Raw genomic sequence first — 57,141 nt, 5'->3', positions numbered from 1 at the left:
TCGTGAAATCACCAGCCGCGCCCAGCGGGTCGCGGCTGGTGTAATAGCGCGCATTGCTTTCGCCCATATAGCGCGAGACGGGCATGGGCCCGTGCTGCTTTATCAGACGGCGAAAGCTGCGGGCGAGGTCGGTATCCTCGCGCCTTTCGCTCATGCTGCCTGGGCGGCGGGCGCCTTGGTCTTGCCGATCGGTTTCCTGGCGATGGAATAGATGATCACGGCGAGGCCCACTGCGATCATCGGCAGGCTGAGCCACTGGCCGCGCGACAGGCCGGTTTCGGCCACCACATAGGCCAGGTGGGCATCAGGCTCGCGGAAGTATTCATTGACGAACCGGCCAATGCCCATACCCACCGTAAAGAGGCCAACGAGCAGACCGGGACGATACCGTGCTCGCGTCGTCCAGAAGAGCGCGATTAGAAAGATGCCCAACATAAGCCCCTCGAGACCCGCTTGGTACAGCTGCGAGGGATGCCGTGCCACGTCGCCGCCACCGGGGAACACAATTGCCCAAGCGACATCGCTTTCAACCGGACGGCCAAACAGCTCGCCGTTGATGAAATTGGCGATGCGGCCGAGCATGTAGGCCAGCGGGACGTTGACCGAGATGTAATCGCACACGCGCAGCCAGCTCAGCCCGCCGCGCTTCGCAACCCAGGTGATGGCAACCAGCACGCCCAGTACGCCGCCATGAAAACTCATGCCGCCGCCCCACAGTTTGAGCAGTTCGACGCTCGTCAGCAATTCCGGTTTGTAGAAGACTGCATAGCCGAGGCGGCCACCGAGAATGACGCCAAGGGTGCAATAGAAGAACAGGTCGTCGGCATGACGCTGCGCCATCGGGCTGCCGTGCGATTTGATCATCTTGGACAGATGCCAATAGGCCAGCAGGATCCCGAACAGATAGGCGAGCGAGTAATAGCGAAGCTGGAATCCGCCGATTTCAAACAGGTAGGGCCTGAGACCCAATTCGGCCCACTGGATGGGGTCGGCAGTTGCTGCGGTTGCAGCCAATAGTGACAGCAAGGTTTTATCCCCTTAGAGACGTGTCGAAAGCCGCATGCGCGACCCGTTGCGGGGCGGCTTTTGGCATAGCAGGGGTTTTGGGGAAAGCCTGCGTCGCATCTCTATCCGCCTTTGGGCGCGATAGGCCGCGATTCGCCATCGTGCGCGTGATTTTTGAGAGAGGACAAAAACAAACCATGCCGACCGAACTCGACAAGGATATCCAACGATTTACCGCCGCCGTGACCGCCCCGGGTCAAATGTTCGAACTCAAACAGGTCGAACGGCGCGGTGTCCAGATGCCGGCTTTCGTTAACGCGCCGCCCAGCCTGGCCCATTATTTCGCTCACTTCTGCAACGAGAAGAAAGACGAGCTTTTCCTTGTCGATGGTGACCTGCGACTGACCTTTGGCGAAGTGTACGCCGCTGCGACACACGTTGCGCATGGCCTCGCGACCAAGCATGGGGTCAAGAAGGGCGACCGGGTCGGGATTGCAGCGCGCAACTCCGCGAACTGGATGATCGCCTATATGGGCACACTTATGGCAGGCGGCTGCGCCACCCTGCTCAACGGCTGGTGGACCGGCGAGGAAATGGCTTACGGTATCGGCCTGTGCGATTGCTCCCTGGTCCTTGCCGACGCCCAGCGCGCCGCGCGCTTCGAAGGCGCTGACATTTCGGCCAAGGTGGTCGTGTTCGATCACGGCGTTCCCGCTGAAGGTCTCGCCCCGATTTGGGAAGCGGGCGACACGGCGATGAAGATGCTGGGCGAAATTGGCCCGGACGACCTTGCGACCATCCTGTACACTTCAGGATCGACCGGAAATCCCAAGGGTGCTTATTCGGACCATCTTGGCGTTGTTTCCGGGGTCATGAACTACGTCGCGCAAACGGCGATGATCCTGCAAATCCTGACCGAACGCGGCGAAGCGCCCACCGTCCAGCCAAGCGCGCTGGTCGCCGTGCCGCTGTTTCATGTGACCGGCGAAATCCCGCTCTTCCTGCAGAGCTTCGCGCTCGGCCGCAAGTTGGTGCTGATGCCCAAATGGGATGCGCGCGAGGCGCTGCGCCTGCTCGACGAAGAGAAGGTTACCTATTTCGTCGGCGTCCCGTTGATGAGCTACGAAATGGCCACTCACCCGGACCGCGAGCAGTTCGACCTGTCGAGCTGCAAGAGCTTCGCCGCCGGCGGCTCTGCCCGCCCGCCCGAACACGTGAAGAAGATCAAGGACGCGTTCCCGGAAGGCTTCCCGCTGCTCGGCTATGGCCTCACCGAAACCAACGCGGTCGGCTGCGGCAACCTCAACGAAAATTACATGGAAAAACCGGGGTCGACCGGGATGCCATCGAAGCCGCTGGTGGATCTGGCCATCCTCGATGATGACGGAAACAAGCTGGCGCAGGGCGAAGTCGGAGAGGTCTGCATCCGGACGGTCTGCAATTTCCTCGGCTATTGGAAGAACGAGGAGGCAACTGCTGCGGCCTATACCGACGACGCCTATTTCCGCACCGGCGATTTGGGTTACCTCGATCCGGACGACTATCTTTTCATCGTCGACCGCAAGAAGGATATCATCATCCGCGGGGGCGAGAATATCTCCTGCATCGAAGTGGAAGAGGCGATCTACGCGCATGATGCGGTTGCCGAATGCAGTGTCTTCAGCGTGCCGGACGAACGTTTCGGGGAAGTCCCCGCTGCGGTCTATCTGACACATCCCGGCATGGATCTCAGCCCCGAAGACCTGAACGCGTTTCTTGCCGAGCACATCGCCAAGTTCAAGATACCGCATCACTTCTTCCGTGCAGATGACCACCTGCCGCGCCTCGGCACACAGAAAGTCGACAAGCGCACCGTCAAGGCAACCTACGCCAAGGACCTCGTCTAGAGTTGAGCGAACCCACCATCTCCGACCAGCGCGCCATCATCGACCGGCGGGCACTTGCCACCAAGGTCGAAGCGCTGGCCTCGGAGCAGGGCGCAAAAGCGCGCCCCGAGGTCGTTGCCGCGCTCAAGGAGGCGCTCGAAACCGGCAGGGCGGAGATGGAGCGCCGCCTCGAAGCGAAACCTTCGGCAGGCCATGCCATCGCGGGAGGCTATTCGTTTCTCGTCGACCAGCTGGTCCGGGTGATCCACGAATATGTGACGAGCTATGTCTATCCGGCGGCCAACCGGTCATCGGGGGAACGGCTGGCCGTGATGGCCGTCGGCGGATACGGGCGCAGCGAAATGGCGCCCCAGTCCGATGTCGACATCGCGTTCCTGGTGGGCGAGCGCCGCAATGCCTGGTGCGAGCAGGTGGTCGAGGCCATGCTCTATCTGCTGTGGGACCTTGGCCTGAAAGTTGGTCATTCGACCCGCACGCTGGATGAGGCCATTCGGCTGGCGAAAGACGACCTCACCATTCGAACCTCGCTACTCGAAGGGCGTTATGTCTGGGGCGACCGCGAGCTGTATGAAGAGGGCGAGCGCCGCTTCACGCTCGAGGTCGTGAAGGGTAACGAACGCGCATTCCTGTCCCAGAAGCTGGAGGAGCGTAACGCCCGTCACAAGAAGATGGGCGATAGCCGCTATGTCGTCGAACCGAACATCAAGGACGGCAAGGGCGGGCTGCGCGATTTGCAGACGCTGTACTGGATCGGGAAGTTCATTCACCGCGTGCGCAGTGCATCGGAGCTTGTCGATGCCGGCCTGATGACTGCCAATGAATACCGCACCTTCCGCAGGGCGGAACGGTTCCTCCTGGCGGTCCGCTGTCACATGCACGCCATCACGGGGCGCGCCGAAGACCGGCTGACCTTCGACCTCCAGCGCCGCGTTGCAGAGCGGATGAATTTTGCCGATCGTCCGGGCAAGAGCGCGGTCGAACGGTTCATGCAATTCTACTTCCTGCAGGTGAAGCACGTCGGCAGCCTGACCGGCATCTTTCTGGCGCATATCGAAGACGACCTGGCACAGCGCGCAGCGCGTGGAGGGTTTTTCGCAACCTTCCGGCAGAAACCCCGCAGCGTGAAGGGATACCGCGTCTTTGGCGGCCGGATCGCGGCACCATCGGATGACTATTTCCGCAAGGACCCTGTTCGGCTGGTCGAAATCTTCCAGGTCGCCGAAGCCGACGGCTTGGAAATACATCCCGAAACGATGCGGCAGGCGGCGCGCGACGCAAAACTGATCGACGGCGACATTCGCGAAGACAAGCGGGCCAATGCTCTTTTCGTAGAGCTATTGTCCGGGCGCAACGACCCGGAGACCGTTCTTCGCTGGATGAATGAAGCGGGCGTGTTCGGCCGCTTCGTGCCCGATTTTGGCAAGGTTAACGCGCAGATGCAGTTCGACATGTACCATCATTATACGGTCGACGAACACACCATCCGCGCCATCGGCCTGCTCAGCCAGATCGAAAAGGGCGAGCTGAAATCCGACCATCCGCGTGCCACGCGCCTGATCCACAAGGTGGCTTCGCGCCGCGTAGCCTATGTCGCTGCACTGCTGCACGATATTGCCAAGGGCCGGGGCGGGGACCATTCGGTTCTCGGAGCCGAAGTTGCGCACGAACTTTGCCCGCGTTTCGGCCTGAGCCAGACCGAGACCGAACTGGTCGCATGGCTGGTTCTGAACCACCTCCTGATGAGCCATACAGCGCAGAAGCGCGACTTGACCGACCCTAAGACGATCGAGGATTTCGTCGGCCAGGTGCAGAGTATCGAACGGCTACGCCATCTCGCCATCCTGACAGCGGTCGATATCCGCGCGGTTGGTCCGGGAACGTGGAATAGTTGGAAAGGTCAGTTGCTGGGCGAACTCTACGATTCCGCATCGGAGCGGCTACGCCTTGGCCATATGCGCCACGGCCGCGAGCAGAAAGTCGCCGCGAAGAAGGACCAGGTGTCCCAGGATCTCGGGGACAAGGCTGGCCTCGTCGAATCGCTGGGTGACATTTTCGGCGATGCATACTGGATTGCCGAACCGCTCGACATCATTGCGCTCAATCTCGTGCATTATGACGCTGCCCGCAAGATGGAACACGAGCTGTCGGTCCACTGCGAATATTATGAGGCCCGCGGCGCGACGTTGGTCACGGTCATCGCGGCCGACCATCCCGGCCTTTTCTATCGCATCGCGGGCGGCATCCATTTGGCAGGCGGCAACATTATCGATGCCCGCATCCACACGACGCGGACCGGCTGGGCGCTGGACAACTTCCTCGTGCAGGATCCCCATGGCCAACCGTTCAGCGAGGAGCAGCAGCTGGAGCGGCTCAAGACCAGCATTGCCGATGCCCTGGCCAACCGGGTGGACCTGACCCCGAAGCTCGCCCAGCGCCCGCTTCCCCACAGCAGGTCCAAGGCGTTCGACGTCAGTCCTCGTGTGCTATTCGACAACAAGGCTTCGAACCGCTTTACCGTGATCGAGGTCAATGCGCGCGACCGTCCCGCCTTGCTGAACCGGCTGGCGCGGGTGCTGTTCGAAAGCCGGCTGGTCGTACATTCGGCCCACATTACCAATTACGGCGAAAGGGCGGTCGACACCTTCTATGTGACCGACCTTACGGGCGGAAAATTGCTCGAAGGCGAACGGCAGAACCGCATCGAAGCGCAATTGGTCGAGGCGGCAAGTGATGCATTACAGGCACGGTTGGAAGACGCCTGACATACGTTCGGCGTTTAAAAGTTGCACGATGCATACCTATTCGGCATCACATATTTCGAGAGATACCAATAGGAGAGAGGTTTCCCATGAGGAAGACAACTGTTTCGTTGCGCACGCTGGCATTGCTGGGGGCAGGACTTGCACTCGCACCTCAGGCAGCATTTGCCCAATCCACCGCTGATGAAGGCGATCTGATCGACAATGCGGATGTAGAGGATTCTACGCCGGTCATCATCGTGACCGCTCAGGGCCGTGCACAGGAACTGGCCGATGTGCCGGTCGCCATTTCTGCTGTTTCCGCGGAAACACTCGCGAATTCCGGCACCACCGACATCCGCGAACTGAACCAGGTTGCCCCGTCGCTGCTCGTCTCCTCCACCGGTAACGAAGCCAACGGTTCCGCGCGTATTCGCGGCATCGGTACGGTTGGCGACAACCCCGGCCTCGAAAGTTCGGTCGCGGTATTCGTCGACGGTGTCTACCGCTCGCGCTCGGGTAACGCCTTGTCCGAACTCGGACCGCTCGAACGCGTCGAAATCCTGCGCGGCCCGCAGGGAACGCTCGGCGGACGTAACTCCTCCGCGGGTATGATCAATATCTACACCGCGGCGCCCAGCTTCGCCTTTGAAGGCCATGCCAGCGCCAGCTACGGCAATTTCGATGCCATTCGCGTCGAAGCAGGTGTGAACGCCCCGCTTAGCGACAGCGTCGCTGCCCGCATCGATGGCGTCTATTTCCAGCGCGACGGATTCTATACCGACGTGGTGAACGACACCAAGGTCAACGACCGTGACCGCTACCTCGTTCGTGCCCAGGCCCTGTTCGAGCCGAATGACGCGCTCAGCTTCCGCCTGGTCGGCGATTATTCGAAGAAGGACGAAGCTTGCTGCGCCGCGACCTTCGTGCAGCCTGACTTCGCGCCGCTCGCTCGGGTGTCGCCGGGCTTCGATCCCTTCGCATATCCTCTATCCGGTTCGCCAGCTCTTACGAGCACCGGCAATGCTATCCCCAATGTCCTCCTCGGCCTTGGCCAGAACCCGGCAGCCCTGACGCAGTCGACGTTTGATCGGAACATCTATGTAACTCCGGGCCGGTCCTATGACGGCGAAACGGAAGACTGGGGTGTTTCGGGCGAACTCAACTGGGACTTCGGCAACGTAAACCTGACGTCGATCACCGGCTATCGCCAGTATTCGAACAACCAGGGTTCGGACACGGACTACACGCAGGTCGACATCCTGTATCGTGCACCCGGACCGAATGCCGGTGCGCGCGAATTCAAGACCTTCACGCAGGAACTGCGGCTCAACGGCACCGCTTTCAACGACCGGCTGGATTGGCTTGTCGGCGGCTACTACGCCAATGAGAAGCTCGAGACGCGCGACAATCTGCGGTTCGGCAATGACTACGGCACGTTCGTCAGCTGCCGTATCGCGATTGCGGTCAACCCGGCGCTGGTGAATACCGGGGCCCAGGACTGCCTTGGTGCCAACAGAGCACTGCTCGACGGCACTGTGACCGGCACTCCAGCTTTCGGGCCAGCCACACCGCTGGTCCTGGCCGGTCTGACCAATCTGTCGAACGTCAACGACCTCGGCGGCACCGGTGATGTGTACAATCAGACGAGCAATAACTTCGCGCTCTTCACGCACAACATCTTCCACATCACCGACACGCTCGATCTGACCCTGGGCCTTCGTTACACCAACGAAACCAAGGACTTCGATGCAGCGTTCAGCAATGACAACGTGATCTGCCCGCAGAACCGCGCTTTGCTGTCCGGCCTGCTCGCAACACCGCTGGCCGGTCTTGCCGGGGGCCTGATCGCACTGTCATGCCAGGGCAACTCGACTTCGGAGCTGGACGGGGTTTCGATCTCTGACAGCCGCGATGAAGACGAGTTCACCGGTACGGCTATCCTCAGCTGGAAGCCGATCGACGACCTGCTGGTCTATGGTTCGTATTCGCGCGGCTACAAGGCGGGCGGTTTCAACCTCGACCGTTCGGCGCTGGGCAACCCGGTGACATTCAATGTCGCCAACATTGATCCTGCATCGCTGCAGTTCGCAGAAGAGACTGTGAAGGCCTATGAGCTTGGCCTGAAGTTCTCGCAACGCAAGTGGAGCGTCAGCCTCGCGGCCTTCCGTCAGGAATTCGAAAACTTCCAGTTGAATACCTTCAACGGTTCGGTCTTCCTTGTGCAGAACATCAACGGCTGCAAAACCGATCTCGGCGGCCTCGACGGGGATGCCAGTGCGGCAACCGGCGCTTGCGATCCAGACGACGTCACAGCAGGCGTGGTCTCGCAGGGCTTCGAGTTTGAAACCTCGCTCAGCCCGGTCCGCGACCTGACGATGACGATGGGCATCACGCATGCCGACACACGTTATGCCGATAATGTGGTGGGTAGTGACAGCGGTGAGCCGCTTGATCCCGCGCTGCGGCTCCTGCCGGGAGACAATCTGTCCAACGCACCGCAATGGGTCGCCACCAGCTCGCTGACGTGGACCCCGCCAATCGGTGACAGCGGAATGGCCGGCCTGTTCTTCGTCAACGCCCGCATGACCAGCGATTACAACACCGGTTCCGACCTGCTTTACGGCAAGGAACAGGACGGCTTCTTCCTCGTGAATGCCCGTCTTGGCCTCACCGGGATTGCTGATCGTTTCTCGATCGAAGGCTGGGCTCAGAACCTGTTTGACGTCGATTATTCGCAGGTTGCGTTCAACACGCCGTTCGTTGCTCCGCAGCAGACGTATTCGGCTTTCCTTGCCGAGCCGCGGACTTACGGTGTGACATTGCGCGCCGAGTTCTGACGCTCAAGCCAAATTGAAATGCGAGAAAGGGCGCCTCCTTGCGGGGGCGCCCTTTTTCTTGCGTGCCGGTAATTGCGACCGCGCTGGCCGCGTAATCAGGCGTGGGTCCCGCGCTGGCCGAACAGGGCGGTGCCTACGCGGACATGCGTAGCGCCCAGCATGATCGCGGTTTCATAGTCCCCGCTCATGCCCATCGACCGCCCTTCCAGTCCATTGTCTCGGGCCAGTTTATCCAGCAGCGCGAAGAACGGGGCCGGCTCGATTTCGGCAGGCGGGATGCACATCAGGCCTGCAAGCGGAATGCCTGCGCTGCGTGCCTGTGCAATCAGGTCCGGAAGATCGGCAATCGCGCAGCCGCCCTTCTGGTCTTCTTCGCCAACATCGACCTGGATGAAACATTCCGGGCAGCGCCCAAGCTTGTCTTTCGCCTTGGCGAGCGCTTTCACGAGACTGGGGCGATCCAGGGAATGGATCACGTCGAATATCTCTGCGGCTTCTTCTGCCTTGTTCGACTGGAGCTGTCCGACCAGGTGCAGGACGGTGTCTGGATAGCTCTCTTTCAGCACAGGCCATTTGTCCTGCGCTTCCTGTACCCTGTTCTCGCCGAAATGGCGCTGGCCTTGTTCCAGAAGCGGGGTGATCGCTTCGGCAGGGTGGGTCTTGCTGACCGCGATGAGGGTCACCTCGCCGGGCTTGCGCCGGGCGCGTTTGCAAGAGTCCGCGATTTTTTCGCGGACCAACTTGATAGGATTGTCTGCCTTTTCCATGAGGCCGCGCTATAACCTACCGATGCGCTCGCGCCAGTCCCTCCCTTTGTTATGGCTCCTTTCGGACGCTCGCAACGATGCCGGGCTCGAGGATGCACTGAGAGCTTTGCCGCCGGGGTCGGGCTTCGTGTTCCGCCATTATCACCTGTCCTCAGACCAGCGCAGGGCGAGGTTCGAGGAACTCAAGGCCCTCGCTCACAGCCTTGGGCATACGGTCATCCTGGCGGGAGAAGATCAATGGGAGGCTGACGGGCGCTATGGCGCGCCGGACCAGCTTGGCTCCGGCCTGCGCCTCGCCACCGCGCATGACGGTGCGGAAATTCGCAGGGCGGTTGAGGCTGGTGCGGACGGTATCTTCCTGTCGCCTGTGTTTCCAACCGCGTCGCACCCCGGCGCGCACACGCTTGGCGCGCTTGGTTTCGAGGTGTTGGCGCAGCAATCTCCTGTCCCGATCATCGCCCTTGGCGGCATGACGAAGGAGCGCGCAGAGGAGCTGGGCTGGCCGCGCTGGGGGGCAATCGACGGCCTCGGCTCGACGAACATCGCTTGACCTCGGACTCGCCGAGGATTCATAGTGCCAATTCAAGACGGATCAGGGGTATAAGAATGACTACGCGTGCAGGCGCAAAACCCGATTGGCGTGCGGCTTTCCGCCGTTCGATGCGGCGCGCGGTGCATATGGGCGGCGCGGCTGTGCTGCTGGCCCTGTTGCTATTCCTGACACTAGCGCTCGCCAGCTACACCCAGACCGATCCGAGCCCGTCGACAGCGGCTTCGGGAAACCAGATCGCCAACTGGATGGGTGCCAGCGGTGCCTGGGCCGCTGAACGTGCCTATTTCTTCATGGGCTTGCCAGCATTGCTGTTGTTGCCGCTGCTCTGGATTGCGGCGCGTCGTTTGTGGACCGGCGTGGAAAATGCCGACGAGGAAGAAACGCCGGGCAAATGGTGGGGGCCGTTTGCGCTCCTTCTGCTCGCTATCGTCCTTCTGGGCACAGTCATCTCGCTGCTGTTCGACGGGAGCCCCGGCCCGTTTCCATCCGGTGCCGGAGGGCTTGCAGGCCTGCTCGGCTCTGGCGGCATCGAGGCCGTGTCTACGCGCTTTGGCGGAAATTTTTCCGGCTGGGTAACCGGCGCACTCGGCGTGGTTTCGCTGGGAGCAGGCCTCGCTTTGGTCACCAGGGTCTTTGCAATCGATTGGGCCCAGTTCTTTACCTTGCCGCGCCTCTTCAACCGCACCGCCGAGGCGTCCGACATCGATCTCCCGGTCAAACCGGCCAAGGCCCGGCGCGCTAGCCGGAAAGCCGACGAGGCTGCCGAAGACGATGGCGAGGACGCTCAGATGCCCGATCGCGGCCCGCGACGCGCGCCGGAAATTGCCGATCCCAAACCGGCACCCGTCAGGTCGCAGCCTGCCACAGGCAAGCAGCGCGACATGTTCGCGAATTACCAATTGCCGAGCCATGACCTGCTCGATGATCCGCCCGAACATGCGGCGGTCAAACTCGACAAGATCGCGCTTGAGCGTAATGCGCGCCTGCTCGAAAACGTGCTCGACGATTTCAATGTGAAAGGCGAAATTACCGCCGTTCGCGCCGGTCCGGTGGTGACGATGTACGAGCTGGAGCCGGCTCCAGGCATCAAGGCCAGCCGCGTTGTCGGCCTGGCCGAAGACATTGCCCGCAACATGAGCGCGATCAGTGCGCGCGTGTCGCCCATTCCGGGCAAGACCGTGATCGGGATCGAACTGCCCAATGCCGACCGCCAGATGGTCAGCTACAAGGAACTCGCGACCTCCGCAGCCTTTGTCGACAGCAAGGGCTATCTACCGATGATCCTGGGCAAGGACATTGGCGGCGAGCCGATTATTGCCGACCTTGCTGCCATGCCCCACCTGCTGGTCGCAGGTACGACAGGCAGCGGTAAATCGGTTGGCCTCAATGCCATCTTGCTGTCACTGCTTTACCGGTTCACACCGGACGAGTGCCGCCTGATCCTGATCGATCCCAAGGTGCTGGAACTCAAGACCTATGACGACATCCCCCACCTGCTGAGCCCGGTTGTGACGGAGCCTGCCAAATCGGTCCGCGCGCTCAAATGGGCAGTCGAGGAGATGGAGCGCCGTTACCGGATGATGAGCAGCGTGAACTCGCGCAATATCGCCGGTTTCAACGAAAAGGTGAAATCGGCTGCTGCGAAGGGCAAGCCGCTGGGCCGCCGGGTGCAAACCGGCTTCGATGCGGAAACGGGCGAGGAACTCTACGAAGAAGAACAGCTCGATTATCAGCCCCTGCCGCTCATCGTGCTGATCGTCGACGAACTCGCCGATCTGATGGTCACCGTTGGTAAGGAAATCGAAGTCCTCATCCAGCGACTGTCCCAGAAAAGCCGTGCTGCGGGCATCCACCTGATCATGGCCACGCAGCGTCCATCGGTTGATGTCATCACCGGCGTTATCAAGGCCAACCTGCCCACGCGCATCAGCTTCAAGGTGACGAGCCGGATCGACAGCCGCACCATCCTGGGTGAACAGGGCGCGGAGCAGCTGCTGGGCAAGGGCGATATGCTGTACAAGCCCAATACCGGCGCGATGGTCCGTGTACACGGCCCATTCGTGGCCGATGAAGAGGTGGAACGCGTCGCCGATCACTGGCGCACGCAGGGCAAGCCCGACTACGTCGATGCCGTGACCGAAGAGCCGGAAGACGGCGGCTTCAACTTCGAGGACGAGTTTACCGCCAGCGATAATCCCGACGAGCGCAAATATCGCCAGGCGTGCCAGATCGTGATCGAAAACCAGAAGGCAAGCGGGAGCTGGCTCCAGCGGCAGATGGGGGTCGGTTACAACACTGCCGCCAAATGGATCGAGCGGATGGAGGCAGAAGGTCTTGTCGGCCCGGCCAATCATGTCGGGCGCCGCGAAATTTATCGCGATTCAGATGGCACTCCAATCTAGAGGATCGCCATGACTGGGACGACCACACCGAGCGGTTCTGAAAACCGAAAGCCACCTGCACCAAAATGGGTTTACAGCCCCATCGGTAGGGCATTTGTACCTCTGCGGCGCTGGTGGCTTGACCATGTCGTGTCAGGGGTCGACCACACCGCCGTTATCGCCAAGATCGCTGGCGAAAGCGATACCAGCCCGCGTTACATCTTCATGGTGATGATGTCGGCGGGCATCGCCATTCTGGGCATGCTGCTGTCATCGCCGGCGGTGGTCATCGGCGCCATGCTGCTCTCGCCGCTTATGAGCCCGATTATCGGGGCAGGCTTCGCCCTCGCCTCAGGCAAGCTCAAATGGCTGAAGATCAGCGTCCGGGCGCTGGCCATCGGTACGATCGCTGCGGTGCTGTTTACCGCGCTGATCGTGCTGGTTTCCCCGCTGCAGACCGTCACACCGGAAATCGCCGCAAGGACCCAGCCAAATCTGTTCGACCTTCTGGTGGCCCTGTTCTCCTCGCTTGCCGGCTCCTACGCGCTCATTCGCGGCCGTGAAGGCACCATTGTCGGCGTGGCGATTGCTACCGCATTGATGCCGCCGCTTGCCGCCGTGGGATATGGCCTGGCGACGCTGAACTGGACTGTGTTTGCCGGAGCTTTGGCGCTCTATGTCACCAACTTCCTGACGATTGCGCTGTCGGCAACGCTGATGGCGCGGCTTTACGGGTTCCGGACCGACCTGTCCGTAAGACAGGGCTGGTTCCAGAACTTCGGTATCTTCTTTGTCTTCGTGGCGCTTGCCATACCGCTTGGCTTTTCGCTGCGGGATATCGCGTTCGAGGCGTCTTCCCAGCGGGTCGTGCAGGACACGATTGCCAAGAGTTTCCCCGACAAGGCGCGGGTGAGCGACACGGTAGTCGACTGGGACAGTGACCCCGTTCTCGTCAGCGGAGCCGTCTACACGCCGCAGTTCAACACGCAGGCAAACGCGCAGATCGCCGCCCGCCTTGAAGAGCGTTTCGAGCGCCCGGTTTCGGTTTCGGTCGAACAATACCGTGTGGGCACCGATCCCGGCGCGGCCGAGCAGGCGGAACTGGACCGGACGAAAGCCGCACAGCAGGCAGAAGCCACCGAGCGCCAGATCAGTGAAATGGTCGGCGAGCTTGCGCTTGTTGCCGGTGTCGAGAAATCCGCGGTGACTGTGGACCGCGACAGTCGCCGCGCGGTGGTTCAGGCGAAATCGTTGCCCGGGCTAAGCCTTGAAGGCTGGCGATTGCTCGAACTGCGTATCGATGCCGGGATGCCGGGCTGGACGATAGAAGTGCGCCCGCCGCTCTTGTCCTTGCCGACTATCAGACTGACCGACGGCGAGCTCGACGATGCCGGCCGCAACGCAGTTGCCGTGATCATCTGGGCGGCACAGCGCCAGGGTATGGAGGTCACCCTTACTGGCAAGGGCCAAGCGTTCGATTCGGTAGCTCAGCAATTGCTGGAACAAGGTGTGTCACTAACGCAAACCGAAGGCGCCTCAGCGGATCGGATCGAAGCCCGTTGGCAGGCTCCTCCGCAATAAGATTTCGCGCGGTGCTGGATGCTTGCGGGAGGCTCTCACCGGGCGTAACGGCTTGGGCCGACAAGGAGATACCACCATGCGGATCGGCTGCCCCAAGGAAATCAAGAACCACGAATACCGCGTCGGCCTGACGCCTGAAAGCGCGCACGAACTCGTTGCGCAGGGCCACGAGGTATGGATCGAGACGATGGCGGGCTGCGGTATCGACGCAAGCGACGATCAGTATGTCGCTGCCGGTGCCAAGATTACCGATGGACCTGATCCGATCTTCGCCGAATGCGAAATGGTCGTGAAGGTGAAGGAACCGCAGGCAGTCGAACGCAAGAAGCTGCGCGACGGCCAGATCCTTTACACCTATCTCCATCTGGCTCCGGATCCGGACCAGACCCGGGATCTCGTCGAGAGCGGCGTGACCGCCATCGCCTACGAAACCGTCACCGGACCGCGCGGCCAGCTTCCGCTGCTCAAGCCGATGAGCCAGGTTGCAGGCCGCATGAGCGTCCAGGCCGGCGCAACGGCGCTTGAAAAGGCTCATGGCGGACGCGGGGTGCTGCTGGGCGGCGTTCCCGGAGTGATGCCGGGCAAGGTCGTGGTCATCGGCGGCGGCGTTGTGGGCTTCAACGCGGCACAGATGGCCGCAGGGCTGGGTGCAGACGTCACCATCCTCGACCGCGATCCCGAGGTGCTCGAAAAGGTCGGCACTCATTTCGAAAGCCGCGCCAGCACGCGCTTCTCGAACAAGGCCAACCTCTATGATGCCGTGTGCGGCGCGGACCTCGTCATCGGTGCGGTGCTGATCCCCGGCGCCGCTGCTCCCAAGCTCGTAACCCGGGAGATGCTGGGCGACATGCAAAAGGGCGCGGTCCTCGTCGACGTCGCCATCGACCAGGGCGGCTGTTTCGAAACTTCGAAGCCAACCACCCACGCCGACCCTACCTATGTGGTCGACGATATCGTGCACTATTGCGTCGCGAACATGCCGGGCGCTGTGGCGCGCACCAGTACCTATGCGCTGAACAATGTGACGTTGCCGCACGCCCTGCGCATCGCACGCATGGGCTGGAAAGAAGCCATGCGCGCCGATCCGCACCTTGGTGAAGGGCTCAACGTCCACGCCGGCGAAGTGACCTATGAAGCCGTCGCCAAGGAACTTGGCTACGATTTCCGTCCAGTCGAAGATCTGCTGGGCTAAGTATCTTCGAGTAATTGCGGTGAATATTTAGGAAAGTCCGGCTTAACTCGCCAATAAGTAATCAGGGTTATAGTCCGGCTATGCGCGCGGTCTATTCACCCGGATCAGGTTGGCGAATGTTGGCTGGCCTATTGTTGTTGCTTGCCGCAGCATTGCCGTCCGGCCGGGCGTTGGCCGCGGGCGCAGATGCCGAGAATGTATGTTTTGCGACCGGCCCTGCATCTTTGGCCGCCAGCGAAATCGTGGCCCGCGAAGCTGCGTGGCGATGTGATAGCCAGACGCTTTCGCTCGCGAGTGACCGCGTATTCATCCGCTGGACCCGCGACCTCTCGGTGCAGCGGCACATGGTGGCTCGGCTCGGGCATTTCGACCGGCTTACACTGACCAGCTTCGGCAACTTCGGCGAAATTGCCAGTCGCACATTCCTTGCGCGAGACGCGAGGCCGACAACCTCGGGGCCGCAGTTCATCGTCGATCTCCCGCCGATGAAAGGCGATATCACGGCGATTGTCGCCACATTCGACGGGCTGAGCCACCGGGCAACTGCAATCGATGCGGCGCTCGTGAAAAATGATCCCTCGCTCGCAGCTGATCAGATGACCCGTCAGCCGCTGATTGCTGGCCTCATCGGCATGATGCTCGTCATGCTCCTCCTCAACTTGGCGTTGTTTCGTGCGCTTCGGGAATCCTTCCTTGTCTGGCATTCCTTGATGGTCGCATCATTCGCCAGCCTGGTTGCGTTCCGGACTGGCCTGATCAATCTCTACATCCCGCTTGATCTGCCAAGCTGGCGTGCTCTCGTGATCATCGTGTTTGGTTTCGCCTTGGCATCCGGCGCGATGTTTACCCGCAGCTTCGTCGAGCCGGAATGCCTGCCCAGGGCGAGCCGGAAGTATCTGGGGCCACTGGCGCTGTGGTCTGCCATAATCTCGATAGCGTGGGCCGGCCCGTTTCAAGCACTGCGAAGTTCGGGGGGCGATTGGCACACGATTGGCCTGTTGCCGCTGCTCGTGATGACGGCCTACACCATCGTCCAGTCGATCAGGCGGGGCAGCCGGGCTGCCCGGTTCCTTGCGATTGGCTGCGCGCCGTTGATTGCAACCTTTTCGTATCAGGCTCTGACGCAGCTTCACCCCGAAATGGTATCGCAGGATGCCGTGATGCCATTGATACTGAGCCTGGCATTCGAAGCGCTGATCATAGTCGTCGGGGTGATCGACCGGTTTATCGCCCTGCGCGAGGAGCGCGACCAGGCGGTCCACGCCGCGCGTGTGCTGGAAGAGCTCACGGAAAGGGATCCGCTTACCGGGCTGCTTAATCGCAGGGCGATCGACACACGCTTCGAAGATTTCCTGGCGCAAGGATACGAACTGGTCGCGGTTCTTGATCTGGACCATTTCAAGGCGGTCAACGACGTCAGCGGCCATAGTGTTGGCGATCAGGTCCTGCGGGTGTGCGGCAGTGTACTCGGCTCGGACAAGGACGCAGTTGCAGTGAGAATGGGAGGAGAGGAGTTCCTGCTTCTGCTGCGCGGCGAAGACGCGGAAAAGCGAGCGGAGAAGCTGCGCCAGTCGCTTTCGCTGAGGGTCGCGCGTGAAGTCGAAGGTCTCGAACAGATCGTGACTGCCAGCATGGGCGTTCTGCGCCTGCCGCAGGCTGCAGGCAAAATAGATTTTTCAACCGCGTATTCACGCGCCGACCTTCTGCTTTACGAAGCAAAGACGGCTGGCCGAAATCGCGGGGTCACCGCTTCGCTTTCGTACTTCGAGAAAGAGCACCCGGGCGGCGACCAATTGTCATCGCAAACTGCGGCCGCCTGAACTACTGGATGCCGGTTAACGCCTGAACGATTTCAGGCCGAACCCGAACGAGCCTGTTCGAAGCGCGGTCCAGCATCGCCCAGGTCGTCGCTGCGGAGACGATCGTCTTGCCCGCAGCGTTGCGAAATTCGATCCGGCGGACCGACGTCGCTCCGCGCGGCTTTCCTTCGATCCATGTCTCGCCGGTGACGATTTCGCCTTCGGCAACATTGCCCCGGTAATCGATCTCGTGGCGCGTCACGACCCAGAAGAATGCCTCGCGGTCTTCGGCCCGCGCCGCAGCCTCCCAGTGACTGGTCGAGAGGTCCTGGATCCACTGAACCCACACGGCATTATTGACGTGGCCGAGCTCGTCGATGTCCGCAGGCCGGGCGGTAAATGTCTTTTCGAATTTTGCGCTCACTCGGCCATTCCGAGCTGCCACAGGATGAAGGCATACTCTTCGGCCACTTCGTAGATCGAGGCGAACCGGCCGGACTTGCCGCCATGCCCTGCGCCCATGTTGGTCTTCAGCAGCAGCTCGTTATCGTCAGTCTTCAATTCGCGCAGCTTGGCAACCCATTTGGCAGGCTCCCAATAGGTGACGCGCGGATCGTTGAGGCCGGCGGTGACCAGTAGCGGCGGGTAGTCCTGCGCGATGACCTGATCGTAGGGGCTGTAGCTCAGGATATAGGCGAAGGCCTGCTTGCTCTCGATTGGGTTGCCCCATTCCGGCCATTCACCCGGCGTGAGCGGGAGGTCCTTGTCGAGCATGGTGCTCAGCACATCCACAAACGGCACATGGGCCACGACCGCACCCCACAATTCGGGATTGGTGTTGAGGATGACGCCCATCAGCTCTCCGCCAGCCGAGCCGCCGCTTGCTGTGATCTTGCCCTGCTGGGTGTAGCCCTTGTCGATCAGGGCCTTGGCCACGTCGACGAAGTCGTTGAAGGTGTTGGCCCGTTCGTTGAGCTTGCCTTGCAAATACCAGTTGCGACCAAGATCGTCGCCGCCGCGGATGTGCGCGATGGCAAAGGCGAACCCGCGATCAACCAGGCTAAGCCGCGTGGTCGAAAAGTTCGGCGGATAGGCGAAGCCGTATGCCCCGTAGGCATACAGGTGCAGCGGACCGCCCTGTTCGCGGCCCTTGCGGCTGACAATGCTGACCGGCACCATCGTTCCGTCGCGCGCAGCCACTTCGATCCGTTCGACCTGATAGAGCGCTCCATCATAGCCGCTCGGGATTTCCTGCTGCTTGAGCAGTTCCAGTTCGCCGCTTGCGACATGGTAATCATATACCGAATCCGGCGTGACCATGCTTTCGTAGGCCAACCGGAGCTTGTCGGTGTTGTATTCCGGATTATCCGACAGGCCGGTCGAGAAGCTGGCTTCGGAAAATGCGATGGGTTTAACCAGATTCGCGTCGGCATAAGAACGAAGCTGGATCTGGTCGAGCCCGCGCAGGCGGCCCTCGGTGACGAAGAAATCCTTGAACAGTTCGAAGCCGGACAGGTAAAATTCGTCCGAACCTTCGATTACGGTCGCCCATTCGCCCGGCTTGTCGAGGCTGGCCTTGGCGAGCCGGAAGTTGACGTGATCATCGTTGGTGTGGACGTAAATCGTGCCCCTGCCGTCTACAGTGCGCACATCCACATCATATTCGCGGCCTTTGAGGCGCGGGGACACCAGGATCTGCTCTCCGGTCGGATCGTCCGCGCGCACCAGTCGCACTTCGCTGGTTTCATTGTCGCCGGTTGCGATGACCAGCCAGTCTTCCTGTGCGGAAAGCCCGGTCGATACGCCGAAACCTTCTTCCTCGGTCTCGCGGTACAGTTCGACATCGTCCGACACGGGCGTGCCGATGACGTGCAACGTTGCATCGTGCGTGCGCCATTGTTCGGTGCTGGTGCCATAAACGATGCCCTTGTCGCCCATGACCCAGGTCGGGCCCGAGCGCGTGCCGGGAATTTCGTCTGCCAGCATTTCGCCGCTTTCGAGATCCTTGATCACGATGGTGTAGCGTTCGGACCCGTTCGTATCGGTCGAATAGGCCAGATAGCGTCCGTTCTGCGACACGGAGAAAGCGCCGAGCCGGAAATAATCATGACCTTCAGCCAGCGCGTTTTCGTCGAGGATCAGCTGCGCCTCGCCGCCCGATACAGGCTTGCGGTACCATTTGCGGTATTCGGCGCCCTCTTCGAATTCAGTCCAGTAGAGGAAGTCGCCATCCTTCTGCGGCACCGTGGAATCGTCTTCCTTGATCCGGGCCTTCATCTCTTCGTAGATATCTTCGACGAGCTGTTTCTGCGGTTCCATCCGCGCTTCGAACCAGGCATTTTCCGCCTTTACGTAATCAAGCACATCCTCGTCATCGATGGTCGGATAGCTCGGATCCTTGAGCCAGTGATAGGGATCGGAAATCGTGATGCCGTGATGGGTATAGGAATGTTCGCGCTTCTCGGCTGTCGGCGGGGAAGTGGGTGCAGTCACGGAAGTTCCTTCGGAAGTTTGCGCGCCCGCAGGTGCGCCGAATACGAGTGTTGCAGCAGATAGGCATGCTGCCAATTGCTTGAAAGCCATGTGCGATCCCTTTTCCTGCGCCACAAAGGTGGAAAGCCGTGCCGCAAGCGTCTAAGTTGCCCGAGTGATTATGCGGCGCAGCACGATGCCGCAAGCGCTGTCTCCACTGATGGAGGACAGCGCCCGACGAAAGGATTTTACGCATGTTGATGCAAACACACGAAGCGCGGCTCGATGCGCTCAGGACTGAACTGGCAAAGCGGGGCCTGTATGGCTTCGTGGTGCCGATTTCGGACGAACATATGAGCGAATATGTCGGCTCCTATGCCCAGCGGCTCCAGTGGCTGACCGGCTTTGGCGGCAGCGCAGGCAGCGCCGTGGTGCTCAAGGATCGAGCGGCCATGTTCACTGACGGCCGGTACACGGTGCAAGTCCGCGAACAGGTCGACGGCAAGCTTTACGATTACGAGGATGTGCCCGCCACATCGCCTGCCAAATGGATCGCCGCAAATGCGCCCGAAGGCGCGAAGATCGGCTATGATGCATGGCTGCACGGCATCGGCTGGGCCGAAGACGCCCAGAAACTTTTCGCCAAGAAGGGCATCGAACTGGTCGCTGTCGATGGCAACCCGATTGATGCCGTTTGGGCTGATCGGCCCCAGCCCAGCCTTGCTCCAGCCGCGCCGCATGATGACCGTTTCGCAGGCCGGTCAAGCGCGGAGAAGCGCGCCGAGATTGGCGATTGGCTCAAGCAAGAAGGCTATGATGCCACCGTCATCACTGCGCTCGATTCGGTCGCATGGGTGCTCAATATGCGCGGGCAGGACGTCGACAATACACCTGTCGCACTGTCCTATGTCGTCGCGCATGCCGATGGCACCGCCGAACTGTTTATCGCGCCGGAAAAGGTCACGGCACAGCTGACAAAGCATCTCGGCAATGCGGTCCGCATCCGTGACCGCGCCGATTTCCAGCCTGCGCTGTCCAGCTTCAAGGGCAAGAAAGTCGCAGTAGATCCCAACCATGCGGTTGCCGGTATCTTCCATGCGCTCGAAGCGGGCGGCGCAAGCGTCGTGCGCGACGATGATCCTGCCGTCCTGCCCAAGGCAATCAAGACACCTGCCGAGCGCCAAGGGCACCGCGATGCCCAGGCGCGTGACGGGGTGGCCATGGTCAAATACCTGCGCTGGATCGAAGAGAATGCGCCTTCGGGCGATATCGACGAGCTTGGCGCCGCGGCCAAACTGCGCGAATTCCGCGGTCTCAGCCCCGATTTGCGGGACACCAGCTTCAGCACGATCAGTGCAGCAGCCGGCCACGCCGCACTGCCGCATTACAAGGTTGACGAGGACAGCAATATCCCGATCCCGCCGTCCAGCATCTATCTGTGCGATTCCGGTGGGCAGTATCCCGATGGCACGACTGACATCACGCGAACTGTCTGGGTCGGCCCCGGTCAGCCGTCGGCAGAAATGATTGACCGCAACACGCGGGTTCTCAAGGGTCATATCGAGCTTGATCTCGCCAAATTCCCCGACGGCACATCGGGAGGCGCGCTCGACGCGCTGGCGCGGATGCATCTGTGGCAGGCGGGCATGGACTACGGCCATGGCACCGGCCACGGCGTCGGCAGCTACCTGTCCGTGCACGAAGGGCCGCAGCGCATTTCCAAGCCGGGCGGCGCGTTCCCCGGCACGGAGACACCGCTGCGTGAAGGGATGATACTTTCGAACGAGCCGGGATATTACAAACCGGGCGAATACGGCATCCGGATCGAGAACCTGGTGCTGTGTGTCGATGCGAAAATTCCCGGCTCCGAAGGCAAATACCTTGGCTTCGAAACCATGACGCATGTCCCGCTTGACCGGCGACTGGTCAACAAGAGCCTGCTGAGCGAGAGCGAGATCAAGTGGTGGAACGACTACCACGCCAAGACCCGTGAAATCCTCGCCCCGCAGCTGGAAGGTGAGGACCTCGCGTGGCTCGAACGTCAATGCCAGCCCTTGTAGGCGAATAAATGTTCTTGTAATGTTCTTCCGGTCGCGAGTCGTTTTCACAAAGGAGAATTCGCATGATCGGTTACGTTACACTGGGCACCAACGACCTTGAGCGGTCAGCGAAATTCTACGACGCAATTGCGGCCGAGATGGGCGTTGGGCGCATGATGGAATTCGACACCTTCATTGCATGGGGCAAGTGGGATGGCGGTGCAGGCATTGCCGCCACCAAGCCATTTGACGGCGAAAAGGCGACCGTGGGCAACGGCACAATGGTGGCCCTGGAAGCCAAGGACCGCGATCAGGTACAGCGCCTTTATGATATCGCGCTTGCCCATGGCGGCAGCGATGAAGGCGCTCCCGGGCCGCGCGGAGAACCGGACGAGAATGGCATGCTGTTCTATGCTGCCTATTTCCGCGATCCGGACGGAAATAAACTCAACGCTTTCCTGATGGACAAGGTGTCCTGATGACTGAGCCGCGCCGTCTCGCCGATAGCTTCATCCATCTGGGGCTCGGCGCGGCAGCGGTGCCGCAACCACCGTTTGACGGCATCGACTGGTACGAGGGTTATGGCACGCGCCACGGCAAAGACGGCCGCGAGGGCCGCCTTGTGAGTCAGCATACCTTTCGCGAAAACTGGCCGAGCTGGGAAATGCATCCCCGAGGGAGCGAGGTGGTCATCTGCACCGCTGGCGAAATGACACTGACACAGGAATATCCCGACGGACACATTGAGAATGTGACCCTCAACCCGGGGGAGTATGCGATTAATCCGCCGGGAGTCTGGCATATCGCTGACGTCGACGAGACCGCTACGGCGATATTCATCACCGCGGGCGAGGGTACTCAGCACCGCCGTCGATAGGCTTGCGGGTGAATGAACCATCGCTGCTGAATGCGACAATGCGTTACAATTATCGCTCGTTTCGGCATAATGCTGCGACAAGATGCACCTAGAACAGGGGTCATGAGCTGCGGCGCTGTCTCTCACAGTGCCCTCCCAACTCCTGGCGCGTCGCAGCTCTCCATTCTGGAGATATCGTAATGAAAAAGCTTACCCTTACACTTTCGGCTGCCGCATTGGCGCTGGCCGGTTCCGCCGCCCTTGCTGACCATCACATGGGCCGGACAAGTCCCGATGCCGATGGCGATGGCAACATCACCAGTGCGGAGCACCGCGCCCATGCTGGTGAAATGTTCGCGAAGATGGACGTCAACGGCGATGGCCAGCTCGACAGCCAGGATCGCGCCGAACGGCACCAGGCCAGTTTCGCAGCCGCCGACACCAATGGCGACGGTGAATTGTCGCAAGAAGAAATGAAGGCAATGCATGAAGCGCGCAAGGAACACCGCCAGCAACGCCGTGCAGCCAATAACGAGCAGCGCGAGGCGCGCATGGCCGAGCGTTTCGGTCGCCTCGATGCCGACAATTCTGGCGGGCTTTCGCAGGACGAACTTGAAAAGATGCGTGAAGCCCGCGGCGAACGCCGTGGAGGCGACCGCGAGGCCCTCCGCGGCGGCAAGCGAGGCGGACCGATGGCGATGATGCGCATGGCTGATGCCGACGGCGACCAGATCATCACGCGCGCCGAATTCGATGCCGCACACGATGCACGTTTCGCCAAGGCAGATGCCGATGGCAACGGAGTGGTGAGCGCTGAAGAACGCGCGTCCATGAAGGATGAGCGCAGGCAGCGCCCCAATCGCTAATCTGCTTGTCCCGACCTGTGCAATGGCCCTAGTCGCCAACCCGACATGATCGATACGGCGACCACCAAATTGCTCCTCGTGGATGACGAGGCAACACTGCGCGAACCCCTGGCCGAGTATCTCTCTGGCCAGGGGTTCGCCGTGCAGGAATCGGACAGCGCCGCAGCCGCTCGCAGCGCGCTGGAAAAGGACCAGCCTGATCTCGTTCTGCTCGACATAATGATGCCGGGTGAAGACGGGCTTTCGCTGTGCCGTCACCTGGTGGAAAGCCGCGGCCTGCCGGTCATCCTGCTTACCGCCAAGGGCGAGGCGATGGACCGGATCATCGGTCTTGAAATCGGCGCCGACGACTATGTCACCAAACCATTCGAACCCCGTGAACTGGTGGCGCGAATTCGCTCGGTCCTGCGGCGCGCGGACCGGACTCCAGCGGCTGGAGGGGAAGAGTTTGTATATTCGTTCGAGGGATGGCAGCTCGATCCGCTCAAGCGCCGCCTTACTGATCCCGAAGGCGCGCTCGTTCCTATTTCAACTGCCGAGTTCCGCATGTTGCGCGCATTTTGCGACCATCCGCGCCAGGTCATGGACCGCGACCGCCTGCTCGATATGGTGCAAGGCCGCGAAGCGCAATTGTTCGACCGTGCGGTAGACAACCAGATCAGCCGCTTGCGGCGCAAGATCGAACAGGACAGCCGCAATCCGCAGCTGATCCAGACCGTGCGCGGCGGCGGCTACCGCCTATCTGCAGATGTGTCGCGCACTTCGGCAGATGAACGATGAAGCGCTTCTTCCCGCGCAGCTTGCTTGGCCAAGTCATCCTGGCAGTGGCCCTCACCTTGTTCGTGATGCAGGGCATCAACGGCATTCTGGCTTGGCGCATCGAGAAGGACCGTCAGGACACCGCTGTCGTAAATACGCTCGGCTTCCGGTTTGTAGCGGCGTCGCGCATTGCCGACATGAGCGAGAGTGAGCGCACGGTCGTTATCGATCCCCGCCGTACCGCTCGCCCGCGCCGCGACTCAAGGTTTGCTGGCGAAGGCAGGGCGCGAAGGGGCTTTGCCAACGCGGCCTTTGAACGCAGCGATACCTTCCCCTCGCTCGCCGGCGACAAGCGTATGGCTGATCTCGAAGCCCGTCTTGCCGATACCCTGCGCAGCAATGGCCGGAGCTTTTCGGACATCCGCCTGGTCGAGCGGGCCCTGGCAGACGATCCGGTCGCAGTCCGGTTTTTCCAGCGCCGCGCCATGCGCCGCGCGATGCCGGAAGGGGTGCCGCAGACCGTTGCCGTGGCTGGTATTGAAACCCCGGATGGGTGGGAGATCGTGCGCGCCGCAAAGCCGCCTGCTCGCCCGTTCACCGGGCCGCTTATCTACCTCGTGCGAGCGGCTGGACTGACATTGATCCTTTCGCTGGTTCTCTGGTTTGTCCTTCAGCGGATCACGCGTCCGCTCGCTGAACTCACACGCCGAACCGAACGCTTTTCATCAGATCCGGGAAACTACGAACCGATTGATCCCAGCGGCCCTGACGATGTGCGCAAGCTGATCACTGCGCACAACGCGATGGAGGCACGCATCGGCGCGATGCTCGACGAGAAAGACGTGATGCTCGGTGCCATAGGTCATGATCTCAAGACCCCGCTGGCGGCGCTGCGTGTCAGAGCGGAAAGCGTCCCCGATGACACCCAGCGCGCACGAATGGCTGAGACGATCGAGGAAATCACTCACACCCTCGATGATATTCTCGCCCTTGCCCGGGTAGGGCGTGCGCATGGCGAGCCGGAGAGGACCGATATCGCGGCATTGGCGGCTTCGGTTGTCGATGAATTCGAGGATCTGGGCGAGCCGGTGCAGATAGCGGAGCTGGAAAAGGCCGCCGCCCCCGCAAGGGTCAACTGGCTCAAACGCGGCCTGCGAAACCTGGTGACCAACGCACTACGCTATGCAGGCGAGGCGCAGGTTTCCGTTATCCGGGACGCCGGATCGATAATCTTGCGAGTTGATGATCGCGGGCCCGGCATCCCCGATGACCGCATCGCCGAAATGCTGGAGCCTTTCGCGCGCGGAGAGGCCAGCCGTAACCGCGCAACCGGCGGTGCCGGCCTCGGCCTCACGCTGGCGCGCGCTGTAGCTGAACAGCATGGCGGGACATTGACCCTTGCAAACCGCAAGGAAGGCGGCTTGCGGGCCGAGATCCGCCTTCCGGCCTAACGCATTAACCCGCCGACGATATTCCGCACGAAGGCATTCAAACCCGTGCGCACCGGATCCGCGCTCGATTTTTTGCCCAGCACCGTCGCCACGGCAACCGACGTTAGCGATCCTGCGGCAGCGGTTGCTGCGGCCTTGCCGGCCTTCGTCCACATCGAGGTGGTCTTGCGCTCGCGCTTGCCCACTTCCTCGCGGCCTTTTTCGGCTACTTCTTCGGCCGTCGCGGCAGCGTCGGCAGTCTTGGCAGCCAGAACTTCTTCGGCGCTTTCGCGGTCGACTGCGGTTTCGTACTTCCCGTCGAGGTCGCTCACCGAATTGACGATCTTGCGTTCCTTCTCGGTCACCGGGCCAAGGCGCGATTGCGGCGGCTTGATCAGCGTGCGCTGCACGACCGAAGGCGCGCCGTCTTCGTCGAGAGTGGAAACCAGCGCTTCACCAACCTTGAGCTGAGTGATCGCCTCTTCGACGTCCAGCTCGCGGTTGATGCGAAAGGTTTCGGCAGCGGCCTTGATCGCCCGCTGATCGCGCGGTGTGAATGCGCGCAGCGCGTGCTGGACGCGGTTGCCTAGCTGGCCAGCGATCTCTTCCGGGATGTCGATCGGGTTTTGCGTGACGAAATAGACGCCGACGCCTTTGGAACGGATCAGACGAACGACCTGCTCGACTTTTTCCTCAAGCGCCTTGGGTGCATCATCGAAGAGCAAGTGCGCTTCATCGAAGAAGAACACCAGCTTGGGCTTTTCGGGATCGCCGACCTCGGGAAGGGTCTCGAACAGTTCGGCCAGCAGCCACAGCAGGAAGGTGGCATAAAGCTTCGGGCTGCGCATCAGCGTATCGGCAGCCAGTACATTGATCATGCCGCGCCCCTGATCATCCACGGCCAGGAAGTCGATGATCTCCAGCGCGGGTTCGCCAAAGAACTTGTCCGCGCCCTGGCTTTCGAAGCTGAGCAGCTGGCGCTGGATTGCGCCGACGCTGGCCTTGGATACATTACCGTATTTGCCCGACATCTCGCTGGCGTTTTCGTAGGCGAAGGTGAGCATCGACTGCAGGTCGCCCAGGTCGAGCAGCAGCAGCGCGTTGTCATCGGCATACCGGAAAATGATGTTGAGCACGCCTTCCTGCGTGTCGTTGAGGTCGAGCAACCGAGCGAGCAGCAGGGGCCCCATTTCAGAAATCGTGGTGCGGATGGGGAATCCCTTTTCCCCGTAAAGGTCCCAGAAAACCGCCGCATTGTCGGCATAGGCATAATCGTCCATGCCAAGTTCTTTGGCGCGGCTTTCGAGCTTGTCGGCGTGCTTGAATTGCGGCGAGCCGGCCATGGAAACCCCGGCAAGATCGCCTTTGACATCGGCCACGAACACGGGGACGCCGCGTGCCGAAAAGCTTTCCGCCAAACCCTGCAAGGTCACGGTTTTACCGGTACCCGTCGCCCCGGCGATCAGACCGTGGCGATTGGCCTGTGCCAGCCTGAGATATTGCTTTTCGCCATTCCCGCCCAGCCCCAGAAAGATCTCATCCATTCTCGCAAAACCCCGTGTCTTTTGTGCTGGGTGATGTGGCGCATGGGGCTGCGGCAGGTCAAGCAATCCCTCGACATGCGCTGCGTCTGCGGTAAAGGCTGCTTCTATGCCGGGCCGCGACCCTTTCGTACTTCTCGATGATGCGCGCAGTGATGGCGCCGCCGACGCGCTGCTGTTCAGCAGCCCCCGCGAGACATTCGTCGCACTCCGCCCCGAAGACGTAAGTACAGTATTGGAAGCGGCCGAGGCTGCGCGCAGCAAGGGCGGCGAGCTTGCCGGCTACATTGCCTACGAGGCCGGACTGGCGCTTGAAGGCAAGCTGGCAGCACGGGCCGCCGCGAAATCGGGTGGTGCCGGGCCGCTGGTCTGGCTGGGCCTGTTCGGCGCACCCGAGAGAATTGCCGCTGAAGATATGACCGATTGGCTGCAAGCGCGCTCGCACGGCAAGGGCAGTGTCGGTCCGCTCGAACCGCAGCTTTCACCCGGCGGATATGCCGAGGCTTTCGAGCGGTTGCAGGATGCGATCCGCGCCGGCGATATCTATCAGGCGAACCTGACCTTCCCGCTCGCAGGTAACTTCACTGGCGATCCGCTGGGCCTTTACGCTGCGCTGAGGCCTGCCGCGCAGGCGGGGTACGGCGGGGTCGTGTTCGACGGCTCGCACTGGTTGCTCAGCCTCAGCCCCGAATTGTTCGTTTCGCTGAAGGACGGCGAAGCCAAGGCCAAGCCGATGAAGGGCACACGTCCCCGTGCGGACGATCTGGCGCAGGACAAGGCCTATGCCGATGAACTCGCCAGTTCGGTCAAGGACAAGGCGGAAAACCTGATGATCGTCGACCTGATGCGAAACGACCTTTCGCGGGTCGCCGAGCCAGGCAGCGTCAGGGTCGACGAACCTTTCGCCATCGAAAGCTATCCCACGGTGCACCAGATGGTGAGCGTGGTCCGCGCAAGGCTTGCCGGCGATGCTGGTGCCATCGATCTGGTCCGCGCGCTCTTCCCGTGCGGCTCGATCACGGGCGCGCCCAAGATCCGCGCGATGGAATTGATCGACGAGGTGGAACGCGAACCTCGCGGTCCCTATTGCGGGGCGATCGGCCGGATCGGGGCGGACGGCGATGCAGCTTTCAACGTGGCCATCCGTACATTGCGTCTGACTGAAATCGAGAATGCGCGCGGTAAGGCAGTGCTCGGTGTCGGCGGGGCAATCGTTGCCGACAGCGAAGTCCATACCGAATGGCGCGAAGCCTTGATCAAGGGCGCATTCGCCCGCGCATCCTCGCCCGATCACACGGCCGCTCAATTCGATCTCATCGAGACAATGCGCTTCTGCCCCGACACCGGCATCGCATTTCTCGAAGACCACCTGCTGCGCATGAAGACCAGCGCGGCTGAACTCGGTTTTTCCTTTGACCGCCACGAAGCGCGTAACCAGCTGCACGCGCTGTGTTTCGTAGTGGAGAAGGCGAGCAGGATCAGGCTGCAGGCAGCCCGCTCGGGCGCACTTGCGTTGGAGGTTCATGATATGCCGCCGTCCTGGCCGGAGCCGGCGAAGTGCATCGTGATGCCGCTCCCGGTTGATCCGGGCGACTGGCGGCTGCGTCATAAGACGACCGATCGCGGATTTTATGAAGACGGTCAGAATGCGGCGCGGCAGCTCGGCGTGCAGGAAACGCTGTTTGTCAGGGAAGACGGGCTTGTTACCGAAGGCTGCGTGACCAATATCTTTGTCGAGCGGGACGGCGTATTGCTGACCCCGCCTGCCACCCTCGGCCTGTTGCCGGGCGTGCTGCGCCAGAACTTGCTGGAAGAAGGCAAGGCGCGCGAGGCCGAGCTCACGATTACCGATCTCGAGGACGGTTTCTTCCTCGGCAATGCGCTGCGGCACATGGTCCGCGCGGAACTGAAAGACTGAATGACCGATATTCCTATCCTGTTCGAAGACGGCGAAGCTATCGTCATCAACAAGCCTGCCGGACTGCCGGTCGATCGCCCCAAGAAGGGCGGGCGGTGCCTCGAGGATCATTTCGAACAGCTGCGCATGGGCTTTCAGCGCGATCCTTCGCCGGTGCACCGGCTCGATACGGACACCAGCGGATGCCTGCTGCTGGCCCGCAATCCCAAGGCCCTGAAGCGTTTTTCGATGGCGTTCGAGGAACGGTCGGTCGAAAAACGCTACTTGGGTATCGTCGCCGGCGTGCCGTCCGAGACAGAAGGCACGATCGAGCTTTCGCTGGCGAAAATCAGCAGCGCCGAGAAGGGCTGGCGTATGATTGCCGCGAAAAAGGGCAAGCCTTCGGTCACCCACTGGAAACTTATCGCCGAGCATGACGGTCACGCCCTGGTCGAGTTTCGCCCCGAAACCGGCCGCACGCACCAGATCCGGATTCACTGCGAGGCAGGCCTGGGAATGCCGCTGCTGGGCGATCCGATCTACGGCACCGGCAAGGGCGCTCCGCGAACCATGCTCCACGCCGCCGGCCTGATGGTCCCGCGCGAGAAAAAACCTGCGATTGAAGTCGCTTCACCGCTCCCACGCGATTTTGCCGCGCTCGGGTTCGCGGATGGGTAGAATCGTCGACAAGGCGATGGAGATTGGAGAGGAGAAGTTCATCGCTTCTTCCGGGCCAGGCGGGCAGAACGTCAACAAGGTCGCGACCGCAGTGCAATTGCGGGTCGATGTATTTCAGCTTGGCATGCCCCCTGAAGCCTTCCACAGGCTCAAGGAGCTGGCGGGCAGCAAAATGACCCAGGATGGCGAAATCGTCCTGACCGCCAACGAACACCGAACGCAGGAACGCAACCGGGAAGCGGCCAAGGCGCGGATGGCGGCGCTCCTGACAGAGGCGCTTACGCCGCCCAAGAAACGCAAGAAAAGCCGCGTCAACCGCGTCGGCAAGGTGAAGCGGCTCAAGGCGAAGAAGGTGCGCGGCGAGATCAAGTCCAATCGCGGCAAGGTCCAGCTCTGATTCTGCTTTCGCCAATGCTTGACTTTTTTCCGGGAATCACACAAAGGGCGCGCCGGACGGCGGTGCGACCTGCGCCGCCCTTATTTTTTCGGCCCGTTCCCCTGCATGGGGCGGCCCTTACAAGAGATCTTAGGAACACGCCATGGCGAAGCCCGCAACCGTCAAGATCAAGCTCGTCTCGACTGCCGACACGGGCTTCTACTACGTGACCAAGAAGAACCCCCGGAATCACACCGAGAAGTTCGTCTTCAAGAAGTACGACCCGGTCGTGCGCAAGCACGTTGAATTCAAGGAAGCCAAGATCAAGTAATTTGATCTGGTAAGCTGAACGGCGGGAACGCACGTAGTTCAGTGACAGTTCAATGCTCCGAAGCTAAATCCTGGAGCATGAACACCTTGACCCTTTTCAAGAATCGACCCGTCGCCTCGGCCATTGCTCTCGCAGTGGCCGCCGCGATTCCTGCATCCTTCGTTGCTGCACCCACACCGGTAGAGGCTGCCGCAGGCGACCTCGACAAGGCCGTCGAAGCGCTGCGCGGCATTGCCACTATGAAGGCCGATTTCGTCCAGACGGACCGAAACGGCCAGTCGGTATCGGGCGTGATGTCGCTAAAGCGTCCCGGCAAGATCCGTTTCGAATACGAAAAGAGCGTCCCGCTCCTCGTCGTGTCCAATGGCAAGTCGATGTATATGGTCGACTACGAAGTGAACCAGGTCCAGCGCTGGCCGATCAAGAACTCGCCGCTCGGCGCGCTCCTCGATCCCAGCCGCGATGTGAAGAAATTCGGCAAGCTGGTCCAGACCGGCCACAGCGATGTCGTCAGCATCGAGGTGCGTGATCCCAAGCGTCCTGAATTTGGCGCAATTACCATGATCTTCGCGCGCGACAGCAGTGCGCCTGGCGGCCTTCGCCTGACCCATTGGGTGGCGCTCGATTCGCAGAATCACCGCACCACCGTCCGTTTGCGGAATCATCGCTACGGGGTCTCGATTGCTGACAGCGCATTCACTTTCCGTGACCCGCGCAGATCGTCCCGTCGTCCTAACTGAACGGTCCAGCGACGAACCGGTATCCTTATGGGATTTCCGGCAGCCTGATGTTCATTGAGCAGCAAGCCAAACGGGTCTATTTCTAAGTCTACGAAGTGGCGGCTGGCAATTTCCCCCCTGTTGATTGCCACCCATTAAACCGTTTCGTTCCAAGCGTGACGAACGCTCACAAGGAACCCTCGAGCCAATTGCCCCCGGCTCGAGGGTTTTTGTATTCTAGGCAGGGTGGACCGTGGGGCATTGCAGCACTATCTCGGCTGCCATGGTTTCTGTCGCTTCCTGGAATATCAATTCCGTCCGCCTGCGCATGCCCATCGTGGCGCGTTTCCTCGAAGAGCAGGGGCCGGATGTCCTGTGCCTGCAAGAGATCAAATGCCAAGAGCATCAATTCCCCTTCGATGCCTTCCGCGAGCTTGGGTACGAGCACTTCGCCATCCACGGACAAAAGGGGTATCACGGCGTTGCAACGGTCGGCAAAGTGCCGCTGCGCGAATTTTCACGTCATGACTGGCAGGACAATGGTGAAGCCCGCCATGTCGGCGTCGAGCTGACTGATCCCGCGCATCAGGGAATGATCGTCGAGAACGTTTACGTCCCTGCCGGAGGCGATGAGCCTGACCGCGAGAAGAACGTAAAATTCGGACAGAAGCTCGATTTCCTCGAGCGCATGACCCGCTGGGCCGACAAGGTCGACCGGCCAACGCTGATCGTGGGCGACTTCAACATCGCACCGCTGGAAAGCGATGTCTGGAATCACAAGCAGCTGCTCAAGGTCGTGAGCCACACTCCGGTCGAGGTGGACGCGTTGCAGCGGTTCATGGACGCACATGGCTGGTCGGACATTGGACGCGAGCACATCAAGGCTCCAGAACGATATTACAGCTGGTGGAGCTATCGCTCGAAAGACTGGAAGACGAATGATCGCGGACGCCGGCTGGATCACATGTGGGCCAGCGCCGAACTGGCAAAGCAGGCTACCGGCCATTCGGTCCATGAATATGCACGCGACTGGGAAAAGCCGTCGGATCATGTGCCGCTGGTGACGGAGTTCACGCTCTGAGCGAGGGCTCCCCCTCCTATTCTCCGGCCCGGCGCGCTGCGCAGGCCGTTGATGCGCTGCGCCACGGGTGGCCGCTGGCCATCGCGGGGGCACCACTGCTCCAGCCGGTGGAAACGGCATTTGGCGCCGTATCGGGCGATACAATGCTGATTTCAGCGTCCCGCGCTGCCACGCTCAAGCTTGCCAATCAGCGCGAAGCCGCAGTGCCGCGGCACCCGGTATTGCTGCGCGGTGCCGTAACGTTCGACTTGTCTCACGCCCTGGCCGTGGCCGATCCCGCGCTCGATCTGACAGTCCCGATGAAGGGTCCGTTCAAGGCGCTGACGCTGGACTGGGAAGATCAGGCCGCCGCCGCGCTCGAACTGGCGCGCATCGCAGGGATTTTGCCCGCTTTCCTCGTGAACCCTGCTGGTTCGGCTGAAGCGGTAGAGATGGAGGCAGGGGACCTGTCCCATTTCACCGATGCAGCTGCACTCCAGATCGCCTCGCGCGCTGCGCTACCCGTTGATGCCGCGCCCGATGCCGGGATCGTCGCCTTTCGCAGTCCCAACGACACGCGCGAACATGTCGCACTGGTGATCGGCAAGGAGCGTTCGGACAAACCGCCTTTGGTCCGCCTCCATTCCGAATGCCTGACCGGGGATGTGCTGGGCAGCCTGAAGTGTGATTGCGGTCCGCAGCTGGATGCAGCGCTTCATGCGATGGCGTCGGAAGCGGATAAGGGCGGTTGGGGTGTGCTGCTGTATATGCGGCAGGAAGGGCGCGGTATCGGCCTCATCAACAAGCTGCGCGCATACCGCCTGCAAGACCAGGGGTTCGATACGGTGGATGCCAATACGAGGCTTGGCCTGCCGGATGAGGCGCGTGATTTCCCGACTGCTGCAATGATGCTGCGCCTGCTGGGCGTGCGCAGCATCCGGTTGATGACCAACAACCCGGCCAAGGTCGATGCGCTCGCAGCGCACGGCGTCACCATCGACGAACGTGTGCCGCACGCACTGCCGGACAATCCCCACAACGCCGAATATCTTGCGACGAAGCGCGACCGCTCGGGTCATATCCTGCCATGAGTGTGGTCACTATCCGCCCGGAAGGCCCTGCGGATCACGCCGAGATCGGAGTTGTGACGCAAGCAGCTTTCAAGAACCAGCCGCACAGCGATGGTTCCGAGGTGCGGATTATCGAACAGCTGCGCAAGGACGGCGATCTGACCCTGTCGCTGGTCGCCGAAAGCGCAAATCGGATCGTCGGGAATGTAGCGATTTCGCCCGTGACGATTTCCGACGGCAGCAGCGACTGGTACGGCCTTGGACCGATCTCGGTCCTACCGGAAAAGCAGGGGCAAGGGCTGGGATTTCGTCTCATGCAGCGCGCGATTGCCGATATTCGCGCAGCCGGTGCCAAAGGCATTGTCCTTCTCGGCGACCCTGCGTTCTATTCTCGCTTCGGCTTTGGCCATGATCCGCAGCTACAATATCCCGGCCCGCCGCCTGAATATTTCCAGCGACTGGTCTTGGTGGGTGATGCACCGAGCGGTGTTGTGAGTTACGCCCCGGCTTTCGGCTGAACACGCTTGCCGATAGCCTGCCCCATGCGGACGGTGTCGCCAGCGCAAAGGCCTTCCAGCCATTCCACGCGGCCGGGTTCGAACAGCATTACGGCCGTCGAGCCGAGGATGAAGCGCCCCATTTCGTCTCCTGCGGCGAATTTATGGGTGCCTGCGCCAAATTCGCGGCGTTTCAGTTTGGGCGCATGGGTTTCTTCAAGGCCTGACCAGACCGTCTCGATACCTGCCACGATCATCGCGCCGACCATGACGTTGGCAAACAGGCCGTCCGGGCCTTCGAACAGGCAGGCGAGCCGTTCGTTGCGCGCAAACAAGCCATCGACGTTTTCAGCGGTGACCTGATTTACGGAAAACAGGTCGCCCGGAACATAGGTTGCGCTCTTCAGTTCGCCTGCGGCAGGCATGTGGACCCGGTGATAGTCTTTTGGCGACAGGTAGATGGTGGCAAAGGCGCCGCCTTCGAACCGCGCGGCGGCTTCATCGTCGCCGCCGAGCAATTGCGCAGCGGTAAAATGGCGGCCCTTGGCCTGGAAGATGCGGCCCTGCTCGACCCGTCCGATCTGGCTCACTGCGCCGTCTGCGGGGGAGAGAATATTCTGCGCCGGATCCGCCAACGGCCTTGCGCCGGGCTTTAGTTCGCGCGTGAAGAAGTCGTTGAAGCTCGTATATTCATCGATGCTGCGCGCCGCTTCGCTCATGTCGACATCGTAAGCGGCAATGAAGCGCCGAATCAGCAGGTCCTTGAGCCACGGCACCTCGCTCGACGCGATGCGTCCCGCAGAACGGGAAACTGCATGATGCGGGGCGATATGCTGGAGCCAGATGAAGGGTGATGACATGAAGAGGCCGTGGACTGGAACGCGCCTCAGCGCAACTGGCTGTCTTTGCTGCCGCGCCGGTTGATGCCGGCCTGACCCCGGGCTGCGTCGCGGTTCGACTGGCACGATACGCAAGTACGCACACCGGGCAGGGCTTCGCGCCGCCTTTCGGGAATAGGTTCGCCGCACTCGTCGCAATACTCGGCGCTTTCGCCTCTCGGCATGCGCGAGCGAGCAGCGCTGACCGCGTCACTTACCGTGTCGTCAATCTGATCTTGAACTGCGCCGTCTCGGGCCCAACCGCCTGCCATTTCATGCTCCTTCATCGTTCAAACGGAGAAGTGCGGTGCAGCGTTCCTCAGCGGCTTTCAAAAGGTTTGAGATTCGGGCCGAGCGTATTTGACCCGATGGCCAGACGGTCGCCGGTCCAGTCCGCCACGAACGCTGGCTGGCGGGTAATTCCCGGAGCAAGCCGGGCATCGTTCCCGCCGATCTCCAACCCGTCCGAGGCGTATTTCGCGCCTTCCGCGCCGACTGCGATCAGGGCCGACCAGTTTTCCTTGTCCTTGCCTTGCACGAACCAGTTGCCAGTGATGGCGCCCGTCCCGCCTGCGGGCAGGTCGATCATGTAATTCGTGCCCTGGCCGCCGCTATCGTCGAAACTGTTGTCGCCAATCACGTTCCGGCTGGCGCGCGATTTCACATAATGGCCGCCGCGGCCCTGTTCGAACCGGCTCCGCGTTACGCGCAGTTCGCCGTACTCGCCGATGTAGAGCGAATGGGCGCAACCGCCGCGGCCCGCGCATGTGCCAAGGCGGGTGAAGGTGGACTTGTCGATCGTGATGAGGCTGTCTTTGCCGTTGACGGTCAGAATGCCCTGGTCGCTATCGCGGAACCAGCTTTGCGAGACGTCGAGCGGTCCGTTTTCGAGGCGGATGCCTGCTCCATTGCGTTCGGGCACGGTAAGATTGGTGAAGGTAATGCCCTGCACCGATGCTCCGTCGCCGCGCAGCACGAGCGCGGCCTTGCCTTCGCAGATCCCACCATTGAACACGGCAGTGCCTGCTTCGGCGGCGCGGTATGTTATGCGCCCTGCACGCTGGATTGCGCATTGATCGTACACACCGGGCGCGACCTCGATCGTGCCGCTGCCGCCGCCAACCGCGTCGACTGCATCCTGGAGCTGCGCAAAACTGCGTCCGGTTTCGGCAATGGTGAAGCTGGCCGCCTGCGGCTGCGCCATCAGGGCCGCAATCGGAATTGCGCCTACCGACATCACGGCGACGCCCGCCACGATCCAACGCGGCAGACGGTCGGCAATAGGGGCAAGCGGCGAAAACATCGCTTTTGCATAGGATGCAATGGTTAACATATGGGAAACCATGACCCGCGAGGCGCTCCGGATCAATCCTTGCGCCGCCAGCGCCAGCGCCAACCGCCCCGGGTCTTGGCCCGGGCGATGGCCAGGAAGCCGATGGTGGAAAGCACCATGATCGTTACCCCGGCAGGAAGGCCGACCTCTTCGTCCCATTCAACCAGCAATGCGCCTAGGGTCATGATGCCGATATAGCCCACCAGTATGGCCCAGCCTTGCCAGGCGATGGGAAGCCCTGAACCGTAGCCAATTGATTTGTGTTCGAACCAATAGTCGTCATTCTTCATCGCCATTACCCTCCTTGACCGGGCGGCCGCGCCTGGGCGGCCTGGTGGATTTGACCGCTATGCCGCGACCGGCAAGCGCCTCGCGCAGAAGCATTTCGATCTGCGCGTTGGCGCTGCGAAGTTCATCCGCCGCCAGACGTTCGACCGCGGCATGGACTGCCGGGTCGAGACGCAAGGCAAAGGCTTTCTTTTTCATCGCAACTATCCGCGCATTCGCCGATCAGTAGATCGACCCTGCGTTGACCACCGGATGCGCGTCCTTTTCGCCGCACAGCACGACAAGCAGGTTCGACACCATTGCCGCGCGGCGTTCATCATCGAGTTCGACGATATTGTCTTCGCTCAGCTTGATCAGTGCATCCTCGACCATACCGACCGCGCCGAGCACGATCTTCGCACGCGCCGCGATAATCGCATCCGCTTGCTGCCGCTTGAGCATCGCACTGGCGATTTCGCTGGCGTAGGCAAGGTGGGTAAGGCCCGCCTCATCTACCACGACACCGGCGACCTTGAGGCGGTCGTTCAATTCTTCGAGCAGTTCGCGATTGACGGTTTCCGCACCGCCGCGCAGCGTGACTTCCTCGCCCTCGAAATCGTCATAGGGGTGGCGCGATCCTACCGTACGCAAGCCCGCCTCGATCTGGATGTTCACGAACTCCTTGTAGTCGTCGACATCGAAGCTGGCCTGCGCCGTGTCGCGCACGCGCCATACGACGTTACACGCGATCTCGATCGGGTTACCGCGCAGGTCGTTGATCTTCACGCGTTCGGAATGGATGTTGTGGGCACGGGCAGAGATCTTGTTCTTGCCCATCCACGGCCAGACCCAGCGCAGGCCTTCTGTTCGCTCGCTACCCCGGTACGCGCCGAACAGCGTGATGACCGCCGCCTGATTGGGCTGGATCATGAAAAAACCTGCGGCCACGACAAGTACCGACACAAGCCCCACAATCAGCGAGCCGACAAAGCCGAGTTTTGCGGCCTTTGATGCTCCAACATCAGGCGCCATGCCTGGCAGAAGAATTGCCAGCACGACGATTAGTGCGACCAGCACCAACAGCATTATGTAGCCATTGTAGCTCGAAGCCGCTCTTTCGCGGCTGATGTTCATCCCTGTCATCTCAACGGACATTTTTTGCCTCCTCCGATATAACTATGATATCACATTTATATCAAATGAGGGCGCTCGTCAATAATTCGCGATTTCCCTCAGGAAGCGCTCGCCATAGGCTTCCAGCTTCTTGGCGCCGATCCCGCCGAGCGAGCCGAACTGTGACAGCGACGAGGGGCGCACAGTGGCCATTTCGCGCAGTGTCGAATCGTGGAAGATCACATAGGGCGGCACCTGCGCTTCCTTGGCCAGGTCGCGGCGCAGGTCGCGCAGGGCCTCGAACAGGGGATCGCCGACCGGGTTGGCTTCGGCATCTCTTCGACCCCGCCGCACGCGCTTGGGCGGGACGACCATCTCCACATCACGTTCGCCCTTGAGGATTTCGCGCGCAGATCCGCCTAGGGAAAGACCGCCGTGCTCAGTCGCAACCAGATCGCCGCGTGCCTGCAAGGCCCGGCCAAGCGGCTGGAGCATCCGTGCATCTTCGCCCTCGACGATCCCGAATACGCTCAGCCGGTCGTGCCCCTTCTGGCGAACCCGTTCATCGGCCGCGCCGGTCAGCACCTTTTGCAGGTGCCCCATGCCGAAGCTCTGTCCTGTACGGTAGACCGCGCTGAGCAGCTTGCGCGCCAACTGGGTCGCGTCGGTGACCGCAGGCGGGTCGATGCAATTGTCGCAATTTCCGCAGGTTTCGGGCGGCTGTTCTCCGAAGTGACGCAGCAGCACCGCGCGCCGGCATTGCGGCGTTTCCACCAGTCCCGCCAGTGCATCGAGCCTTGCACGCTCGGCATTGCGGCGATCCTCGGAGACTTCGGCAAGCCTCTGGCGTGCGGTGGCAAAATCGCCCGCACCCCAGAACATCGTGGCCTGTGCGGGATCGCCGTCCCGCCCGGCGCGCCCGGTCTCCTGATAATAACCTTCTATGGATTTGGGCACGCCGACATGGGCCACGAAGCGTACGTCTGGCTTATCGATCCCCATACCGAACGCAATTGTCGCGGCGATTACCATATCTTCGCTGGCGACGAAGGCGGCCTGGTTGGCGGCACGCGTCTCTGCGGGAAGGCCGGCATGATAGGGGAGCACTGTGCGTCCGGTGGACGCTGCCAGCTTTTCGGCCAGTTCCTCGACCTTGCGGCGGGTCTGGGCATAAACGATGCCGGGGCCCGGCTGGCTTTTCATCAGATCGGCAATCTGGCGCACGGCACTGTCGCGCGGCCGGATGGAATAGCGGATGTTCGGCCGGTCGAAGCCTGCCAGCACCAGCCCATCGTCTGGAATGGCAAGCTGGGCCATGACATCTGCGCGGGTTTGCTTGTCGGCAGTAGCCGTCAGCGCGAGCCGCGGCACACTTGGAAATTCATCCATCAGCGGGCGCAGGAGACGGTAGTCCGGACGGAAATCGTGCCCCCATTCCGAAACGCAATGCGCCTCGTCGACGGCAAACAGCGCCAGCGGCGCTGCGCGCAGCATGTCGCGGAACCCCGGCTGGCTGGCCCGTTCGGGCGCCACATACAGCAGGTCGAGTTCGCCAGCGCGAAACGCGTCCTGTGTCTCGCGCCAATCCGCGTCGGCGCTGGTCAATGTTGCGGCCCGGATCCCGTTGGCACGGGCGCTACGCAACTGATCGTGCATCAGCGCAATCAGCGGGCTGATAACGATGCAGGTGCCGCCAAGCATGACCGATGGCAGCTGATAGGTGAGTGATTTGCCTGCGCCGGTCGGCATGACGGCAAGGGTCGATTGGCCGCCTAGCACCCGCTCGACCACTTCTTCCTGCCTGCCCCGGAAATCACCGAAGCCGAATACGTCACGCAAAGCCGTGCGAGCGCGTGCCAGATCAAGTTTTTCGGGAGATGACATTCCTCCCTGTCGGCCCCGGACATCTCGCATGCAACCGCCGGAACTGCATTTTCCCCTTGGACCTGCGGCCTCCTACCGATTAACCACCATTTCGTCCGCGTATTCGCGCGCGATCACAAGGAGAGACTGATGAAATTCCGTATTGCCGCTCTGGCAACCGCCTCGCTCGCTCTTGCCGCCTGCGGCAGCGCCGATGACGCGTCGACCGAAGCAGAAGCCGACACTGTCGAAATCGCTGCCGACGAAGCGATGGAACCGGTTGTTGAAGAGCCGGTCGCCGATCCGGATGCCAATGCCGTGGCTCAGGAAAACAGTGAAGAAGCTTCCGCTGCCGAAGCCGCTTCGATCGAAACAGCGGGCGACAATGCTGCTGCCACTGCCGAAGCTGCGCTCGACGCGCTGGCCGAGGAATCAGAGTAATCGTGAACGGGGCGGGCGTCATATATGCGTCCGCCCCTTCGCTTGCCGTAGCGTCCTTTGCGCAGGCCGCAGGCAGCGATAGTTTCAGTGCCATGAAACGACTCACAGCATCCACCTGTATCCTGACGCTGACCCTGTCGGCCTGCAGCGATAGCGCCGAAGCGCCAATTGATCCGGTCAGCGCACAAGAAGCCCAGGCGCTCGAAGATGCGGCCAGCATGCTGGACGAACAGCGCTTGCCGGATCGTCAGATCGAAGAAGACAGCCAGCCATCAGCACCAGAGGAGTGACCGCCATGTCGACTGCAAACCCCGGGATGGATAACGATGTCTTCGACCAGTTCCTCGAGCAGCTGGAGCGCTATGTCCGTGAAAGGCTGATCCCCGCCGAAGCGGAAGTGATCGAAAGCGACAAGGTCCCGGACGACATTCTTGCCGAGATGAAAGAGATGGGCCTCTTCGGCCTGACCGTGCCCGAAGATTTTGGCGGCGCGGGCCTCAATATTACGCAATATGCCAAGGTCGTGCAGACGATGGCATATGCTGCACCGGCCTATCGCTCGATCTTCTCGATCAATGTCGGCATGTTCAATTCGGCGATAAAGAATGGCGGAACCGACGAACAGAAGGCCGAATGGTGGCCGAGAATCGCTGAAGGTGCGATCGCGTGCTTCGGCCTGACCGAACCCGGATCGGGCAGCGACAGTGCCGCGATGCAGACGATGGCCAGGCCCGATCCAAGCGGCAACGGCTGGATCCTCAACGGGACCAAGCGCTATATCACCAACGCCCCCCACGCCGATGTGGCATTGATCATGGCACGGACCGAGAAAGAGGCGCTACCCAAGAACGCGCATGTCAGCGCATTTATCGTGCCGATGAACACGCCCGGCATGTCGGTCGGCAGTCCCGACAAGAAGATGGGTCAGGCCGGCAGTCACATCGCCGACGTCATGCTCGATGATGTGCATGTTCCGGGCGATGCGCTGCTTGGCGGAGAGACCGGGCAGGGTTTCCGCTTTGCCATGATGAGCCTCGACAACGGGCGTATCTCTGTCGGTGCGGCAAGCGCAGGCTATGCGCGCCGCGCGCTGGACAGTGCGATCCGCTATGCCAACGAACGTCAGGCCTTTGGCGAACCTATCGCCAATTTCCAGCTGATCCAGCAGATGCTCGCAGAAAGCTGGACCGAGATTTACGCCGCCGAAGCCATGATGGCTGACGTGACCGCACGCGTGGACCGGGGTGAGAACACGATAAGGCACGCCGCCGCCTTCAAGGTGTTCGCGTCCGAAATGTGCGGCCGCGTGGTTGACCGCGTGGTCCAGATCTATGGCGGCGCTGGCTACTTGGCCGAATATGACGCCGAACGTTTTTTCCGCGATGCGCGAATCTATCGCATCTATGAAGGCACTACGCAGATCCTCCAGCTCCAGATCGCCAAGCACATGCTGCGCGAATACGCGGCGAGCGTCTGAGGCGTGTATAATCTCCTTGATGATCTCTCGATAATCGAGGCTTCGAGCTTCGTCGCCTCGCCCACGGCCGGGCTGTATTGCGCGCAGATGGGTGCCGAAGTGATCCGCGTCGATCACAAGGAAGGCGGCCTGGACTACGATCGCTATATGCTCACCGAGGAAGGGCGCTCGCTCTCGTGGGAGAACCTCAACCGGGCGAAGAAATCGGTCGCACTCGACCTGAGAAGCGAAGAAGGGCGCGAACTGCTGGTCGAACTGTCGGCCCAAACCGGCAATCTGATCACGAACCTGCCGGAGAAGAGCTTTCTTTCGCATGAGGCGATTGCAGCCAAGCGTCCCGATCTCGTCAGCGTGCGGATCATGGGCTGGCACGATGGGCGCCAGGCGATGGATTTCACCGTGAATGCCGCCAGCGGATATCCGCTGATGTGCGGACCGGAAGAATGGGATCTCGAAACCGCACCGCCGGTCAACCAGGTCCTTCCGGCGTGGGATTTCATCACAGGGGCCTATTGCGCATTTTCGATGCTTGCAGCGCTGCGCCACCGCGACAAGACGGGCCAAGGAAGCCAGCTTCGCGTGCCCTTGGGCGATGTCGCCATCGGCACGATGGCCAACAGCGGTGCGATGGCGGAAATGCTCTACCGCGGCGGGAACCGCGAACGGTTGGGCAATGCCATCTGGGGTGCGTTCGGGCGTGATTTCCGGAGCCGCGACGGGGTGCGTTTCATGGTTGCCGCGCTGACTGCAAAGCAGTGGGCAGGCCTAGTAAAGGCATTCGAAGCGGACAGCGAAATGGCCGAGTTGGAACACAAACTTGGCGTGCGTTTTGCCGATGGCGACCGCCCGCGCTTTCAACATCGCCATGCGCTTTTCGATCTGTTTCAGTCCAAGGCCGATGCGCTGGATTGGTCCGATCTCGAAGCGCGCATGGGCGCGCAGGGCTGCACCTTCGAGCGGTATCGCACCATGTACGAAGCGGCGAACGATCCCGTTCTGGTGGACGAAAATCCGCTGTTCACCAACACTTCTGCCAACCCGAGCGGGTTTGAATATCCTGCCACGCGCAGTTTCGCGAACATCCCTGATCGGGAGGCCGCTGCACCGGCTCCCGCGCCCTATCTCGGCCAGCATACCGAGGAAGTTCTGGCCGAACGTCTCGGCCTGTCCTCCGGCACTATCGGCGATCTCGTCGACCGCGGCATTGCCCGCTTTTCCGACGCCCGCTCTTCCTAAAAGGACCCGACATGACCCAACTACGCCGCGTCGCCATCTGCAAGCCGCTGAGAACGCCGGTTGGCAAGTTCCTTGGCAGCCTCGCTCCTCTGGAAGCCGGGCAGCTCGGCGCGGTCATCATCAATGCATTGGTCGAAGGTTCCGGCGTCGATCCGATGCGTGTTGACGATGTGGTCTTCAGCCAAGGCTACGGCAGCGGCGAAGCGCCTGCCATTGGCCGATGGAGCTGGCTGGCCGCTGGTTACCCGATCGAAGTTCCTGGCTTCCAGCTCGACCGGCGCTGCGGTTCGGGCCTCCAGGCGGTCGCCACGGCAGCCATGATGGTCCAGACGGGAGTGGCGGATTGCGTGCTGGCGGGCGGCGTCGAAAGCATGAGCAATGTCGAACATTACACGACCAAGGCCCGCATGGGCGCGCGGATGGGAGACATGGCGCTGTGGGACCGGCTTACGCGGGGCCGCTTGATGAGCCAGCCGATCGAACGCTTCGGCGTCATCACGGGCATGATCGAGACAGCCGAAAACCTCGCCAAGGATTACGGCATCAGCCGCGAAGCTTCTGACGCGTTTGCCGTGCGCAGCCACCAGAATGCCGCGCGTGCATGGGGCGAAGGCAAGTTCGACGAACAGCTGGTGCCGGTTGAAATTCCCCAGCGTCGCGGCGACCCGGTCGTCTTCTCCAAGGACGAAGGATTCCGCGAGGATGCGGATATGGAAAGCCTGGCCAAATTGCGCCCGATCGACGGCAAACGCGATCCTGACGCCATTGTTACCGCTGGCAACGCCAGCCAGCAAAACGACGCGGCCGCCGCCTGCCTTGTCGTGGCCGAAGACAAGGTTGAGGAATTGGGCCTCGAACCGATCCTGTGGTTCCATTCATGGAGCGCGGCGGGCTGTGACCCATCGCGGATGGGTATTGGACCGGTTCCGGCGGTCGAGCGGCTGTTTGCAAAGAACGGGCTGGGCTGGGACGATATCGACCTCATCGAACTCAATGAAGCTTTCGCCCCGCAGGCGCTGGCCGTGCTGAAAGGCTGGGGCTTTTCAGACGACGACAGCCGCCGCGAGATCGTCAATGTGAACGGATCGGGCATTTCCCTGGGCCATCCCATCGGCGCGACCGGCATTCGCATCCTCGCCGATATGGCCCACGAGATGCAGCGCCGCGAAGTGCGTTACGGCTTGGAGACCATGTGTATTGGCGGCGGACAAGGCATGGCCGCCGTTTTCGAGCGCGCCGCCTGATGAACGACTGGCAGGAATGGGTAGGACGCGAGCAACGCTCGTTTGACAGGCTGGAACCCGGCCTTGCCGCTCGCTGGAGTGCGACTTTCGACCGCGATGTTCTGTCAGGCTCTGCCATGCCTCAGGGGATCCACCTGTGCCTGTGTACGCCGGATGCACGGACCGGGCAGCTTGGCGAAGACGGCCATCCCATGCGGAAAGAGGGCGATGCTGGCTTCCTGCCGCCCATCGCACTCCCCCGCCGGATGTGGGCATCGAGTGCGATGCAATTTCATGCTCCCATCAATGTTGGCGCGGACATTGAGCGGACCAGCAAGATTGCCTCGATCACCCCGAAATCAGGCAGCCGCGGCGACATGGTGTTTGTCGAGGTGGACCACCAAACCCGCGCGGACGGCGAACTTGCGGTAACGGAGCGGCAAAGCATCGTGTACCTCGAAGGCCTGGCTTCTGACGCGCCGCTATCGCCGCCCGAGAGCGGGGGAGGCCGCTTCGATCCTTTCGAATGGGACACGCACAGTGAAATCCTGCCCGACGAGCGGCTTCTGTTCCGCTACTCGGCGCTGACCTTCAACACGCACCGTATCCATTACGATGCGCCCTATGCCCGTGACATCGAACGATACCGCGGACTGGTCGTGCACGGACCGCTCAGCGCCAGTCTCCTGTTGCAGCTTGCGGGCCAGCGCTTCGGTGAAAACCGTCTCGCCAGTTTTACCTTCCGAGGCGTGAGCCCCGGGATTTGCGGAGAGCCGCTGCACCTGGCCCTGCGCGGGGACGGCGATACCATCGAAATGGGCGCGTTTGCCGGTGATGGCAGACAGGTGGTCAAAGCCGGCGCGTCGCTTGGCTGATCGATTGGCCTAGCCGGCGGGAAAGTCCGTGATAGGTTTCAGCACACTGTAGGTTTCCACGGCCGGGTCATGCTCCAGATCGGGGAAATCAATCGCAGGCGGCTCCTTATGGGTGTCCGGCAGGCGGTCGAGCAAGTTGCGGACAAGCGTCAGGCGGCCGCGTTTCTGATCGTTGAAATCGACGAGGGTCCAGGGCGCCCAATCACTGTGCGTCGCCTTGAGCATCGCTTCGCGCGCCGCAGTATAGTCATCGTATTTGCCGCGCGCCGCCAGGTCGACGGGTGAAAGCTTCCACCGCTTGAGCGGGTCTTCGAGCCGCTCGCGCAGGCGTTCTTCCTGCATTTCCTGATCGGTGCCGAGCCAGTATTTGAACAGCAGGATACCATCGTCGACCAGCATTTTTTCGAAAGTCGGCGCCTGGCACAGGAAGCTGTCGACCTGCTCCTGATCCGCATATCCCATCACTTTTTCGACGCCAGCACGATTGTACCAGCTGCGGTCGAACAGGACGATTTCACCAGCAGATGGCAGGTGCTTCACATAACGCTGGAAATACCACTGGGTCTGTTCGGCTTCGCTCGGTTTGGAGAGAGCGATAACATGACACTGGCGCGGATTGAGCCGCTCTCGAACCGCCTTGATTGCGCCGCCCTTTCCGGCGGTGTCGCGGCCCTCGAACAGCACCACGATACGCTGGCCCGTGGTCCGCGCCCACCGGGCCATGCTGACGAGTTCCTCCTGCATCGGCTCTATTGCGTCTTCGTAATCGCTCTTCTTCATGCCTCAGCCCCGACTTCGTTTGTATCGCGCCGCGTATGGTAGTATCTTGCGTAGCGATATGGCTACACTTGCAAAAACCGAACAAGACTTTTCCCGGCTTCCCGATTTGCCGGATGATGTCTTCACCGCTCCGCTCAAAAAACCCGATCATGTCGGCGAGGATTGGCTGGAGCCCAAGCAGACCGAATACGACAGCGAAGACGATGCGATTTGGAACGATCTTTTTGCACGCCAGATGCAGGTATTGCCCGGCCGGGCGGCGACTGCATTCATGGAAGGCACCGAAAAGCTCGATCTTGGCCGCGGCGGCGTGCCGGAATTTGGCAAGCTGAGCGAAGAACTGGACAAGCTGACCGGCTGGAGCGTGGTGCCGGTGCCAATGCTGATCCCGGATCACGTTTTCTTCTGGCACCTGGCCAATCGCCGGTTCCCTGCGGGCAATTTCATTCGCACGCGTGAGACCTTCGATTACATCCAGGAGCCGGACGTCTTTCACGACGTGTTCGGTCACGTGCCGATGCTGACCGACCCGGTCTACGCCGACTATATGCAGGAATATGGCCGCGCGGGTTGGAAGGCCATGCGCTACAACCGGCTGAAGGCGCTGGGCTCGCTCTACTGGTACACGGTCGAGTTTGGCCTGCTCGAAGAAACGCCGGGCGATATCCGTGCTTACGGGGCGGGCATTCTCTCAGGACCCACCGAGGTGGTCTATTCGGTCGAGGCGGAAAGCCCGAACCGGATCATGCTGAACGTCGACCGCGTCATGCGGACGGATTACGTGATCAGCGACCTGCAGCCGACCTATTTCGTCATTTCCAGTTTCGAAGACCTCTACCGCCAGACGGTGGAGCGCGATTTTGACAAGCTCTATCGCAGTCTGGGCCCCGGCTTCACTTATGCCAACACGGCCGTCATTGACGTGGACTACGTGGTCAATCGCGGGACGCTGGAATATACCTTGCGCGGTGGCCGGGGATCCGGAGCTAAGCCGGTTTAAGCGCCTTCGATAGGCCACAAAAGAAAACGGCCCCGGATCGCTCCGGGGCCGCATCTTGAAAAGCTTTGAAAGCTTCGAGATTACATCTCGTCGATTTCGTCAGCCTGCTCTTCCATCGACTCTTCCATGGCGTCGGTCTGATCGTCCATGGCATCGGCCTGGTCTTCAGTGATTTCGCCAGCTTCTTCCATGGCATCAACCTGGTTGTCGCGTGCGTCTTCCATTTCTTCGATGTTCGCTTCAGCTTCGTTCTCAGCAGCGCTGTCGCAAGCGACGAGGCCGAGGCTCATGGTGGCGGCCGAAGCGATGATCATGGCTTTGTTGAACTTCATGGTATTATTCCCCTTGGTATTGTGGGTGCCGCCATCATTGACGGAGCCCGTGGTAATTAGGTTTATTGGGTGAGCGCCGTTTAGCGGAAGACCCGCTCGCGAGCGACATTATACAGGCCGATCACGATGATAGCGCCGAGCATTGCCCACAGGAGCGTACTAGCCCGCAAGGCGCCGATAAAGACACCTCCCGAGGTCGCGATGCCGACAACGAGCGATCCGGCAATGCCGGCCATCACGTTGCGGAAAATGGCTCGGCCATCTTCGATCTTTAATGCGATTGTCCCCAACCAGCCCAGAAGGGCGCCGGTGACAACCAGAATGATCAGACCCATCAGTCAATCCTTGCGGCTTACTCGTGACCAATCAAACCTGATTGCGGCGATTGGTTCCTCAAATGTGACAAAAAGATGGCCAAGTCACCAGCGGTGTTACAAAAATGCCAGCAGGGCTACGCCCAGAGCGACGCGGTAAATCACAAAAACCAGCATCGATGCTTTCTTGAGGAAATTCATCAGGAAAACCATCGTCGCCAGTGCCGTGAAGAACGTCAGGATGCCTGCAACCAAGGCATCCTGTTGCATCTGGGCCGTTGCATCGGCGAGATCGAACGCGGCAAGCAGTCCTGCGCCTGCAACGGCCGGAATTGCCAAGAGGAAGGAAAATCGCGCCGATTCCACTCGCTTGTACCCAAGTGCGCGGGCCGCGGTCATGGTGGCGCCCGAGCGGCTGGTGCCCGGGATCAGCGCCATCGCTTGCGCAAGGCCAACGAGGATCGCGTCCTTGAGCGACATGTCTTCGTAATCCTTGGTTTCCTTCCCGAACCTGTCGGCAATGCCGAGCAGGATGCCGAACACGATCAGGTTGACTGCGACCAGCTGCGTCGAGCGGAAACCTTCGAGATAGCCGCCCAGCTTGAGGAAGAGCCCGAAAACAACCGCCGGAATGGTGCCGATGGCGACGAACCAGAACAAACGGCGCTGCGCATCATCCTTGCCAAGGCCGACGCTGGCGAAGCCGCCGCGCGCAAGGCCCATCACATCCTTGCGGAAATAAAGGATGATCGCCAGCAATGACCCCACATGGACGGCCACGTCGATCAGCGGGCCCTGGTCCGGAAAATCGGTCAGCTTGGGGATGAGGATGAGGTGCCCCGAGGAAGAAATCGGGAGAAACTCGGTGATCCCCTGGACCAGTGCGATCAGCAATTCTTGGAAGAAAGTCATGGGGCGATTTCCATGAAGAAAGGGCGGAACAAGTCAAGCGACCTGTTCCGCCCCAAAGCTTTGGCCTGATTGGCAGGTTACCAGATATTGATGCGATCTTCAGGTGCGAGATACAGATCATCATCGGGCCCGACGTTGAACGCATCGTACCATGCGTCGAGATGGCGCACGGCATTGTTCAGGCGAAATTCGCCCGGCGGGTGGTTGGCCGTCATCACGCGGTTGCGCAGGCTTTCCTCGCGTTCCATCCCGCGCCAGATCTGGGCGAAGCCGAGGAAGAACCTCTGGTCGCCGGTCAGGCCGTCGATCACCGGTGCTTCTTCGCCGCTCAGCGAAAGCTTGTAGGCGCGGTAGGCCATCTGCAGGCCGACCACATCGCCCAGCGTTTCACCCATGGACTGGTTGCCGCGCAGGCATACCGGCCCTTCCGGGCTGTTGACCGGGCAATAGGCTTCGATGAATTCCGCCATGCGCGCCGTGTAGGTTTCAAACCCGTCCCTGTCGGCATCCTGCCACCAGTTACGCAGCGTGCCGGTGGCATCGAATTGCGATCCTTGGTCGTCATAACCATGACCGATTTCGTGACCGATAACCGCGCCAATACCCCCGTAGTTCACTGCCGGATCTGCTTTCGCATTGAAAAATGGCGGCTGGAGGATGGCGGCGGGAAACACGATGCGGTTGGTCAGCGGCGAATAATACGCATTCACCGTCTGCGGGAACATGCCCCACTCGGTAGGGTCCACTTCCGTGCCAAGGCGCGAACGCGAATCCTCGGTTGCCCACTTGATGGCGCTCATGGTGTTGCCGAGCGGATCGGCGGCATCGATTTCGAGGCCTTCATAAGTCTCGAATTCTGCCGGATAGCCGACCATCGGAACAAAGCCTTCCAGCTTCGCCCGCGCTTCGGCGATCGTTTCGGGCGTCATCCATTCATTCTTGTCGAGCGCCATGCTCATCGAACGAGAGAGGTTGGCGACAAGCATGTCCATGCGAGCCTTGCTTTCGGGCGGGAAGTAACGCTCCACGTAAAGCGCGCCGAGCTGCTCGCCCAGTGCGTCTTCGACGGCGCTGATGCCGCGCTTCCAGCGTTCGCGCTGCTCTTCCTGGCCGTTGATGGTGCGGCCGTAGAATTCGAAGTTCGCATCATCGAGCTCGGTCGAAAGGACCGAGGCGTTCGAAGACAGGAAGCTCTTTGCCATATAGGCCTGCAGCGTCGGCAGCGGGGTTTCCGTGAGCAGCTTCATCATCGCGGGCAAGCCGCCGCCGATCATGGCAAGCTGTTCGTCGGTGAGTTTCATCTCCTCGATTTCATCAGCGGTGGGTGGCAGCTGTCCGGCGAGGTAGCGGGTCTGGCCGGCCAATTCCGACGATTCCAGCAAGGTCATGATCGGGAAGTCCCCAGCCATTTCCGTCAGATCGGCGGGCGTCAGTTCATTATAAGTGAGCTGCGGCATGCGCAGGACCTGGCGGGCCCATTCCAGTTCGGCGACCTTGCGCTCGAATGCGTAGACGGCTTCGGCTGCTGATGCCGGATCGGCATAGCCCGCAGCGCCCAGCATCTTGGCAAGGTAGCCCTTGTAGGCGGTACGAATCTCGAGATTGCTTTCCGAATCCACGAGGTAGTAATCGCGGTCGGGCAGGCCCATTCCGTCAAACCCGATGCCCACGGCATGTTGCGTGGGATTGCGCGCATCGACCTGCACTCCTGCGCTTACCATCGAGGCGTAGCCCGGCTTGCCAAACAGCGATACGAGCTCGGTCAGGTTGGAAGCGCCGTAGATCTCGTTGAGATAAGGCTGCGCCGGGGCAAGGCCGCTGGCGTCGATGGCTTCGACATTCACAAACGAATTGTAGGCATCGACGATACGGCGTGCAGCGGTGCCAGGTGCCGGATCGGAAGCTACCAGATCGTCCACCAATGTTTTCACATCATGGACAGAACCTTCGCGCAGCATGTCGAAAGCGCCGAAGCGCTGGCGATCTGCCGGGATCTCGTTGGCGGCAATCCATTTGCCGTTTGTGTAAGCGTTGAAATCGTCACCGGGATCGACCTCGGTGTCGATCATGTCGGTATCCACGCCCCATGTGCCGAAATCCATCGTCGGGGTGCCGGACTCTTCTGCGGCGGCTGGTGCCGCGAGCATCATCGCAAGCGCGGACGCACCGGCGGTGAGGAAAGTCTTTGTCATTCAAGGGTTCTCCAGAATTCACCTGGCCACGCCCACTCCCCTGCGCGCGTGCGCCATCGTGCAGCCTGACTAGCAACTCATCCGCAATTGTGTCGCCATTCGTCGGAGCGCCGCGCCGCTTGGTCGATGGATTGCAGCGCTTCTAGGCCTCGAGGCCGAATTGCAGCGACGCGAGACGCGCATACAGTCCGCCGTTGTCGGCCAGCTGTGCATGGCTGCCTTGCTCCACGATCCGGCCGTCTTCCATGACCACGATCCGGTCCGCCGCGCGCACGGTCGCAAGCCGGTGGGCAATGACCAGTGTCGTGCGGTTTTCCATCAGACGTTCCAGCGCGTCCTGCACCAGGCGTTCGCTTTCCGCATCGAGCGCGCTGGTCGCCTCGTCCAGCAGGAGAATCGGCGAATCGCGCAGCAGGGCGCGGGCGATCGCGACGCGTTGCCGCTGGCCACCTGAAAGCTGGGTCCCGTTTTCCCCAAGATAGGTGTCGAGCCCCTCGGGCAGCCGTTCGAGGAATTCGGTAGCATTCGCGTTGCGGGCTGCGGACCAAATTTCCTCTTCGCTCGCCTCCCAATTGCCATAGCGCAGATTGTCGCGTGCGCTGGCAGAGAACAGCACGCCTTCCTGCGGGACGAAAGCGATCCGGCGGCGGATTGCGGCGGGATCGGCACTGGTCAGGGGGATGCCGTCGAGCCTGACGGTGCCCGCCTGCGGGTCGTAGAAGCGTTCGGCCAGCTGGAATATCGTCGACTTGCCGGCACCCGAAGGGCCGACGATGGCGACCGTTTCGCCAGGCTCGACCTCAAGGCTGAAGTCGGTGATGGCAGGCGCCTCGAGCCGCGTGGGATAGCGGAATGTGACATTACGGAACGAGAGACTGCCGCGCGCAGGCTCGGGCAAGGCTTCCGGGCGTGCGGGCGCTGCAATTCCCGGCTTTTCGGCCAGCAATTCGCTCAGCCGTCCGGCCGCGCCTGCGGCACGCAGCAGGTCCCCGACCACTTCGGCGAGAGCGCCGACGCTTCCGCCCACGATCATGCCGGCAAATACGAAGGCCATGATCGTGCCGCCGGTCAGCTCTCCTGCCTCGACAAGCACGGCGCCGCGCCACAGCAGCAACACTATGGAGCCGAAAATCAAGGTGATGGCCGTGGCGGTCATCAGTGCGCGGAGCAACACGCGTCGACGGGCCGTCTCGAAAGTGCGTTCGACCGCATCGGCAAAGCGCGCCCCCTCGCGATCCTGCTGGCCGAAAGCCTGAACCACTTTCATGGCGGAAAGCACTTCGGTGACCATTGCGCCGACATCCGCGATGCGGTCCTGGCTCGACCGGCTGATGTTGCGCAGGCGCGCACCGAAGATCGCGATCGGGAGGATGACAATCGGGATGCCGATGAAAATGTACACGGCTAGCTGGGGCGCCAGCCAGAACAGATACCCCGCCGCTGCCACGGCCATGATGGCATTGCGTAGCGCCACCGAAATGGTGGTGCCCACGACCTGCTCGATAACGGCGGTGTCCGAGGTCATCCGGCTGGAGATTTCCTTGGGGCTGTTCTCCTCGAAGAAGGAGGGAGAAAGTCGGAGCAGGTTCTCGTGCACCGAGCGGCGGATGTCCGCGACGACCCGCTCTCCGAGCCAGCTCACGAAATAGAAGCGCAGCGCGGTGAATACCCCCAGCGTCGCAACGAGAGCGAGCAGATAGCGGAACCACCGGCCGATATCCCCCGTGCCCTCGCCGCCGAAACCGCGGTCGATAATCAGCTTGAGTGCGCTGGGCAGGGCAAGCGAAGTGATGAGGGCTGTCGCCAGCAAGGCGATTGCCGCGAAAGTCAGTTGGAGGGGATAGGCCTTGGCCGCATTCCAGACCATTCCAAGCGCGCCGAGCGAGCGGGTTTCCCCGTCACTGCGCCTGCGCCGGAACAAACCGCGTTTCGGCATGGCTTCAGCTTCTGCAGTTTCGCCCGTCTCGTCCATCCGCCCCAACTAGGCAGCGCGGGAGGCAAAATCCACAGGCGAGGCGAGATTATGGCACTTTTGCCCGATTTGTGCATTGCACAACGGAAGAACTCCCGTCAGACTGCCGGCTCAAGGATAGCTCGCAGCGACAACACAACAGCGCGGGCAGCAGGGGACGCCAATTGCTTTACAACGCCTATGAACTCCAGCGCAGCTGGCTATCGAGCGCCAGCGCATGGGCCGCCATCGGGGCAGAAATGCTGTCCAATCCGGCGCTGCCGTACAACATGCTCGGCAATTACATGGGCATGGGCCCGGTCGCCGCGAGCGCGCTGGAAGTGTTCGCCCACGCCACTGCCACCTATGGCAAGCCGGCATGGGGCATCGAAACGGTCGAGGCTGAAGGCAAGCACTGGCCGGTGGTCGAAGCCACCGTGGTCAACAAGCCGTTCGGTGATCTCAAATGCTTCCACCGCGAAGGGCTGCCCGATGATGCGCCGCGCCTTCTGGTCGTTGCCCCGATGAGCGGGCATTACGCCACGTTGCTGCGCGGCACGGTCGAGCGGATGCTTGAAAACTACACCGTCTTCGTCACCGACTGGACCGATGCGCGCAATGTGCCGCTGCACGAAGGCCATTTCGATCTCGACGATTACATGGACTACGTGATCGAATTTCTCGAGCATATCGGGCCTGACGCACATGTCATGGCGGTTTGCCAACCTTCGGTCCCGGTGTTTGCCGCGACTGCGATCATGAACCGCGACGGACATCCCTGCACGCCGAAGACCCTCACCATGATGGGCGGTCCGATCGACACGCGCTGTTCGCCGACCAGCGTAAACGATCTGGCGATGGAACGACCTATCGAATGGTTCCAGCACAATGTTATCGCCACCGTCCCGATGCAGTATCGTGGGCACGGCCGCCGCGTTTACCCCGGCTTCATGCAGCTGGCAGGCTTCATGAGCATGAATCTGGGCAATCATATGATGAGCCACTACGAGATGTTCAAACACCTCACCGAAGGCGACGATGCGAGCGCGCAGGCGACCAAGGATTTCTACGACGAATACCGCAGCGTCTGCGACATGACGGCGGAATTTTACCTCCAGACCGTGGAAGAGGTTTTCCAGACCCACGCGATCCCCAACGGCACCTTCATGCACCGGGGTAAACGTATCGACCTGGGCGACATTACCGAAACCGCCCTGCTTGCCATCGAGGGGGAGCGGGACGATATTTCAGGCCTCGGCCAGACCAAAGCCGCTCTCGACCTGACACCCAATCTGAAGTCTGCCAAAAAGCGCTATTATATGGCCGAAGGCGCCGGACATTACGGCATTTTCAACGGCAGCAAATGGCGCGACAAGATCGCGCCCGTGGTCGAGGAATTCGTCGCCAAGCACGGCTGAATGCGTGAGTGACACTGTCCCAGGGTTAGCTTAAAGCACTGTGTATGCCGGACTTGGAACTGTTTGAGAATCGAAGCGCCGACCATCTCAGACTTGTTCTAGAGACAAGTCAGATTGGCATTTGGGAGCTTGATCTACAGACTGGCCTTGCGGTGAGGAATCTCACGCACGACAGGATTTTTGGCTACGATGCGCCGCTCGACGAATGGAGCTACGAAAAGTTTATCGATCATGTGATCGAGACTGATCGCGCAAGGGTTGATGCTCTGCAAAAGACTGCAATCGCAGAAAATCGTGAATGGTCTTTCGAATGCCAGATCAGAACTGCGCAGGGTAACATCCGGTGGATCCTGGCGGCTGGACGCCCCTTGCAGAATTCCGACGGCACCACCGGTAAGCTGATTGGCCAGGTGATCGATATCACCCGTTCCAAGCAGAACGAGGCAAGGCTTACACTCATCACCGAAGAGCTGAACCATCGGGTTCGGAACATACTGGCAATGATCCAATCGATGGTGAAAATGTCGGCGCGCGGTGCAAAGGACATTCCTGCATTCGCAAGAGCGCTCGAAGGCAGGGTAGGCGCCCTGGCCCGATCACATCAGTTGCTGGTCGGGGATTCGCCGACCTCCATGGCGCCGAGTGCAATTCTCGAGACGGAGTTGTCCGCCTTTGCTGGCATCCAGGACCAGATCGACCTTAACATCGTGGATGAGGCAGCCCTTTCTGCGTCGGCCAGTCAGGGTCTGGGGTTGGTGTTCCACGAATTGCTGACCAATGCGATGAAGCATGGCGCACTCTCGAACCCCGCCGGCCGCGTAGAGGTTACCGTTAGCCGCTCCGCCAAGTCCGTGAACATTCTCTGGAAGGAAAGCGGAGGGCCCCCGGTCGACCAGGGAGGGGGCAGCGGTTTCGGTTCGAAGCTTATCTCGAAAGCGCTCGCGCCGGATGGCACCACTGAACTAATATTCTCACCCGAAGGGCTTGAATGTCGCATCGTTCTCGATGCTGATTAATAGCCGGATTCCTGTCCGTAAGCGGAACGTCTGAATTCACTTCAAACCAATCGCTCCGCATGCCAGGCCACATGCTCTGCCATGAAGGACGAGATGAAGTAGTAGGAGTGGTCGTAACCCTCCTGCATCCGGATTTCCGGGGCCATTCCTACCTTGGCGCAGGCGAGGGACAGCGCGCCGGTTTTAAGCTGCTCTTCCAGAAACTGGTCGGCGGTCCCTTGGTCAACGAGGATGTGGTCGTGCCGCGCGCCATCCTCGATCAGGGCGACCGCATCATAGGCGCGCCAGGCCTCGCGATTGTCGCCAAGGTAGCGTGAAAGGGCTTTCTCGCCCCACGGAACGCGGGATGGGGCGACGATGGGGGAGAAAGCACTGATCGAACGGAAGCGCGCCGGATCGCGCAGGCCGATGGTCAGCGCACCGTGGCCGCCCATCGAATGGCCCGTGATCGACTGGCGCGCTAGATCGACCGGGAATTCGCTTGCCACCACGTGGGGCAGTTCGATCTCGATATAGCTACGCATACGGAAGTGCTTTGCCCACGGTTGCTGTGTGGCATCGACATAGAAGCCAGCACCCTTGCCGAAGTCGTATTCGTCCTTGGCGTCGGGCACATCGTCACCGCGCGGGGAAGTGTCCGGCGCGACGAAAATAATACCGTGTTCGGCGCAGGCCCGCCGGTATTCACCCTTTTCGGTCACATTGGCATGGGTGCAGGTGAGGCCGGACAGATACCACAGCACCGGCAGCTTCGCGCCTTCGGCATGGGGCGGGACGTAAACCGAGAAGGTCATCTCGGTCTCAGTCGCCTCCGACTGGTGCGAGCAGACGAACTGATCGCCGCCAAAGGCCTTGTTCTGCGAAAGGTATTCCAGCTTCATGCGGTCTCCTGAACCGGTATTTCTGCGACCAGCGGCGCATGACCCCAATGCTTCAGCAGCCGCAATGTATCCGCGCCGGAAAGCCCGATTGTCGCGGTGTTGCGAAGCGGGTGGACGTTTATACGCTCCGCCGCCGCCAGTCCGGCTTCGATCACACAGGTGACGCTGCCCGGTTCGGCATTGATCATGGCGAGGGGTGTAACGGAGCCGGGCGTGATACCAAGCAGGCGCTCCATCGCCTCGGGATTGCCGAAACTCACGCGCTTGCAGCCGATGGCCTGGGGCAGGGCTTTCAGGTCGACGCGGGCTTCGGCCGGAACAGTGACCAGCCAGAACTCACCCTTGGCGTCCTTGAGGAACAGGTTTTTCGTATGCTCGCCGGGAATGGCATCCTTGATGCCGCGGCTTTCCTCCACGGTGAAGACCGCTTCGTGTTCGTAAAACGCAAAAGGGACCGCGAGCGCCGTGAGTTCGGCTCGCAGTCCCTCTTCATTCGGTGCAGCCAAGCGGCTTAGCCCATGCGTTTCATGACGCAGATCTTGTTTCCTGCCGGATCGCGGAGATAGGCAAGATACATGCTGCCGATTTCGCTGGAGCGGATGCCCGGCGGGTCTTCGATGGCAGTGCCGCCATTTTCCAGACCGGCCTTATGCCAGGCATTGCCCTGTTCTTCGCTTTCGACTGCAAAGCCGATGGTACCGCCATTGGCGCAGGTGGCAGGCTGGCCGTCGATCGGCTTGGTGACGAGGAAGATGCCGCCGTTGTGCATGTAGATCAGGCGGCCTTTCGGATCGACCGAGGCTTCGCGTCCGCCAAGCGCCTTGAAACAGGCATCGTAGAACTTCTTTGCAGCGTCGATATCATCGGCGCCCAGCATGACGTGGCTGAACATTATGTCTCTCTCCTTAGGTTTCGATTCGCTACCTTAACGACGGGCCGGGCGCGTTCAAGCGCTCAGATGTCGATTGCGAGGGTGGCACTCTTCTGGTCGCCGGTATTGGGCATGTCTTTCGGGTCGATCAGCAGCAGCTTCACTTCGCCGTGACGCGCGCATGGCCGGTGTTCTACGCCGCGCGGGATGACGATCAGCTCGCCCGCTTCGAGCACTTCCGTGCGATCGCGAAATTCCATGTCGAGCGTGCCGTCGAGGATCAGGAACAGCTCGTCCGTATCCTCGTGGCAGTGCCAGATAAACTCACCCCCGACCTTCACCAGCCGGATTTCGTTGTCATTGTAACGCGCCACGATGCGCGGCGCCCAGTGGTCGGAGAACTGGGCGAACTTGTCCTCCAGCGTGACCTTTTTCGCCGTCATCAATAGACGACCACGGCGCGGATGCTCTCGCCCGAATGCATCAGGTCGAAACCCTTGTTGATGTCTTCGAGGCTGAGGCGGTGCGTGATCATCGGGTCGATCTCGATCTTGCCGTTCATGTACCAGTCGACGATCTTGGGCACATCGGTACGGCCCTTCGCTCCGCCGAAAGCCGTGCCGCGCCAGTTGCGCCCCGTGACCAGCTGGAAAGGGCGGGTTTCGATCGTCTTGCCGGCCTCTGCGACGCCGATGATGATGCTGGTGCCCCAGCCCTTGTGGCAGCATTCAAGGGCATCGCGCATGACTGCCGTGTTGCCGGTGCAATCGAAGCTGTAGTCCGCGCCCCCGTCGAGCATGTTGACCAGCGTTTCGACGACGTTGCCGACCTCTTTCGGGTTCACGAAATCGGTCATGCCGAACTTGCGGCCCCATTCTTCCTTGGATGGATTGATGTCCACACCGACGATCCGGTCCGCACCTGCCAGGCGCGCGCCCTGGATGACGTTGAGACCGATGCCGCCGAGGCCGAAGACCACGACATTGTCGCCGACCTGCACCTTGGCCGTATTGGTGACCGCGCCGACCCCGGTAGTCACACCGCAGCCGACATAGCAGGTGGTGTCAAAGGGCGCGTCTTCGCGGATCTTGGCGACTGCGATTTCCGGCAACACGGTGAAGTTCGAAAAGGTCGAACAGCCCATGTAGTGATAGATCGGCTTGCCCTGATAGCTGAAGCGGGTCGTCCCGTCGGGCATCAGGCCCTTGCCCTGCGTTTCGCGGATCGCGCTGCACAGATTGGTCTTGCCCGAAAGGCACATCTTACACTGGCGGCATTCGGGCGTGTAGAGCGGAATGACGTGATCGCCCTGTTTCACACTGGTCACGCCGGGGCCGACTTCACGCACCACGCCGCAGCCTTCGTGGCCGAGCACGCTGGGGAACAAGCCCTCGCTGTCGAGCCCGTCCAGCGTGTAGGCATCGGTGTGGCAGAT

General features: G+C 61.2%; 55 protein-coding genes (2 of these 55 cut by a window edge). 31 read left to right on the top strand and 24 right to left on the bottom strand.

Going from position 1 to position 57,141, the window contains the following annotated elements:
• Positions 1–154, bottom strand: partial view of a class I SAM-dependent methyltransferase gene (locus K3166_RS11475; RefSeq protein WP_247714631.1) — the 5' end (the start) only. It extends 902 nt beyond the left edge of the window; the window shows 154 of its 1,056 coding nt (coding positions 1–154); its start codon is at positions 152–154; its stop codon lies off the left edge, out of view.
• On the bottom strand, positions 151–1,026 hold the full coding sequence (gene lgt / locus K3166_RS11470; RefSeq protein WP_221422350.1) for a prolipoprotein diacylglyceryl transferase: 876 nt from the start codon (positions 1,024–1,026) through the stop codon (positions 151–153). Before lgt ends, K3166_RS11475 begins: the two co-directional genes overlap by 4 nt.
• Before the next feature lie 176 nt (positions 1,027–1,202).
• On the opposite strand from lgt, the gene K3166_RS11465 reads away from it, so the two are divergent.
• From K3166_RS11465 to K3166_RS11455, 3 genes are all read left to right on the top strand, one after another.
• On the top strand, positions 1,203–2,891 hold the full coding sequence (locus K3166_RS11465) for a class I adenylate-forming enzyme family protein (protein WP_221422349.1): 1,689 nt from the start codon (positions 1,203–1,205) through the stop codon (positions 2,889–2,891).
• Positions 2,892–2,893: 2 nt separating this feature from the next.
• Positions 2,894–5,653 (top strand): [protein-PII] uridylyltransferase, encoded by a 2,760-nt coding sequence (locus K3166_RS11460; RefSeq protein ID WP_221422348.1) that lies wholly within the window; start codon positions 2,894–2,896, stop codon positions 5,651–5,653.
• A gap of 86 nt (positions 5,654–5,739) precedes the next feature.
• Positions 5,740–8,469 (top strand): TonB-dependent receptor, encoded by a 2,730-nt coding sequence (locus tag K3166_RS11455; protein ID WP_221422347.1) that lies wholly within the window; start codon positions 5,740–5,742, stop codon positions 8,467–8,469.
• A gap of 95 nt (positions 8,470–8,564) precedes the next feature.
• Here K3166_RS11455 and K3166_RS11450 read toward each other — a convergent pair whose 3' ends face one another.
• Positions 8,565–9,236 carry a YggS family pyridoxal phosphate-dependent enzyme gene (locus K3166_RS11450; protein WP_221422346.1) on the bottom strand — a complete coding sequence of 224 codons (672 nt, stop codon included), beginning with the start codon at positions 9,234–9,236 and terminating at the stop codon, positions 8,565–8,567.
• 127 nt (positions 9,237–9,363) lie between these two features.
• Here K3166_RS11450 and K3166_RS11445 point away from each other — a divergent pair, with 127 nt between their 5' ends.
• From K3166_RS11445 to K3166_RS11425, 5 genes are all read left to right on the top strand, one after another.
• Entirely contained in the window at positions 9,364–9,786 is a 423-nt protein-coding gene (locus tag K3166_RS11445) for a thiamine phosphate synthase (protein WP_345719132.1), read from the top strand.
• Between the two features lie 56 nt (positions 9,787–9,842).
• The gene (locus K3166_RS11440; protein WP_221422344.1) at positions 9,843–12,191 is read left to right on the top strand and encodes an FtsK/SpoIIIE family DNA translocase; all 2,349 of its coding nucleotides are present in this window, start codon (positions 9,843–9,845) and stop codon (positions 12,189–12,191) included.
• Between the two features lie 129 nt (positions 12,192–12,320).
• On the top strand, positions 12,321–13,751 hold the full coding sequence (locus tag K3166_RS11435; RefSeq protein WP_345719131.1) for a DUF389 domain-containing protein: 1,431 nt from the start codon (positions 12,321–12,323) through the stop codon (positions 13,749–13,751).
• 76 nt (positions 13,752–13,827) lie between these two features.
• Positions 13,828–14,943 (top strand): alanine dehydrogenase, encoded by a 1,116-nt coding sequence (ald, locus tag K3166_RS11430; RefSeq protein WP_221422342.1) that lies wholly within the window; start codon positions 13,828–13,830, stop codon positions 14,941–14,943.
• A gap of 116 nt (positions 14,944–15,059) precedes the next feature.
• Positions 15,060–16,763, top strand: a complete 1,704-nt coding sequence (locus tag K3166_RS11425) for a sensor domain-containing diguanylate cyclase (protein WP_221422341.1) — start codon at positions 15,060–15,062, stop codon at positions 16,761–16,763.
• Between the two features lies 1 nt (position 16,764).
• Here the strand turns inward: K3166_RS11425 and K3166_RS11420 are convergent, their stop codons facing one another.
• Positions 16,765–17,166: an acyl-CoA thioesterase gene (locus K3166_RS11420; RefSeq protein WP_221422340.1), complete on the bottom strand. Its 402-nt coding sequence runs from the start codon at positions 17,164–17,166 to the stop codon at positions 16,765–16,767.
• Positions 17,163–19,325: a S9 family peptidase gene (locus K3166_RS11415; RefSeq protein WP_221422339.1), complete on the bottom strand. Its 2,163-nt coding sequence runs from the start codon at positions 19,323–19,325 to the stop codon at positions 17,163–17,165. The genes K3166_RS11420 and K3166_RS11415 overlap by 4 nt, the downstream gene beginning before the upstream one ends.
• A gap of 143 nt (positions 19,326–19,468) precedes the next feature.
• On the opposite strand from K3166_RS11415, the gene K3166_RS11410 reads away from it, so the two are divergent.
• The 6 genes from K3166_RS11410 to K3166_RS11385 all read left to right on the top strand — a co-directional run bounded on the left by K3166_RS11410 (position 19,469) and on the right by K3166_RS11385 (position 25,185).
• Positions 19,469–21,274: an aminopeptidase P family protein gene (locus tag K3166_RS11410; protein ID WP_221422338.1), complete on the top strand. Its 1,806-nt coding sequence runs from the start codon at positions 19,469–19,471 to the stop codon at positions 21,272–21,274.
• 62 nt (positions 21,275–21,336) lie between these two features.
• Positions 21,337–21,732: a VOC family protein gene (locus K3166_RS11405; RefSeq protein ID WP_221422337.1), complete on the top strand. Its 396-nt coding sequence runs from the start codon at positions 21,337–21,339 to the stop codon at positions 21,730–21,732.
• The gene (locus K3166_RS11400) at positions 21,732–22,130 is read left to right on the top strand and encodes a cupin domain-containing protein (RefSeq protein ID WP_221422336.1); all 399 of its coding nucleotides are present in this window, start codon (positions 21,732–21,734) and stop codon (positions 22,128–22,130) included. The genes K3166_RS11405 and K3166_RS11400 overlap by 1 nt, the downstream gene beginning before the upstream one ends.
• Before the next feature lie 179 nt (positions 22,131–22,309).
• Positions 22,310–22,975, top strand: a complete 666-nt coding sequence (locus tag K3166_RS11395; RefSeq protein WP_221422335.1) for an EF-hand domain-containing protein — start codon at positions 22,310–22,312, stop codon at positions 22,973–22,975.
• A 45-nt stretch (positions 22,976–23,020) separates the two neighbouring features.
• Positions 23,021–23,755 carry a response regulator gene (locus K3166_RS11390; RefSeq protein ID WP_221422334.1) on the top strand — a complete coding sequence of 245 codons (735 nt, stop codon included), beginning with the start codon at positions 23,021–23,023 and terminating at the stop codon, positions 23,753–23,755.
• Positions 23,752–25,185 carry a sensor histidine kinase gene (locus K3166_RS11385; RefSeq protein ID WP_221422333.1) on the top strand — a complete coding sequence of 478 codons (1,434 nt, stop codon included), beginning with the start codon at positions 23,752–23,754 and terminating at the stop codon, positions 25,183–25,185. The genes K3166_RS11390 and K3166_RS11385 overlap by 4 nt, the downstream gene beginning before the upstream one ends.
• On the opposite strand, the gene K3166_RS11380 is transcribed toward K3166_RS11385, so the two are convergent.
• The gene (locus K3166_RS11380) at positions 25,182–26,708 is read right to left on the bottom strand and encodes a helicase HerA-like domain-containing protein (RefSeq protein WP_221422332.1); all 1,527 of its coding nucleotides are present in this window, start codon (positions 26,706–26,708) and stop codon (positions 25,182–25,184) included. The two genes, K3166_RS11385 and K3166_RS11380, sit on opposite strands and share 4 nt — an antisense overlap.
• 106 nt (positions 26,709–26,814) lie before the next feature.
• Here K3166_RS11380 and pabB point away from each other — a divergent pair, with 106 nt between their 5' ends.
• From pabB to K3166_RS11340, 8 genes are all read left to right on the top strand, one after another.
• On the top strand, positions 26,815–28,623 hold the full coding sequence (gene pabB / locus K3166_RS11375; RefSeq protein ID WP_221422331.1) for an aminodeoxychorismate synthase component I: 1,809 nt from the start codon (positions 26,815–26,817) through the stop codon (positions 28,621–28,623).
• Positions 28,624–29,280 (top strand): RluA family pseudouridine synthase, encoded by a 657-nt coding sequence (locus K3166_RS11370; RefSeq protein WP_221422330.1) that lies wholly within the window; start codon positions 28,624–28,626, stop codon positions 29,278–29,280.
• A complete protein-coding gene (gene arfB / locus K3166_RS11365) occupies positions 29,273–29,677 on the top strand; it encodes an alternative ribosome rescue aminoacyl-tRNA hydrolase ArfB (RefSeq protein ID WP_221422329.1) in 405 nt (134 codons plus the stop codon). Before K3166_RS11370 ends, arfB begins: the two co-directional genes overlap by 8 nt.
• A gap of 142 nt (positions 29,678–29,819) precedes the next feature.
• Positions 29,820–29,987 (top strand): 50S ribosomal protein L33, encoded by a 168-nt coding sequence (rpmG, locus tag K3166_RS11360; protein ID WP_090476625.1) that lies wholly within the window; start codon positions 29,820–29,822, stop codon positions 29,985–29,987.
• 77 nt (positions 29,988–30,064) lie between these two features.
• Positions 30,065–30,727: a LolA family protein gene (locus K3166_RS11355; RefSeq protein ID WP_221422328.1), complete on the top strand. Its 663-nt coding sequence runs from the start codon at positions 30,065–30,067 to the stop codon at positions 30,725–30,727.
• 262 nt (positions 30,728–30,989) lie between these two features.
• Complete coding sequence (gene xth, locus K3166_RS11350) at positions 30,990–31,787, top strand: exodeoxyribonuclease III (protein ID WP_221422327.1); 798 nt, start codon at positions 30,990–30,992, stop codon at positions 31,785–31,787.
• The gene (gene ribA / locus K3166_RS11345; RefSeq protein ID WP_425594582.1) at positions 31,736–32,857 is read left to right on the top strand and encodes a GTP cyclohydrolase II; all 1,122 of its coding nucleotides are present in this window, start codon (positions 31,736–31,738) and stop codon (positions 32,855–32,857) included. The genes xth and ribA overlap by 52 nt, the downstream gene beginning before the upstream one ends.
• Positions 32,854–33,354, top strand: coding sequence for a GNAT family N-acetyltransferase (locus K3166_RS11340; RefSeq protein ID WP_221422326.1), 501 nt, complete (start codon positions 32,854–32,856; stop codon positions 33,352–33,354). The genes ribA and K3166_RS11340 overlap by 4 nt, the downstream gene beginning before the upstream one ends.
• Here K3166_RS11340 and asd read toward each other — a convergent pair.
• The 7 genes from asd to recQ form a co-directional block, all read right to left on the bottom strand.
• Positions 33,333–34,193, bottom strand: coding sequence for an archaetidylserine decarboxylase (asd, locus tag K3166_RS11335; protein WP_221422325.1), 861 nt, complete (start codon positions 34,191–34,193; stop codon positions 33,333–33,335). The genes K3166_RS11340 and asd overlap by 22 nt on opposite strands.
• Before the next feature lie 26 nt (positions 34,194–34,219).
• On the bottom strand, positions 34,220–34,483 hold the full coding sequence (locus tag K3166_RS11330; protein WP_221422324.1) for a DksA/TraR family C4-type zinc finger protein: 264 nt from the start codon (positions 34,481–34,483) through the stop codon (positions 34,220–34,222).
• A gap of 47 nt (positions 34,484–34,530) precedes the next feature.
• Positions 34,531–35,514 (bottom strand): right-handed parallel beta-helix repeat-containing protein, encoded by a 984-nt coding sequence (locus K3166_RS11325; RefSeq protein WP_221422323.1) that lies wholly within the window; start codon positions 35,512–35,514, stop codon positions 34,531–34,533.
• A gap of 62 nt (positions 35,515–35,576) precedes the next feature.
• A complete protein-coding gene (locus tag K3166_RS11320; RefSeq protein ID WP_247714629.1) occupies positions 35,577–35,834 on the bottom strand; it encodes a hypothetical protein in 258 nt (85 codons plus the stop codon).
• Positions 35,824–36,030, bottom strand: coding sequence for a type II toxin-antitoxin system antitoxin (locus K3166_RS11315; protein ID WP_425594564.1), 207 nt, complete (start codon positions 36,028–36,030; stop codon positions 35,824–35,826). Before K3166_RS11315 ends, K3166_RS11320 begins: the two co-directional genes overlap by 11 nt.
• A gap of 24 nt (positions 36,031–36,054) precedes the next feature.
• Positions 36,055–36,966, bottom strand: coding sequence for an SPFH domain-containing protein (locus K3166_RS11310; protein WP_247714628.1), 912 nt, complete (start codon positions 36,964–36,966; stop codon positions 36,055–36,057).
• A gap of 57 nt (positions 36,967–37,023) precedes the next feature.
• Entirely contained in the window at positions 37,024–38,808 is a 1,785-nt protein-coding gene (gene recQ / locus K3166_RS11305; RefSeq protein WP_221422321.1) for a DNA helicase RecQ, read from the bottom strand.
• Between the two features lie 129 nt (positions 38,809–38,937).
• Between recQ and K3166_RS11300 the strand changes: the two genes are divergently transcribed.
• The 6 genes from K3166_RS11300 to K3166_RS11275 all read left to right on the top strand — a co-directional run bounded on the left by K3166_RS11300 (position 38,938) and on the right by K3166_RS11275 (position 44,039).
• Positions 38,938–39,228: a hypothetical protein gene (locus K3166_RS11300; protein WP_221422320.1), complete on the top strand. Its 291-nt coding sequence runs from the start codon at positions 38,938–38,940 to the stop codon at positions 39,226–39,228.
• A 92-nt stretch (positions 39,229–39,320) separates the two neighbouring features.
• Positions 39,321–39,518, top strand: a complete 198-nt coding sequence (locus K3166_RS11295) for a hypothetical protein (RefSeq protein WP_221422319.1) — start codon at positions 39,321–39,323, stop codon at positions 39,516–39,518.
• A gap of 5 nt (positions 39,519–39,523) precedes the next feature.
• A complete protein-coding gene (locus tag K3166_RS11290; protein WP_247714627.1) occupies positions 39,524–40,705 on the top strand; it encodes an acyl-CoA dehydrogenase family protein in 1,182 nt (393 codons plus the stop codon).
• 3 nt (positions 40,706–40,708) lie between these two features.
• On the top strand, positions 40,709–41,941 hold the full coding sequence (locus tag K3166_RS11285; protein WP_221422318.1) for a CoA transferase: 1,233 nt from the start codon (positions 40,709–40,711) through the stop codon (positions 41,939–41,941).
• A gap of 11 nt (positions 41,942–41,952) precedes the next feature.
• On the top strand, positions 41,953–43,185 hold the full coding sequence (locus tag K3166_RS11280; RefSeq protein WP_221422317.1) for an acetyl-CoA C-acetyltransferase: 1,233 nt from the start codon (positions 41,953–41,955) through the stop codon (positions 43,183–43,185).
• A complete protein-coding gene (locus tag K3166_RS11275; protein WP_221422316.1) occupies positions 43,185–44,039 on the top strand; it encodes an HTD2 family dehydratase in 855 nt (284 codons plus the stop codon). Before K3166_RS11280 ends, K3166_RS11275 begins: the two co-directional genes overlap by 1 nt.
• Before the next feature lie 9 nt (positions 44,040–44,048).
• Here the strand turns inward: K3166_RS11275 and ppk2 are convergent, their stop codons facing one another.
• Positions 44,049–44,819 carry a polyphosphate kinase 2 gene (gene ppk2, locus K3166_RS11270; RefSeq protein ID WP_221422315.1) on the bottom strand — a complete coding sequence of 257 codons (771 nt, stop codon included), beginning with the start codon at positions 44,817–44,819 and terminating at the stop codon, positions 44,049–44,051.
• Positions 44,820–44,877: 58 nt separating this feature from the next.
• Here ppk2 and phhA point away from each other — a divergent pair, with 58 nt between their 5' ends.
• A complete protein-coding gene (gene phhA, locus K3166_RS11265; RefSeq protein ID WP_221422314.1) occupies positions 44,878–45,819 on the top strand; it encodes a phenylalanine 4-monooxygenase in 942 nt (313 codons plus the stop codon).
• A gap of 80 nt (positions 45,820–45,899) precedes the next feature.
• On the opposite strand, the gene K3166_RS11260 is transcribed toward phhA, so the two are convergent.
• The 5 genes from K3166_RS11260 to K3166_RS11240 form a co-directional block, all read right to left on the bottom strand.
• Positions 45,900–46,151: a hypothetical protein gene (locus K3166_RS11260; RefSeq protein WP_221422313.1), complete on the bottom strand. Its 252-nt coding sequence runs from the start codon at positions 46,149–46,151 to the stop codon at positions 45,900–45,902.
• A gap of 80 nt (positions 46,152–46,231) precedes the next feature.
• Positions 46,232–46,486: a hypothetical protein gene (locus tag K3166_RS11255; RefSeq protein WP_221422312.1), complete on the bottom strand. Its 255-nt coding sequence runs from the start codon at positions 46,484–46,486 to the stop codon at positions 46,232–46,234.
• Between the two features lie 96 nt (positions 46,487–46,582).
• Positions 46,583–47,377 carry an undecaprenyl-diphosphate phosphatase gene (locus K3166_RS11250; protein WP_221422311.1) on the bottom strand — a complete coding sequence of 265 codons (795 nt, stop codon included), beginning with the start codon at positions 47,375–47,377 and terminating at the stop codon, positions 46,583–46,585.
• Between the two features lie 77 nt (positions 47,378–47,454).
• On the bottom strand, positions 47,455–49,569 hold the full coding sequence (locus tag K3166_RS11245; protein WP_221422310.1) for a M13 family metallopeptidase: 2,115 nt from the start codon (positions 49,567–49,569) through the stop codon (positions 47,455–47,457).
• 142 nt (positions 49,570–49,711) lie between these two features.
• Positions 49,712–51,505 carry an ABC transporter transmembrane domain-containing protein gene (locus K3166_RS11240; protein ID WP_247714797.1) on the bottom strand — a complete coding sequence of 598 codons (1,794 nt, stop codon included), beginning with the start codon at positions 51,503–51,505 and terminating at the stop codon, positions 49,712–49,714.
• Positions 51,506–51,705: 200 nt separating this feature from the next.
• On the opposite strand from K3166_RS11240, the gene K3166_RS11235 reads away from it, so the two are divergent.
• Complete coding sequence (locus K3166_RS11235) at positions 51,706–52,938, top strand: polyhydroxyalkanoate depolymerase (RefSeq protein ID WP_221422308.1); 1,233 nt, start codon at positions 51,706–51,708, stop codon at positions 52,936–52,938.
• 44 nt (positions 52,939–52,982) lie between these two features.
• Complete coding sequence (locus tag K3166_RS11230) at positions 52,983–53,954, top strand: sensor histidine kinase (RefSeq protein WP_247714626.1); 972 nt, start codon at positions 52,983–52,985, stop codon at positions 53,952–53,954.
• A 41-nt stretch (positions 53,955–53,995) separates the two neighbouring features.
• Here the strand turns inward: K3166_RS11230 and fghA are convergent, their stop codons facing one another.
• The 5 genes from fghA to K3166_RS11205 form a co-directional block, all read right to left on the bottom strand.
• Positions 53,996–54,835: an S-formylglutathione hydrolase gene (gene fghA / locus K3166_RS11225; protein WP_221422306.1), complete on the bottom strand. Its 840-nt coding sequence runs from the start codon at positions 54,833–54,835 to the stop codon at positions 53,996–53,998.
• Positions 54,832–55,341 (bottom strand): prolyl-tRNA synthetase associated domain-containing protein, encoded by a 510-nt coding sequence (locus K3166_RS11220; RefSeq protein ID WP_221422305.1) that lies wholly within the window; start codon positions 55,339–55,341, stop codon positions 54,832–54,834. The genes fghA and K3166_RS11220 overlap by 4 nt, the downstream gene beginning before the upstream one ends.
• 5 nt (positions 55,342–55,346) lie before the next feature.
• Entirely contained in the window at positions 55,347–55,727 is a 381-nt protein-coding gene (locus tag K3166_RS11215) for a VOC family protein (protein WP_221422304.1), read from the bottom strand.
• 62 nt (positions 55,728–55,789) lie between these two features.
• Positions 55,790–56,149: a cupin domain-containing protein gene (locus K3166_RS11210; protein ID WP_221422303.1), complete on the bottom strand. Its 360-nt coding sequence runs from the start codon at positions 56,147–56,149 to the stop codon at positions 55,790–55,792.
• Positions 56,149–57,141, bottom strand: the 3' portion of a protein-coding gene (locus K3166_RS11205; RefSeq protein WP_221422302.1) for an S-(hydroxymethyl)glutathione dehydrogenase/class III alcohol dehydrogenase. 114 nt of this gene lie beyond the right edge of the window; 993 of the gene's 1,107 nt are visible here — the last part of the coding sequence; the start codon falls outside the window, past its right edge — the gene reads right to left on this strand; the stop codon is at positions 56,149–56,151. Before K3166_RS11205 ends, K3166_RS11210 begins: the two co-directional genes overlap by 1 nt.

Source organism: Qipengyuania psychrotolerans (assembly GCF_019711355.1).
Taxonomy (GTDB): Bacteria; Pseudomonadota; Alphaproteobacteria; order Sphingomonadales; family Sphingomonadaceae; genus Qipengyuania; species Qipengyuania psychrotolerans.
The sequence above is the reverse complement of the archived record's forward strand: the minus strand, read 5'-3'. Positions and strand labels throughout refer to the sequence as shown.

Excerpts from the sequence above, each read along its gene's own strand:
- K3166_RS11465 (WP_221422349.1), top strand. The coding sequence starts at position 1,203 with ATGCCGACCGAACTCGACAAGGATATCCAACGATTTACCGCCGCCGTG.
- K3166_RS11455 (WP_221422347.1), top strand. The coding sequence starts at position 5,740 with ATGAGGAAGACAACTGTTTCGTTGCGCACGCTGGCATTGCTGGGGGCA.
- K3166_RS11450 (WP_221422346.1), bottom strand. The coding sequence starts at position 9,236 with ATGGAAAAGGCAGACAATCCTATCAAGTTGGTCCGCGAAAAAATCGCG.
- K3166_RS11440 (WP_221422344.1), top strand. The coding sequence starts at position 9,843 with ATGACTACGCGTGCAGGCGCAAAACCCGATTGGCGTGCGGCTTTCCGC.
- ald (WP_221422342.1), top strand. The coding sequence starts at position 13,828 with ATGCGGATCGGCTGCCCCAAGGAAATCAAGAACCACGAATACCGCGTC.
- K3166_RS11425 (WP_221422341.1), top strand. The coding sequence starts at position 15,060 with ATGTTGGCTGGCCTATTGTTGTTGCTTGCCGCAGCATTGCCGTCCGGC.
- K3166_RS11415 (WP_221422339.1), bottom strand. The coding sequence starts at position 19,325 with ATGGCTTTCAAGCAATTGGCAGCATGCCTATCTGCTGCAACACTCGTA.
- K3166_RS11410 (WP_221422338.1), top strand. The coding sequence starts at position 19,469 with ATGTTGATGCAAACACACGAAGCGCGGCTCGATGCGCTCAGGACTGAA.
- K3166_RS11405 (WP_221422337.1), top strand. The coding sequence starts at position 21,337 with ATGATCGGTTACGTTACACTGGGCACCAACGACCTTGAGCGGTCAGCG.
- K3166_RS11400 (WP_221422336.1), top strand. The coding sequence starts at position 21,732 with ATGACTGAGCCGCGCCGTCTCGCCGATAGCTTCATCCATCTGGGGCTC.
- K3166_RS11395 (WP_221422335.1), top strand. The coding sequence starts at position 22,310 with ATGAAAAAGCTTACCCTTACACTTTCGGCTGCCGCATTGGCGCTGGCC.
- K3166_RS11390 (WP_221422334.1), top strand. The coding sequence starts at position 23,021 with ATGATCGATACGGCGACCACCAAATTGCTCCTCGTGGATGACGAGGCA.
- K3166_RS11385 (WP_221422333.1), top strand. The coding sequence starts at position 23,752 with ATGAAGCGCTTCTTCCCGCGCAGCTTGCTTGGCCAAGTCATCCTGGCA.
- K3166_RS11380 (WP_221422332.1), bottom strand. The coding sequence starts at position 26,708 with ATGGATGAGATCTTTCTGGGGCTGGGCGGGAATGGCGAAAAGCAATAT.
- pabB (WP_221422331.1), top strand. The coding sequence starts at position 26,815 with ATGCCGGGCCGCGACCCTTTCGTACTTCTCGATGATGCGCGCAGTGAT.
- K3166_RS11370 (WP_221422330.1), top strand. The coding sequence starts at position 28,624 with ATGACCGATATTCCTATCCTGTTCGAAGACGGCGAAGCTATCGTCATC.
- arfB (WP_221422329.1), top strand. The coding sequence starts at position 29,273 with ATGGGTAGAATCGTCGACAAGGCGATGGAGATTGGAGAGGAGAAGTTC.
- rpmG (WP_090476625.1), top strand. The coding sequence starts at position 29,820 with ATGGCGAAGCCCGCAACCGTCAAGATCAAGCTCGTCTCGACTGCCGAC.
- K3166_RS11355 (WP_221422328.1), top strand. The coding sequence starts at position 30,065 with ATGAACACCTTGACCCTTTTCAAGAATCGACCCGTCGCCTCGGCCATT.
- xth (WP_221422327.1), top strand. The coding sequence starts at position 30,990 with ATGGTTTCTGTCGCTTCCTGGAATATCAATTCCGTCCGCCTGCGCATG.
- K3166_RS11340 (WP_221422326.1), top strand. The coding sequence starts at position 32,854 with ATGAGTGTGGTCACTATCCGCCCGGAAGGCCCTGCGGATCACGCCGAG.
- asd (WP_221422325.1), bottom strand. The coding sequence starts at position 34,193 with ATGTCATCACCCTTCATCTGGCTCCAGCATATCGCCCCGCATCATGCA.
- K3166_RS11330 (WP_221422324.1), bottom strand. The coding sequence starts at position 34,483 with ATGGCAGGCGGTTGGGCCCGAGACGGCGCAGTTCAAGATCAGATTGAC.
- K3166_RS11325 (WP_221422323.1), bottom strand. The coding sequence starts at position 35,514 with ATGTTTTCGCCGCTTGCCCCTATTGCCGACCGTCTGCCGCGTTGGATC.
- K3166_RS11320 (WP_247714629.1), bottom strand. The coding sequence starts at position 35,834 with ATGAAGAATGACGACTATTGGTTCGAACACAAATCAATTGGCTACGGT.
- K3166_RS11315 (WP_425594564.1), bottom strand. The coding sequence starts at position 36,030 with ATGAAAAAGAAAGCCTTTGCCTTGCGTCTCGACCCGGCAGTCCATGCC.
- K3166_RS11310 (WP_247714628.1), bottom strand. The coding sequence starts at position 36,966 with ATGTCCGTTGAGATGACAGGGATGAACATCAGCCGCGAAAGAGCGGCT.
- recQ (WP_221422321.1), bottom strand. The coding sequence starts at position 38,808 with ATGTCATCTCCCGAAAAACTTGATCTGGCACGCGCTCGCACGGCTTTG.
- K3166_RS11300 (WP_221422320.1), top strand. The coding sequence starts at position 38,938 with ATGAAATTCCGTATTGCCGCTCTGGCAACCGCCTCGCTCGCTCTTGCC.
- K3166_RS11295 (WP_221422319.1), top strand. The coding sequence starts at position 39,321 with ATGAAACGACTCACAGCATCCACCTGTATCCTGACGCTGACCCTGTCG.
- K3166_RS11290 (WP_247714627.1), top strand. The coding sequence starts at position 39,524 with ATGTCGACTGCAAACCCCGGGATGGATAACGATGTCTTCGACCAGTTC.
- K3166_RS11280 (WP_221422317.1), top strand. The coding sequence starts at position 41,953 with ATGACCCAACTACGCCGCGTCGCCATCTGCAAGCCGCTGAGAACGCCG.
- K3166_RS11275 (WP_221422316.1), top strand. The coding sequence starts at position 43,185 with ATGAACGACTGGCAGGAATGGGTAGGACGCGAGCAACGCTCGTTTGAC.
- ppk2 (WP_221422315.1), bottom strand. The coding sequence starts at position 44,819 with ATGAAGAAGAGCGATTACGAAGACGCAATAGAGCCGATGCAGGAGGAA.
- phhA (WP_221422314.1), top strand. The coding sequence starts at position 44,878 with ATGGCTACACTTGCAAAAACCGAACAAGACTTTTCCCGGCTTCCCGAT.
- K3166_RS11260 (WP_221422313.1), bottom strand. The coding sequence starts at position 46,151 with ATGAAGTTCAACAAAGCCATGATCATCGCTTCGGCCGCCACCATGAGC.
- K3166_RS11255 (WP_221422312.1), bottom strand. The coding sequence starts at position 46,486 with ATGGGTCTGATCATTCTGGTTGTCACCGGCGCCCTTCTGGGCTGGTTG.
- K3166_RS11250 (WP_221422311.1), bottom strand. The coding sequence starts at position 47,377 with ATGACTTTCTTCCAAGAATTGCTGATCGCACTGGTCCAGGGGATCACC.
- K3166_RS11245 (WP_221422310.1), bottom strand. The coding sequence starts at position 49,569 with ATGACAAAGACTTTCCTCACCGCCGGTGCGTCCGCGCTTGCGATGATG.
- K3166_RS11240 (WP_247714797.1), bottom strand. The coding sequence starts at position 51,505 with ATGCCGAAACGCGGTTTGTTCCGGCGCAGGCGCAGTGACGGGGAAACC.
- K3166_RS11230 (WP_247714626.1), top strand. The coding sequence starts at position 52,983 with ATGCCGGACTTGGAACTGTTTGAGAATCGAAGCGCCGACCATCTCAGA.
- fghA (WP_221422306.1), bottom strand. The coding sequence starts at position 54,835 with ATGAAGCTGGAATACCTTTCGCAGAACAAGGCCTTTGGCGGCGATCAG.
- K3166_RS11215 (WP_221422304.1), bottom strand. The coding sequence starts at position 55,727 with ATGTTCAGCCACGTCATGCTGGGCGCCGATGATATCGACGCTGCAAAG.
- K3166_RS11210 (WP_221422303.1), bottom strand. The coding sequence starts at position 56,149 with ATGACGGCGAAAAAGGTCACGCTGGAGGACAAGTTCGCCCAGTTCTCC.